The following is a 57,236-nucleotide window of genomic DNA, read 5'->3' on the forward strand; positions in this document are numbered from 1 at the left end:
AATACACATCTCACAAAGAAGCCCCCTCTACAGAATATTAATAAAATATATAAAAGATTATAGTTTGATTGCATAGTAAATTTACTATATTTTGGTAATAAAAAGAAGATTATTATGAAAAAATGTATTTTGGAGAATGTACATATGATTGCACCTTACCTTTAGAACTTCTGTAGAGTAATACCCTTATAACAAAAAGGGGACTCCACTATATAGTAGAAGTCGCCCCAATTAACCTTATTTGATTTCCTTTTGGACATAATCCTATAGTAACTCTTCTTTCAAACTATCAAATAGATCAGATTAAAATTACATAAAAAGCATCTTTAGGCAACTCTCGCTTTTTAACTTCTATTATTATTATTCCTGTTTAAATTGTGTAGCATCTACTGACCAATTGACTGTAATAGTTGTAGAGATATTTTTTTGAGGTTTTAATTTTTGATATGGATTTTTAATTAGTTCTATTTGGGGTTCTTGGTTTAGGTTAGTAATGAATACTAAAATATATTGGTCTTGCTTCTCCTTTGCCACAGCCCATTCTTTATCAGTAAACAATACGCCTCCTTTTTGTGCAGTTAACCCTTTTATTTCAAAATAAACTTCTGGTTCTCCAATTAGTTTAAAATCATATCCTGAACCATCTTGTCTAGTATCAACTAATTCTCCATTAGAAAATTCACTTAGTTTTCCTTTATAAAATTGCTCTTTAAAAAACTCCTCTGCTCTTACCCCAGTTATTCCTCTAGATGTATATTCTATCGTTCCTCTATTTTTTCTCTTTTTATTTATTTCATCTTTTTCCTCAGATAAATCTAGTACATTTACATATGACTCAATATCATCTTTGTCATTACTTTCACTTAGGATATCCTTCACTATTTCATAAAATGCTAATTCACTTAGTTCAGAGTATTTTTCTGCAACCTCTGCTCTTGAAGGTGGTAATGAAACTTGATGGTATCCAGCTCTATGTGAATATATAGTATCGAATTGATCTCTCATATGTTTTATAGTGAAATGGTTTACATCTAATTTTTTACCAACTTCACGAAATGCTTCCCTTCTTGACTTATATCCTAACCTATCCACAGCTTTCTGATCATATTTTGAAAGATAAAGGGCTATAATCATCCCTAGTTTAAATTTCTTCTCCATGAGAACACTCCCTATGATTTAAACTACTTTATAGTTTTTCTCTAGCGACACATTAGATTAAATAACGTTTAAATAGTGCCTTACCTTGCATACTATTAAAATATATCATCAAGACTGACCTCGATAAAGAAATAATTTTAAGATAGTATTACCCATAATATAGATACAAAAAAAGAGCCTAATCCCAATGGACTAGACTCTACTTAATTGCATATACTTGCTTTGGCATATAGGTGCCTCCATGGATACAATAGACAATTCCCTTTTCAATCAGTTCCAACTGTTCATACTTAGTCATGTTATACAATTCAGCTGTTCCTAGAAATCTTGTTATTGGTTGTCCACCTTCGATACAATCCAAAGCATTTAATTGATAGTTTCGACCTCCCATTGTTACTACTTGTAATCTAGTTCGTGGTGCATTAATTTCAGTGTATGCCATTATTTCTCCTCTTCCTTCTTATTATTAATCAGCTTAGATATGAACTCGCTTTTACTGACCTTGTAGCCATCAATAATTCTAAGCTCTTCGAGAGTTCTGATCGTTTCCTCATCGAAGGTAAAACATACTCGCTTTTTATTTAGCATATCGATCAATTTTCTCCCTTATTTTTGATTTTTTAAGTTCTTCATAGAGTTGTAGTTCAATAGACAGCTTCCATTAGTAAATCCAGAACCAACAAATACTTCCTCCGCCTTTGAGGTCTCCCATTTTTTTGCTGAAACTAATTTTATTCTAGGGATCTTATTTTTGATTGCTGTAAAAAATTCTGCTGCAATCATTTCGTGTTTTAATTTTAAGAAAAAATCATGTAACCTAACTTCCTTAAACATACTAAAGATATTTGTGTTAGTACTATAATAATGATAAATAATGTTGTAATAGTTGGAAGATTAACGAAAGACCCAGAACGAGACAAACTGAGTAATGGCAAGGGTTTATCGCTGCTACGAAACATCTATCATCCATTATTGAAAAGTTGAAAATAATGGAAGGTGAATAATGTAGTATGACTAGTAAAAGAAAAGGTAAATTATCACTCGATCAGATGGCTTTGATCAGTCCATCTACAAAAGATGTAACCATGGAAGAGTCACTTGAGGAGTTCTTAAGACATTGTCAAAGATTAGGACTAACCAAGAATACTGTAATCAACTATATGTTTACAGAAAGTAAAAAACATATTAGTCTAAATATTGCGAAATATTTACATAACAATAATATGTGGTTCGATTTTTCCAAAGCTAATCAATTTAGCATAACTGAAAAACAAGTTTATCCTAAAGTAGGAAGGAAAGAGAAGAATTTTAGCAAATTGATAATAGAATTAATACATTTTCATTCTTTTTAATGAACAATAATGGTAATAGAGAATTGTACGTTGGTAAGATGATGAATGTATATGATAGAGGAGAAATCCCTGTTGGTAGTCATTTAACTAATTTTATACCAAGCTACTATGCCTCTGAAGTGGGTACTCCTGTTGATATACAAATTCTATTTGTAGATGTAACTACTTTTTTTAAAGTTGATAAAAAGTATTTGGATAACATTACTTTAGAAAGTACTGGTAATAAAATACTTTTCAAGCTCTATTTTCTTAGTTAATATAGATGAAGAAATTGAAAACTTTCTTATTGAAATGCTTAACTATCCAGAAATTAACTTTCAATATCAAGTTGAATTAGAAGATGTTGATGAAGGTATTTCTATTGATGATCAGCCTAAAGAAAGACCATTCGAAACATTTGGAAGTGCATCAATAACATATAAAAGAGATACTAAACCTTCAAAGAAAGCAATTGTTTTAGCAAACTATCTTTGTGAAATTGACCATGGGCATGAGGATTTTATTTCTAAAATAACCAAAGAAAACTATGTAGAGGCACATCATTTAATTCCAATGGAATTTCAAGGTGAATTTGAACGAAGTATTGATGTAGAGGCTAATATTGTTTCACTATGTCCTAGCTACCATAAAAAACTTCATCATGGTGAATATAGTGTAATTGAGCCTTTAATTGAAAAATTATATGATGAAAGAATTGAAAGACTTAACAAGTGTGAAATTAGTTTGTCTAAGGATGATTTACTTAATTACTATAAATAGTCACAGATTGAATAGCATTAGATTTTAAAAAACAAAATTCACAATGTAAGAGCGTTTAATTTATTCGCTCTTTTTTGGGCTTTCTTTTAACTAATTAGTTGTTATAAAAATATCGCCTAACTGTTTTAAAAAAATGGCTCTTTTAAAGTAGCATGTTGATATTTGACCAAAATAAAAATAGACCACTTTGTTGGTCTATTACACTTTATATTTTTGAACTGTTCATTAAAAATCTGAAGATATTTTACTTCCACATCTGCATTTAATTGATATAATGTATTTTTCGTCAGCATTATCAATATAGTTTTCGTCAACAGTAACCTCTATATCCTCATAACTATTAAGAAATCCATCTTCTAATACTACATGACGTTCGCATTTTGGACATTTAATAGTAAACTTATCACTCTCCACCCCATAATTCAAAATGCCCAATGCGATTACTTTTAAAGTTGATTTTAAAAACTCTTTCATCACTTCACCCCTACGTCGCTCTTTCTGTCTTATATGACATAATTATAGCATTTGATGCATTTTTTTTTGGCCATATTTACTTTAGAACAAAAATTAGCTGTAGAGCATTATTTTTAAACATGGTATTACGTCTACAGTTATAATTACTGGATTTTACACAATAAATTAAATGTAATATCGTTTTAAGCTTGGAATCAAGGTCAGAAACTTATCCTTAATTACTTGTCTACACATTTGAGCAAACTGGGCATTTTTCCGTTGTTGTTGTTCGAGTGAATTTACTAATAATCTTATACTATTTATAACATTTGGATCGTCAGAACCATCAAGAAACGGGCTGCTTTTTGTACATAAAAAATTACCTCGATATTCTTATATAAAGGTGTATGAAAGTGTAAATTTATTAGTAATATTTTTTATAAGTAAGATAAGCTGTTTAGCCTCTATTTCTACATAACTTTACTAGCATTTCCTTTTCTTCTTCAGTAATTTTCGTTGGATTTAACGTCTTGTCCTTTATTGCTGCAAGCACTAATACCTGCTATTTTCTTAGTTTCGAAGTAATTACTATCAGCGTTATAAGATTTGATTTTTTCCATTAAACTTCTATCTAATACTAATGGGATAGTTAAAACTTTTGAATGTAGTCTACTTCCGATTATAATTACTTCATCTTCTTTAGCACTGCAATTTAAAGATTCAATTTCTTGGTTGTTTTCACCCTTAATTAATATTTTTTCAACGTAAAAATAGGCAGTAATGTATCTTTTATTGTCTATTCGAGCATTGAAAAAGATGAATGAGCCTTTATCTAAATTGTTCCTAATACTATTTCCATTCTTATTACTATTCCCATAAACTAATTGAGTAAAATTGGGATCTACATGCCCTTCATTTGCCTTTTCTGCACTATATGTAACAATCATATGTTTACTCATAATTTTCATTTCCCCCTTATCGTTTGGTAATGATACCCACTTATCTTACCATGAGTGGATACATTAAAATACACCAAACCTTATATCTATTTAATAGTTCGAGGGCAAATAAGTGTATAAAATGATATTTTATTATTTTTCTTTTAGGTTACTCCTTACTACTATATCTTTGGAGTTTGGAGGACCTCAAGAGGTGGAAATAAACAATTTGATCCAGAGCAAAAAAATAACTGAAAGAGTAATCCCTTCCAGTTCAATAGTAGCATATTATTTTGTAGAGTTTGAATATTTTGTAGGTTGTTAGAGTGATTGTAATACTTCCTTCAGCTTGTCCAACTCTTCTTTGCTTAAAGTAACACCCTTACCATTTTCTCATTATTTGGAGCCCAATCACGGATGTCGTACTTCGGTTCACGTCCGTTCCAACTAATTAGGTTTAGTTCTTTTGTCCAGCCTTTTGGGAAGCCAGAATTGCTGCTGAAGAAGAAGAGGAAACCTCCAATAAATTAATGTATGACCCGACTGGTGCCGATAAAGACTGTTCTGATCTCCCTAGTGAAGGTTTTGAGGCACAAGAATTTTATATAGCTGCTGGAGGGGTCCACAAAGTGACCCTCATGATTTAGATAGAGACAATGACGGTAATGCCCGTGATTGGCAATAATAAATAGTAATTCTGAGAGGAGCTTTTCTAATTAGAGAGGCTTCTTTTTCCACGTACTCTACCGAGTGCATACAATGCCTTCTCACACTCCCATTTTATAAAAGAAGTACTTCTTAAATTCTAGCATCTCCATAAATACAACTCGTGTAATTTGTTTTCTTTAAAGTTCTGTACAGATATGGGACTTAGATTTAATCGAGGTCCATCTAGATGTTCCCATGTACTTTCGCTACTGAAATTCCTTCAGCTTGTCGTTGCAAGGTGTTTTCACGTTCACACTCGCTTACATAATCAACACTTTCAATACTTTCAATACTAAATCACTTACAAACATGTCTAAATGTATCTTTGTGTTGGATAGTTTAGTAAAGGCATATCTATGACTTTAATATCCGTTTTGATATATTTTGAGAAATGTAGTTCCTACCAAATTTTATTTAGCAAATCCACTTAAGCGAAAACACTGTTTTAAGGCTTGATATTGGCTTCTATTTAAGTCTTTTCCGCTTTAAAGATACCATTATCAAATTCCCATGTAAACAGAGAAAATAAGCAAGAAAAGTTTTTATGCCTAACACTTTCCACGTAATAATCATGTCAATTGAACTGTTTTTTGCTACCTTTACACGTAATGAGATATTTAACATATTGTGGAGGTATAATACCTATTAATGCAGTATATCATTCTATTCGATAAAATCGTTATTTTACTCTTTGAAAATTCCAGTAGGCGTCCGGAGCCCACTTTAATTTCCCCCGGTAAAGTATTGCTATATTAAGCAATCCTTTAGTCAGAAAAGTTACCCCTACGATAATGCCTGAACTCAAATCCACTATTTTTCAAAAATCCTTCATAAAGTAAAGATTACCTTTATATGTCTTATTTTTGATACTGAGATTCGCTCTACAACGGAATTAACTTTTGTTTTATGGATAATGGTTCATTCGATTTAATGTAGAAGCTTTTAGAAACACACTATTTTAAGAGATATCCCATTGTATATCTCTTAAATCTTCTTCCTAGGATTAGTTTTACTTACAACATACCTAAGCTCCTATAATATATAGTTATTTGAATGAAGCCAATAACTCCTTTCTTCAATCAAAATCACTTTAGTAGTGATGATAATTTTTGCTCGACCCACTTACTCATACTGATTCCTTCTTGTTCAGCTAACTCTGTCATGCTTTCTAATAGATCAATGGGTAATTCCAAACTAGTTTTTCGATAGGAACTTCGAAAAATCAGGTGACCCTCTTCATTGTAGATGTCTCCTTTTATTAAAAATGGCAGGATATCCTCTGCAATGAAACTCTTTGTCGTTAATGGTCTTTCCCCTGCACGGATGAAGAGTAGGATCGTGTGATCCTGTTCCCTCAATCGTATGTTTTCCATTCCCCACGTTTCATATAAATAGTCCAGGAATGGATAAAAGACAACAGCATCCTTCGGAATTTCTAGCTGTACATAGCCTTTATACTCCAAAGTGGATTGATGAATGGGATAGACCGGCTTTAACTGATACTCCCTTATCCCTTCTTCAAATGGCAACCATTTTTGAATATTGGCTAAGAAAAAAAACCATTCATGGTCCTTGTTCCGTATAACACGTGCTTCAGGAACCTTTCTTGAATGAAATTTCTGAAATAAGACAATATCGTGACTAGGATAATAATACTCAAATCGTTTTGGGCGTTGAGATTCAGATGGTTTCAGTAATCCGGCGGCTTCCTCATATGCTGTTTCTGATATGACATAGATCGTCCTCTCATCACCATAAGGGACAGCCTCAGCTTTTATTGATCCATCTTGGATATACTTATAAATACTTTGAACAGATAATCCCAATTTCTTTGCAACCTCATTGGGACTCATACCAGTAGGTAAAGATTTCTTTTCAGATACTAATCGATCCACTTCCGCTTTTTCATAACGGGCCTCTTTATGTAATCGATGTGGGTCCAGAATTTTAATGATTTTCTTCTGCTTTCCATAATGGTAGACCGTTGCCTTGGATACTCCTAATAAATCAGCTACTTCTTTTTGTGTATACCATTCCACTTTATCCCCCTCCCATCCTTCTTGATTATCCGTTCCGGTTTTTGGAACATCCCGTTGTTTCCCATTCGTCAATTCCTCATGATACAAGACTGCTTCTGCCTGGCCAAATTTCACACGATATTGGAGACGTGGGTGTTCAATCACTTCCAAAATCACGCCTTCTTTTTTCTCAAATTGTTTAAAGTAGTAAAAACTCTCTGGGTCATCTTCTTCCGTACATGTTAGGAGAACAAAAACCGTTTCCCCCATTTCATAAGATGCAGTCTGCGTGTTTTTTTCATGGTTTAGTTTATTCATTATTTGTCTCTTCACCTTTTATCTTTTATTGTTATATGTCTATCTACCTCAAGATTAACTATTCATTTCCTATATCTATCATAATATATAATATTGATTTAAATAAGTATAATTACAAATTACTTTTATATAAACATTATAAAACTAATATTTGAATCAAACAATATTATTATAATTTATGAATCTAATTATATACTAATTATAGTAAACCTAAATAAATGGAGGATTTATTTAGGTCTTCCATAATTAATAAATACTTGTAGTTTGCTATAATGTAATGTATAACCACAAATAATTAAAATGATTATTATATACTTTTTCTTATTTATAGATGGATTATAAAAGTGAGGGATACAGGTATGCATGAACTGATGGGAAAAACGAAAGAGCTTCAGAGCCGTGCATGGAAAAAGAGTCTTTCAGACATTTCGATTCATACGTTACAGGAACGTTTAGATACGACAGAAAAGAATGGGCAAAAACCGTTTTCAGATTTTAGCGATCTAGACATGCTACAGTGGTTTCTTCAACGACGAGAGCATTTAAAACAGCAACATGAAAAGTCCACCCGCACCGTACAAGCCTATGAGCGAGAACTTCTTCAATTTATTGAACAATTACTCACTTATTCGGTGGAAATCAATGTAGACTTGGAAAAAGTTGTGGACGGTTCACTCTTTAAATCTCTATCTACCCGGCACATACGAAGATATCAGGAATGGTTATCAGAAAAAAGCCCCTATGTCTTAACAAAAGGAGCTTATTCCGTTGCCACATTATCCAGAAAGACAACGATCATTAAGAATTTTTTGAAATTCCTGTTCGAAGCAGGCTATATCACGGAACCCATTCATGAAGGTTTCTATAAGATAAGCATTCGTAAAGATGATCGGCCGAACCGTGATTTGGGACCAAAGGAAGTCATTCAGCTACTTGATTACTTCAGGGAAATCAACCACCCCATCGTTTTTTCGATTATTCATATCCTAACGATGACAGGCATGCGTAATGAAGAGTTTACAAGACTCCGAGTCAAGGATCTTCAATATGATTCCATTACCAGCACGTATTTTTTAGAGGTCCTAGGTAAAGGAAATAAACGAAGGCAAATACCATTGAAAGAAAAAGGAATGAATAGTATTCGAATGTTCCGTTCAGCTAGAGGAATCGAAGATATAGATGCAGCAGAAGGAGACGACCCGCTCTTTACGACCAATACCGGACGTGCATACTCTCCCTCTTATTTGTCTCAATACATAACAAAAGCCATTAAAGAGAGTGGATTGCCTTTTTTGAAGTTTCGTTCTTCTTCCATTGGTCCTCATACATTTAGGCATGCTTTTGCCATCATTTCTCACTTAAATGGAGTTGATGTCTATCAGATTATGAAGAGTCTGGGCCATGAGCAGCTCTCCACTACAGAAATTTATTTGGAGAAGGTTTTTGAAAAAGAACGCCATGCGATTCATTTGTGGAAATCAGATGTGTTTGGAGAGTATATATAATGGAAGAAAGTCGTCATTTTCAGAGAAGTTTTTGCTGGATTTTGGATTCCAATTGAATGGCACGCCCTTTAAAGATCCGTTACGAAAATGGTTGAAAGATTGAAGATATAAAAAAGTCGAGATTTAATAAAAGATCCCTTTCATACCTTGCAAGTAGTATATACAGAAGTATAATCAAAAGGGGAAAACAAGACATCTGGTGACTTGTTCTCCCCTCATTTTGAATAATCATTTTTGAACGTGAATTTGCTGCATATCTTCAACTATATTTTTAAATTGTTATAAACCGACCTTCGTAAAGACCCAATTAGCTTAAATCCTCCATGAATCCATATCGAACCCTTCTATAAGGCCTTTATGTTCTCTTTGATGATTCTTGCGATAGCTTTAAAATCATACTTATGGTTACCTACATCTACAACAAAATCCTGTTCTTCTTCTATCCCCATTAGCCATTGATAATGATTGATCTTCAAAAACATAATAAGGGAAGCGAGTGCTGTCCTCTTGTTTGCGTTGTGGAACGCATGATTTTTAGAAATGGATTCGAATAAGGCTGCAGCCTTTTCATGAATAGATGGGTAAGCATCATTCTCGAAAACAGTTTGTCTGGGTCTGTTCACTGCAGAATCAAGGAGGCCGGGATCTTTCACCCCGATTTGTTCAGTAGGAGAATAAACTTTTATTTGAATGGCATTGATAGCAATAATTTGATTAGTGGAAAGATAGATAATATCAAACGTCATATTATCTATCCACCAAACCCTTGAAAGCTTCGTCATGTTCTTTAATAACATCTGATAACATTTCCATAAATTCCGCATCTACACCTTTAGGTAATTTCACATTTTTATTTTTCCTTAAAATGATTTCTTCACCTTTGAACTCAACCTCTAATTCGTCTCCAAAAGCTAAATTTGCAGTTTTCAACATTTCAACTGGAAACGTAATACCCAAGCTATTTCCGACTTTAGTTAATTTCCTAATGGCCATTATTCATTCCTCCTTCAAAAGAAAGTTATAATTGTTATTACTATTATAACATTGGTCTTTATGGTTTATACTACTTTTAGCTTAAATCGGTTATTTTTAGCTTACAATCATTCGAACAACCGTTTCTTTACTCCTTTTTTTATTTTTTCGTCTTATTCTATAAAACCCCGTTCGTAAAAGTGTACTTTTGCGAACGATCAGAATTAAATAAAGAAAAAGCAACCTAATATGACTTTGTTTTTATAGAACTGTTCCGGAAAAGTTTGTAATGATTTAATCCCCCTCTAAAATCATTTTGGAGGAATTTTTCCCCATTTCATAAAACCGTTAACAAGCTAAATCCAGGAATGTTTCTTTTCTCCTTAATAATTCTGATTTTTTTATAATAGAACTTGAACTTCTTATGCTGTATAGGACGATAAGATACAGGGGAATAATCTGCTCGAACTTCTTTTAGTAATAAAATTAATGGTTGCCGTAAACTTAACCGATGAGTGAATCCTTGGATTTACCCAAGCAAAGCTGTCAATAAGTTTATTAAGAACAAAATAAAAGGACCCGCTGGTCCCTTAAAAAAATACTTTAGTATGAATGCTCTTGTGAAAGAGTCATCCCTTTTTAAATTGTCTCTTCTAAATTAACTTTCCCTTTGTAACAAAATGCATCTCCGTTATTTGGATAAATTCAATTTCAAAATCCCTTATTTTATAGTACGGTATGGTTGAGTTAAACAAATATAGTTTAAAGTATTAAATAACACCTACTGGTAGCTATCTTAAAAAGAAACTATTTTTAAATTATTTTAATAAAAGAGTGTTCTCTTTTTCTAATTCATGATGTACTACTTCTCCTATACGCTTCATGCCCTCAAAGATTTTATCTTTAGGCATATTAGAGTAATTTAAACGTAAAGTATTATTCTTTGTGCCATTTGGAAAGAAAGGGGCACCAGGAACAAAAGCAACATTATTTTTCAAGCATTCAGCGAATATTTCCTCGAATCAACAGGTTCAGGAAGCTCAATCCAAGTAAATTATCCACCTTCTGGCTTACTATAGGTTATATTTTTCGGGAAAAATTCTTCCATACAAGATAACATAGCTGTGCATCTTTCTTTATAAACAGTTTTGATTTCATTAATGTGCTCTTCGATATCGTAAAGTTCCATATACTTTGCTGTGATTCTTTGAGCAAAGCCGTCAGTGTGCAAGTCAGCTGTTTGCTTAAAAGATACATACTTATCAATAAAAGGCTTGTCTGCACAAATCCATCCAAGGCGAAGACCGGGAGTAAAAATCTTAGAGAAGGTACTTATATAAATTACTCTACTCTCGGTGTCAAAATGTTTCACAGGCGGGAGTGCCTCTCCAGCAAATCTTACAGCTCCATAGGGATTATCCTCTACAATCAGTACATCATATTGATTAGCAAGCTCAATCATTCTTTTTCGTCTTTCGAGTTTTAATGTGCGACCTGTAGGGTTTTGGAAATCTGGAATAGTATAGATGAATTTTGTGTCAGGATGCTCTTGCAGCTTTTTCTCTAGCTCTTCCATGACCATTCCGTCATCATCCATAGCAACTTCAACAAATTTGGCATCATATGACTTGAATGCGTTAATTGCTGCAAGATAGGTTGGGCTTTCACAAATAATCGTATCTCCCTCATTGATGAATAATCTTCCGGTAAGGTCGATTGCTTGCTGGGATCCTGATGTGATAAGAACATTTTCAATAGTAGAGTTGAATCCGGTAACTTTCATCCTTTGACAAATTGCTTCCCTTAAAGGTATATATCGGAAACAAGAGAAATACTAAAAGTAACAGAAAGACCAGAAGTCATCTCTTTTGCGGGAGGATTGCCAGCTCCAGAGTTGTTTCCTGTAGAAGCTCTTAAGGATGTATGCCATGCTGTATTGAATGAAGAAGGTTCGGCCACTCTTCAATATAGTACGACAGAAGAATCCCCCTTTTTATGTAACGTTTAGAAATTTTTTTAAACGTATTTTATTAACATATAGAATTTTCAGTTATTTATATTTTTTCGACCTTACGTTCTTTTCTAGTGGCATAAATAACAATTGGAATAAGTAGTAATGAAAGCACAGCGCCAGCAATTGAAAGGGTTGCATAACTAGAGTGGGCTACAACGATTCCTGATAAGCCTCCTCCCAATGCTCCTGACAAAGCAATCCAAACATCTACAGAACCCTGAGTTTTAGCCCTAGTAGACGGTGGAGTTGCATCCACTAGGATTGCCGTGCCGCTAATTAAACCAAAGTTCCAGCTAAGTCCAAGTAAAGCAAGTGCTGTAATGAGGACTACCATCGAGTCAGCAGGTCCCACGGCAGCTAGAATGCCTAAAGCCAGTAGCGTAACGGCAGAAGCAATGGCCATAGCAGAACGGCCAATTTTATCAACAAGATAACCAGTCACTAATGAAGGAAAAAACATTGCACCTATGTGAAATCCAATGACAAGCCCCACTTCATTCAAACCATGTCCATGGTGTCCCATATGTATGGGTGTCATCGTCATTATTGCCGTCATCACAAATTGAGTTAGAACCATTACTGATGCTCCTGCAAAAATTCCTCTCCTGTGTATCGATGACGTATTTCCCTCTAAAGGTAAATTACTGGTTTTACTTTAAGCATCCGATAATGCTTTTGCCAAAGGCTTTCGCCTGCTCGACCATAACCAAACCATTTTTCATAATCTGTCTCTTGCAGCATACTTTTCAGTTGAAGTAGTAGTGGCTCGTAAGAAGCATTATCTGGTAGTGTTGCTCCCATTTCAATTAAATGCTTCGGCTTATAACGCATCATACGATACAAATGTGCCACTTCCAACAGTTGCACTTAACAAGCCCTTTAACTCACACACTTTAAACGCTTTTGAAATGGTACTCAAATTTAAATCCAAATAATCAGCCAATTCTCGCTGTGGAGGAAGTTTTGTTCCAGGTAATAAAACTCCGTTTAAAATATCTTGTTCCAATTGCCCTGCGAGTGCTTGATAAATTGGCTTTTTAGTTTTATCAATCGATGGTTTCCAGCTCATCGGATAGTTTTCAAATGATTAATAGCATGAGAAAGAAATTCTGTTTTACCAAAGCTGCCTGATTTTAAGACAATTAACATATGGCGACCTAACGCCAATCCAGAAGGTAATCCCGTTTCAATTTCTTCTAATACATAATTCCCTTTTATACCCAATTGACGAGTAACTGTACCTGATGTATCACCGCCTGCTACTACTAATCTCTTTAAACCAGTTTCATCTACTATCCGCTCTGTAATATCAGCTAGTGCTGCTGAGACCATTTTACTTATTAATAGAGGATCAATTTTCTTTTCCTGACCTATCACCTTAGTTTGTAAAACAATTTCCGGTCTATTATCAGCCATGACCAAAACATCTTTTCCTTGTTTTAGTAGATTTTGAGCTTCGATGACCAGCCTTCTATTTTCTTCATCACATTCAACCGATGAAAAGACTTTTCTGGAGTCAAGGACCATGCATGGAACTCCGGTAGAAATAAGATGTGCAGTCTGTGCTCTTGTCTGGGGAGTTAAACTACCGGAAATCACAAGTACTCCGTGTTTGTCATTGATGTCTAAGTTCTTTACTGGACTTTCTACTGGAGTTCGATATAAAAACTTTGGTAACTCTTCTGCAATAGCAGAACTCCCGCATAAAACTTTATAATCATGAATTGCCTCAGCCACTATGGTTAAATCTGATTGTGTTTCACTATCGATAATACAATAATTGAAATTCTTCCGTACTTCTTCAATTGCTTCTCGTAAAGCTGTTGCGCCTTGTCTTACTATATTCAATTCTATATATGTTACCTTCCTGGATGTTTGTTTTTGTAAAATCGAAACAGTGTTTGATTCACGCATAGGATGTACAGGGTCATTTGCAAACTCTGATTGTTCTAGAAGGTTACCATGCACAGTATGGACTCCTCCGACTGTTTGTCTACCATTTTTCGGAAAAGCCAAACTGATAACAGCAAATTCTTCACCAAGTGCATCTAGCATAGCGTCGAATTCTTTTCCAATATTCCCACGAAAAACCGAACATGTTTTGTTAAAGAATAAAGAACATCCTATTTCTTGCAGTTTTTTAGTAGCTTTGTATACTTTTTGGTAACTTAAATCAAGTGGATCTAGTCGACTATCTGTATCAATAATAATGACATCAGAATCGACTACTACATTCATCTCTTCATCAAACGTCTGAACTTTAGCTGTAAATTCCCCCTTACTAAACATAAGTCCTATGTCATTTGCACCTGTTGTATCATCAGCTACAACTCCTATAAATTCTCTCATTTCTATTCCTCTTTTCTATCTTCCCTTGTCCTTCTGTGACAGTGTGGATATTATCAACTTACTGCTTATATCAGAACTTGTAAGATACTTTATCAACCCATCATCTAAAAATCCGTTTCAAAAGCAAACTAACGAAAGCATAATTCATTGGTTCCGTAACATTCAAGTTGCATGTATAATTCCTATTCGATATCCATATCATTATCTGCTGTTCGTATTATACACGGCTTTCAATTATTTTTTTCTTGTTTTGTAAAAAGAATCTTCTAGAAAACTTTGGACAGTTTTTTCTGGAATCATTTTAAGCTGAACTCCAGACTCTTTAGCTTTTAATATCATTCGACAAGCCATTTCTAATGTTTCTAATCTCATTTGGGCTTCTGATACCGAATCGTCGAATACAACAACTCCGTGATTTCGCATAATAATAATATTCGCATTCCGTGCTTGTTCTGTTATTGCTTCAGCTAATTCCTGTGAGCCAGGATGATAATAATCTACATAGGCGATATCTTCTAGATAGTACATTGTTTCTACAAATAACTCAGAGAGAATCGGCTCATTACTACATGAAAACAAAGTTGTGTAAAATGGAGAAGAATGCAGAATTGCTTGTGCATCATTACGCTGCCGGTAAATACCTAAATGCATCGGTGTTTCTTTAGAAGCTTCTCGTGTTCCCTCGATCTGTCCCGTATCAATCTGGCAATCGACAAAATCGTTCTGACCAAGATTAGCCATATATGTTCCGGAAGCAGTAATAATCATTCGATTAGAATTAATACGGGCACTTATATTACCCGATGTTCCCCATGCTAGATGATTTGAAATGAGATAATGCCCTGTATTAATAAGTTGCTGCTTTTCACCCACATAAGAACCCCCTATAGTTTTAATGCCATCCAAATACCCTAATTCACTTAGTTTTTAAGATTGATAATCTAATTAAATTCAATTGGTTACATTATCTTTTAAATCACTTTTACAAACACAATCTACAAGAACCTTATTAAAGCTGTTTCATAAGTTTCCTAATTTATTATGCTTACCGGCACGAATCATTCAAATGTTGTTACTATGTGGTCTGCAACAAAAATTGCCAACGAACGAACCAAATAATACACCAAGTTGGTAGTTAGTCATATTAATCCACTCTACTTCCAAATATGGAGAAACAAACTGACGCTTCCGAGACTAATTGAACCAACCTGGAAAATCTTTGATCTCTACATATAATTTATAATAATTCATGAAATTAATAAAATATTATTTTTCCATAAAACATCATCAAATTTTTCTATAGCTTAAACGAGACAGTATTTACGCCCACAAAAGATTTCCTTATTAGGAAATCAGTTCATGATGGAAAAAACACCAAATATTTAGATCGATTGTTAAAAAGAAAATAGATTCGTCTTGTTATACCTTGGAAGAAAAAATGTTGAAATTCACTTTAAATGCAGGACAAAATGCAGATTCTATTCAATCATTTTATAAATGAGATTCTTAATGAATTTGTATCTGGATAGATTGTATAGTGCAACAAGTTATAGAAATTTTTAATGGGAAGTCATTTCATTTTACTATTTTTATAATGTCTCTTATGCGTTATATACTATTGTTAGTATATTACAATTCAATCATATGAATGAAAACTAAAGGTTTAATGATTGGTGTAGAGACAATAAAAAAATTCAGAGGGTGGAGTGTGAAACATGGGACTAAACAAATCCTTAGCTAAAGTAGTGGTAGAAATTAATGAAACAGCAAACAAATTTCAAGCAAGCATTGTCATTAAAACTGACGATAAAACTATAGATGCTAAAAGTATCCTTGGTTTAACCTATACTGTAATTAGCTCTAAAACATTTCAACTTGAAATTCATGGAAAAGATGAGGAAGATGCAAAAAAAGCCATGTCTCATGTCTTTTGGAAGAACAATCTTCCTGTTGAGGTTGTATAAATTTTCTTCACCTACTAAATTTCATGAAAAAATTAATGACTATTTCTCTATTATAGTTACAATGATAAAAATTTAAATATAGGAGGAAACACTAATGGATACTATCGTTAACCAATTTAAAGATATACCAACTACTTGTATTTCTGATGCTATGGAAGGGCTTAACAATTTTCACCCTGCTATCAAACCTTTGAAAGAGAAATATAAGTTTGCAGGAAGGGCCTTACCTGTAAAAATCCCCGTAGGTGATAATCTCTCAGTTTTAAAAGCAATTAGAGCAGCAAAACCGGGAGATGTTATAGTGGTAGATTCTAAAGGAAATGAATATCGTGGAATTGCCGGAGATTTTGTTGTGGGTATGGCACAAACACTTGGCGTAGGTGCATTGGTAGTTGATGGAACTATCCGAGATTGTGTAGGTATTAAAGATTTAGATTTCCCTGTTTTTTGTATAGGAACAACCGTTGCAGCAAGTGGAAAAGCTGGTGTGGGAGAAATCAATGTACCAATTTCTTGCGGTGGTGCTGCTGTGCATCCAAGAGATATTATCGTAGGAGATGCAGATGGCGTCGTAGTTATACCACAGCAGTCAGAAAAAGAGATTTTACGTATCGCTATGGATAGATTAAAAAGGGATCAAGAACGGGAAGCAAATATTTCCGGCAACCCTGAAGCTATAAGAAAGTATTTAGATTCCTTTATATCTAATTCTTCTAACAAGTAATAAACAAGGACCAACTTCTTGTTTTTCAACATAGTTGAGACATCTAACTTACCATATATGTACATCTTCAGGTATACACTTCTATTCTTTTGACTCCTGAGTGGGTTAAAAGTTAAGTTAGATTTTTATGACATAATAGCTGGAAACATACGAAAAAGCCAAGGCTTAATTGAGCAAGCACTTGGCTTTTTGTTTATCTTATTCATCACTTAGATAAAAATTTAATTCGTTTATAATTTTTGTTAATTCCATAGCACTCTTTAAAATTATTGCCTTAATTACACAGCTATAGCAAATCATAAAATGTATTTTTTACCCTAATGCTTAAATTCCCATGAAAGACTAAATTACCAAGCGATGGAAATAGCCCCTGTAATCAAGGCAAACACTATGAGCATTAGTGACAAAATAGTAACCGGGACAAGAGCGTAACGTTGGAATTGTCCTAAATCTCTTCTTACAAGCTCTAGCAACACCCATAATGGAGCAGATGTTGGCCCCATAGAATGGAGTGGTTGCCCAATTACTCCAGCCCTCGCTATTTCCATAGAACTAATCCCATATTCGGAAGCTGAATGGGCAAGAACAGGCAAAGCACCAAAGAAGAACGCGTCATTTGACATTAGGAAACTTAATGGCAAGCTGATTAATGCAACAATAATCGTGAAGAATGGTCCTAATGAATCAGGAACAATTGTAAGAAGGTCTGAAGCCATTGAATTCACCATTTTTGTTTCAGATAAGATACCTGTAAAAACCCCTGCACCTAAAACCAACATGACTACAGGTACAGCATGACTAGCATTTTCTTTAATTACGCTTTTTTGTTCAGTAAGATTAGGATGGTTGACTGAAAGGGCTATTACAAAACCTACCATAAATAGCACAGGTAGTGGTGCTAATCCTAGTATAAGTGCCACCATAAGAGTGAGTGTTAGTAGGAAGTTAAACCAAACTAACTTAGAAGTCACAGGTTGATCTTCAGCAATACTAGCTGCCATTTCTTGTTCAGTTTTCATTTCTTCTATGGTTTTTTCTATTTTAATGATACCAATTCTTTTTCTTTCCATTCTTCCCATTACATACGCAGTCAGAATAATCCACGCTGAACCACATAGAATGGCAGGAATTATTGGTTTAAAATATTCTGTAGCATCAATTCCTAAAACACTGATTGCCCTTGTGGCAGCTCCTCCCCATGGTGTCATGCCAGAAATGGTACCTAGTGACATTACTGCTATCGTAGCTAATACTAAAGGATTGATACCTATTTTTTTATAAATCGGCAACAAGGCTGAACAAATAATCATGTAACTAGTGGTTCCATCTCCATCCAATGCCACTAATAATGCTAAAATGGCTGTCCCTATCACAATTTTTACCGGATCACCTTTAGCTATTTGTAATATTTTTCTGGAAACTGGGTCAAATAAACCTGCATTCATCATAATGCCAAAATATAAAACAGCAAACAATAGAAGTACAGCAGTAGGTGCTACAAGCTTGATCCCTTCTAACATCATAGGGCCTAACTCCATACCATATCCTCCTAATATGGCAAATATAATTGGAGATACAATTATAGCTACAAACGCAGACATACGATTGCTCATAACTAAAAACATGAAAAGTATAATAGTAGCAAATCCTAATATAGATAACATTATTTACCTCACTTTTAATGTATTTGATTTAATATCACTATTGAATTTCTAGTCTTCACAAAGAACAAAGAGCTAATATACGAAGTTATTGTTAAATTGTATGTCTATTTACATAATCGATTTTCTACTTACTTATTTGAATCATAAATTACTCAATATTATTTTTAGTATGCGCATTTATGTAAGCGTATTCATTAAGCGCTTTCTTTATTGTCCAACTATAATTTTTCTAAAACACGAGAGATAAGCTTTTATTTCATGATATTTTCTACCTTAATTAACACTTGGTGATGAGCAATTTTTGGCTTTTTACTTAGAGGTATTTTACATTGCAGGGATTCTCAAAATCAGAACATCAGCTCACATTTTTAAACCTCTATTTTTATTGGAGAACACACCTCCTTAAAAAATGCATCTAAGGAGGTGATATTGAGATACTTCAAGAAAGAACTACTCTTCACAAAGGCTTCTCTTTTTCTATATAGCTGTCCATCCACCATCTACACGGATTGTTTCCCCTGTAATAAAATTAGCCATATCAGAGGCTAAAAATAGCACAGCACCTGTTACATCTTCTGGTTTGGCCAATGTTCCCAAAGGAATACGACTTAATACATCCTGGTAAAAGCCTTGATCATTAAACATCGTTTTAGTAAATTCTGTTTCAATAAAGGTCGGCGCAACTGCATTTACCTTAATTTGGTGTTCAGCCCATTCGATCGCCAATGCCTTTGTCAACTGTACGGCCCCACCTTTACTTGAACAATAGGCTGCACGTTTGATATAGCCTACAAAAGCCATCTGTGAAACGATATTAATGATTTTACCTGCCGTACGTTGTTCAATCATATGCTTACCCGCCCGTTGAGAACAGAAAAAGGTTCCTTTTAGGTTCGTATCCAACACACGATCCCAATCCTCTTCCGTCACTTCTAATGCCGGTTTAGGAATGTTAATGCCAGCATTATTGATAATCACATCAATCCGGCCCAGACGAGATACTGCAGAGTCAATCATGTTATTTATTTCGTTAACGTATTGTATATCAGCTGTTAGATAGAAACAATTAGGATTAAGCTCTCGTAATTCTTCCGTCGTTTTACTGAGATCCACTTCGTTCCTACCTGTAATTACAACATCCGATCCCAGTCTAGCGAAAGCAAGAGAAATATCTTTGCCAATCCCTTTACTCCCACCGACTACTAGAACTTTCTTCCCTTTTAGTTCAGAAAAATAATTCATTTTTCCCCTCCCTCTTACCCACCCTAAAAAATGGATAATATGTCTAAGTTACCGTGTAAAATTAGATAGTAGTAACAAGAGTTAGTGACTCTACTGAACCGTATGCTTCTTCATAAATTTTTTGAATTTCTTTTACTGTCAACCATCTTGGATTATTATTAAGCAAACGATCTACTTTACTTGCTTCTTCTGCAAGTGCAGGAATATCAGATGGAGTTACTCCTACATCCTTTAGACTTGCAGGAATGCCTACATCCTCAGATAATTGAGCCAGTGCCTGAACAGCGCGGTCCGCAGCTTCACGAATAGATAACCCTTCTACATTTTCTCCCATCGCTACTGCCACTTCCGCAAATTTCTCCAAATCAGCGACCGCATTATATTTCATGACAAATGGCAACAAGAGAGAATTGGCCACACCATGCGGGACTTTAAATTTCCCACCAAGAGGATAAGCCAGTGCATGAACCGCTCCAACCCCTGCATTCCCGAGAGAAATACCAGCAAGTAAGCTTCCCATCGCCATGTCTTCACGCGCTTTTAAATCCTTTCCGTTATATACGGCTTTTCGCAGAGATCGGGAAATGAGCTTAATCGCTTGCAAGGCAATGCCATCTGTTAATTCGTCTGCGCGAATGGCCGTGTAGGATTCAACAGCGTGAACAAGCGCGTCCATCCCTGTCGCTGCCGTAACGGCAGGTGGTAGCGTTAAAGTTAGCTCTGCATCAACGATAGCTACCTTAGGAAGTAAATAAGGACTGACGATTCCCTTTTTCACCATGTCACGGGTATCTGTAAAAATAGCATTATAGGTAACTTCCGAACCTGTACCGGAAGTTGTCGGAACTAGAATCGTAGGCACTCCAGGGTTTTCTATTTTTTCAATCCCGACCATGTCACGAACATTTCCCTTGTTCGTTAGCATTACGGAAAGGACTTTGGTAATATCAAGGGCACTTCCGCCTCCAACTCCAACCAGCAAATCATATCCTTTTCCTTCCATTTGAGTAACCATCTGTTCTAAGTTTTCAAAAGGAGGCTCCGGAACCACATCATCAATAATATCTACTTTAAAGCCTAGGGCCGCCAATGGCTCCGTCACTTTGGACAGTAATCCCGTTTGGCGAATAATCTTATCTGTCACGATAATAACTTTAGTTGCATTCAACTTTTTGGCTTGTTCTCCAATTTGTGCAATAGATCCTGTTCCTGTAATCAACGTATCCGCTGTGCGAAAATAAGTAATACTCATGATATTTCCTCCTTATCCTAATTTAATTCCTACAAATTTAATCTCAGTCATATCTTCGATAGCATACTTGACGCCTTCTTTTCCTACACCACTTAATTTCACGCCTCCGTATGGATAGTTATCCTGGCGATATGTAGAAGTCTCATTAATCCATACTCCTCCCGTTTCTAGCCCGTCAGCAACTCTCATAGCGCGGTTAATATCTGTTGTGAATACACCTGCTTGCAATCCGAACACTGAATCATTAGCCATTGCAATAACTTCCTCTTCTGTATCAAATGGAATAACAGAAACAATCGGTGCAAACGTCTCTTCACATACCACTTTCATGTCTCGAGTAACATCGACAAGGACGGTTGGCTCAAGCAATGTCCCCTCCCGATTACCACCTGTAGCAAGCCTTGCTCCTGCTTTTACTGCTTCAGTAATCCAATCGTGAGCTCGTATCGCTTCCTTTTCACTAATCATAGGACCAATATCTGTGTTTTCTTCCATCGGATTCCCGATCACCAATTTCTCTACTAACGAAACATACTGATCTAAGAAGTCTTGATATACACCTTTTTGTACATAAATCCGTTGTGCAGAAATACAAACCTGTCCAGAAAAAGCAAATGCTCCACGCACTAATCCTGCTGCTGCCGCATTCACATCCCCATCATTGAAAATAATGTTCGGAGAATTTGATCCAAGCTCTAATGTCACTTTTTTCAATCCAGCTTTCTTGCGTAAATCAATTCCTACAGACGGACTTCCAGTAAATGTTACTTTGCTTATACGTGAGTCTGTCACTAAAATATCCCCTACTTCGGAACCGTTTCCAATTACTAAATTTAAAGCCCCTTCAGGCAGTCCTGCTTCTTCAAAAAGGTTAACGAGCATATATGCCGAAAGTGGTGTTTTACTTGCTGGTTTTAAGACGACTGTATTCCCTGCAGCAAACGCAGGAGCTAACTTATGCAAAGCAAGATTTAACGGAAAATTGAAAGGTGTGATGGCTGATATAACACCAATTGGATGACGGCGAACCATACCGATTCGATTTTCTCCACCAATCGCTGCATCCATAGGCACGAGCTCTCCTTCAATTTTTTTCGCTTCATCTGCCGCGAAACGTAGGACTTGTACTGCACGTCCTACTTCTCCTCTCCCATCACGAATTGGTTTCCCTGCTTCTAAGCCAAGAATTCTTGCAAATTCTTCGGTTCTTTCTTCTAACAAGTCAGCTGTTTTACGAAGAATGTCCGCTCGACGATAAGCCGGTATTTTCTTCATCGTCTCATGAAACACTCGATGTGCTGATTCGATTGCTCTTTCGGCATCTTCTTGCGAAGCTAAATTTACTTTTCCAACTACTTCTCCATTAAATGGACTGATCACTTCCATGGTTTTTTCTTCTGTTTGTGTAACTGCTTTACCATTCACAAGTGAAGTAACTTTCATTAATTCAACATTTATCATAAACTATCTCCCTTTTTGATATTTCTTCGATAATCGATTTTACGCTAATTTCAGGACTTGTTAATATAGGTATATCTGTTTTCGTAATATCAATTGTTTCCAATGCTCTTGCCATACTAAATTGTGCAAAAAGAATGACATCACAATCAATAGTTAGTTCTTGTACCTTCCGATGGATTAACTCATCATGTTTCGTACGATCCCCATTTTGTAATGCCTTGAATGCTTCTGGGATAATAACCGTTTTAATCGAGACATCCTTCTGTCTATTTGAAGAGATTTTTTTCAGTATTGTCGTTGTAGTTGGGCCAGCTGCTTCTACTGTAGCAATGACACCAATCCGAGTACCCATTCCCACTGCTTTTTCCAACATACTTAAATCTGCACTTAACATTGGTAAGTCAAATAAGTGGCTAATTTCTGCAACTACTGGAGTAAATGATGAACAAGTTAGTAGGATACCATCCACACCACTCATCACAGCTTTTTCTACTAAGTTCAATAAACGTCGAGCCATACCTTTTGTAACAATTCCTGTTTCATTTAATTCAAAAATAAGACTTTCATCCATAAAATTCACCAGTGTAACTTGTGGTGCATGAACTTGAAAAGCATCTAAAATTGGCTGAACTGAGTTCATCGTCGCATGGATAAGCCCAATTCTATAATCTTGACGTGACAATTTACTACCTCCTGATTTAATATTGAATTCGCTTCCAAATGTTTTTCAATTAAATAAAGACTTTGAGTTTTTTTGAAAACCATTTGAAAATAAAAGCTATCATTGGTGTAAAATAAATGTATTATAATTATAGAAATAAATAAAATATTGATTTTCTATAATTTTCAATAGATATTTTCTATTTCAAAGGAAGGGATTTCCTCATGGATAAAAAAGACTGGCTTATTTTGAAGAAAGTTTACGCTGAAAAAAATATTACAAAGGCAGCTGAGCTCCTATATATTTCTCAACCTACCTTAACGTATCGCTTACAACAAATTGAAAAGGAATTTGACATTAAACTTTTTTATAGAGGAAGAAGAGGCGTTGTTTTTACAGAACAGGGGGAATTATTAGTTACATATGCTGAAGATATGCTTAAACAGCAGCAGGACATTGTAGAATTGCTGTGGAATTCTGGAAATGAAGCACGTGGAACATTACGGTTAAGTGTTTCAAGAACATTTGCTTTTTATCGACTACCACAAATTCTAAAAGCTTTTAATGAGAAATTCCCTAAAGTTGAATTTCATGTTAATACAGGTGTAAACATAGACGTAGTTCAATCCATTTATAAACAGGATGCACATATTGGTATAGTGCGAGGTGAGCACAATTGGCCAAGTAACAATATAACTTTTTCAGAAGAAAACATTACTATACTCTCATCCCAAGAAATTGACTTAATAGACCTTCCCTCCATGCGAAGAATTAGTTATAAGACTGATCCTACCTTGGAAATGGTCATAGACAACTGGTGGAAAGATAATTTTTCTAAACCTCCAATCAGCAATATGAATGTTGATAATGTCGAAATAGCCAAAAGAATGGTTCTTAATGGATTAGGTTATTGTATAGCACCCAGTATTGTATTAGAGAAAAACGATAAGTTACACAAAATTTTCCTTAGTGATACAACTGGCTCTCCAATCGTATGGAAAACACGCATCTTATATCGAGAAGAATTACTCGAGTTAGGAATGGTAAAAGAGTTCGTCCATTTTATTCAGGAATATCATCGAAATTACTCTGAAAACTAATATCTCGAGAGACCTTTGTTGTTAAATTCATAAGAATTTCCTATCATATATTAATTTATAAATTGCATAGCTATCTACTCCTCTTCTACCTTTACTTTAATTAAAGAAACACACGTGTTACAAAAAACAATTGAACATTTTTTTCCAAGATGCTTAATATTAATGCGCATAAAGCTTTAACGACCATATTCTTGATGCCTTTCTGATCGGAAATTTTCATAATCATACTAGTCATTTTCGGTCGGTATGAATGACTAGTATGATGTTTTTTTGAGTTACGCATATTTTTTACTTAAAGGTTCATTTTTAATATAGGACTGAAAAAATGAACAAGATACTTCTTGTAAATAGAAACCTATCATCTGACTATAAAAGGATAAGATATATAATACTTCATGCCACTTAGGTAATAACTATACAACAAGGAGATATTAACACTTAAAGTGAATAAAAAGTCATTTTAATAATTAAGAAATAGAAAAATTCAATCTAAAAATATAAAAAAAAAATATTTTATTAATTCCTAAGTTTATATTACATTAATATTATAAAGTTCATACACTTCTAAGAACTCTTAGATTATTACCATACTTTATAAGAGAGAGGAATGTTAAGAAATGACTGTTTATCGTCTTGGAGTACTAGCTGGTGATGGAATTGGTCCCGAAATTGTAAGCGCTACAGTGGAAGTATTTAAAACTGCTGCATATAAGGTTGGAGTTGAAATTGAATGGATTGACTTACCTATGGGATGGGAAGGAATTAAACAACACAACGACCCTCTTCCAAAGGTAACTACAAATGAGTTGGAAAACACTCATGGATGGATACTTGGTCCACATGATTCTGCTGCCTATCCACCTGAGCATAAAGTGAAACTCAATCCAAGTGGAGCACTCCGCCATACCCTTGATTTATTTGCAAATATTCGTCCAGCTAAAACTATGCCAGGTATATCGAGCGTTGTGGGAGAAGCTGATTTGATTATTTTCCGCGAAAACACGGAAGGATTTTACGCAGACCGAAACATGTTTGCCGGTCATGGAGAGTGGCAAATTACGGAGGATGTAGTTGTCACATCGGGTGTGTTTACAAGGAAAGCCGTAGAACGAATTGCTCATTCAGCTTTTAAGATGGCCATGAAGCGTCGTAAAAAAGTAACAATTGTCCATAAAGCTAATGTTCTCCGATTAAGTACAGGCTTATTTTTAAAGGTGTGCCGTGAAGTAGCCGAACAATATCCTGATGTTACAGTAGATGACTATCATATCGACGCAATGGCTGCTCACTTAGTCCGTCGGGCTAAAGACTTCGATATAATCGTAACAGAAAATATGTTCGGAGATATCCTTTCTGATTTAGCAGGTGAACTTGTAGGAAGCCTAGGGTTAGCACCTTCTATCAACTCAAATGAAAATCTGGCTATGGCTCAGGCAGCCCATGGTTCTGCCCCAGATATTGCAGGCCTTAATATAGGAAACCCAACAGGTATTATGCTTTCAACAGTAATGTTAATGGAATGGCTTGCCGAAAGACATAATGATGGAAAAATAGAAGAAATTGGTAAATTAGTGGAACAAGGTCTTTATCAATCACTTAAAGACGGGATAAAAACAAAAGACTTAGGTGGTAATGCCTCTACTTCTGAATTTGCAGAGGCTATTTCGGAAAGAATCAATCAAACAGTTTTAAATTAATATCATGATTCACACTTCCCGGTTCTTTTCAAAGGTACAACTTTTGTAAAGTCCGGGATTTACTTATAGTAGCTTTAGGTATAGTTTGATCAAATCGATATTAACACCCTCTAAAAACGGACAAAAAAAGAGCGTGTTTTGAAAAAGATTGATTTAACCAAGCTCTTAATATATTCTAAGCATCATTCTTTTATTAAAAAGTTTGATCATTTTTTGTCCCTTCTACAACTAACTCCGTTTGACGAAGATTAACTTATTCCAAAATAATCTTTAGATAATGAATCATATATTAATATAAAAAAGTCATAATAGAAATACTATAATTAATTATTACAGATTTCTATATCAAGGGAAGGATATGACATAGATATGGATTATAGAGACTGGGAAATAATAAAAGTTCTTTATCACCAAAAGAATATTACGAAAGCAGCTCAGGTTTTGTTTATCTCTCAACCAGCTCTTACAAAAAGAATGAAACAAATAGAGGAAGAACTTGGTGTGAAATTATTCAATCGTGGTAGAAGAGGTGTTCATTTTACTCCTCAAGGTGAGTACTTAGCTGCTTGTGCTGAGGAAACTCTTAAGTATTATCTAAAAGTAAAAGATAATTTAAGCAGCATAAGTAATGACTATGCAGGTACACTAAGGCTAGGAGTTTCTAACTTTTTCACTAAATATAAACTTCCTTTTATTTTAAAATTATTCCAAGAACAGTATCCTCGTGTAGAGATCAAAGTAATGACTGGCTGGAGCAGTCAGGTTTATAAAGCTATCTATAATCAAGATGTTCATATTGGATTTGTTCGAGGAGATTATAATTGGAAAGAGCAGAAACACTTATTATTTGAAGAAACTATGTGTATAGCCTCAAAAGAAGCTATTGATGTGAACAATCTTCCTAATATGCCAAGAATTGAATATAAAACTGACTATGTATTAAAATCTCTAGTTTATAATTGGTGGACAAAGAATTATATACAAGAACCATTAATAAGTATTGCAGTCGATCAAGTGGATACTTGTAAAGAAATGGTGATAAATGGGTTAGGTTATGGTATTTTACCTAGTCTAATACTCGATGGGATAGAAGGCTTACATAAAATTGATTTAACAGATTCAAAAGGAGAGCCTATTTTACGTCGAACCTGGATGTATTATCATCAACAATCCTTAGAGTTAAATTTAGTGAGGGCATTTGTCAATCTTATAGAAGATTTAAATTTAAATGAAAATAAATAGCATTAGGGAAATTACTAACGATTTCTAGCCTGTTAATATAAACAGATTTAGTAATCGTTTTTTTATTTAGTAAAGCTAAACTGGATTTATCCCCCTAAAAGGTATGAAGTATTGTCTTCCGATTTAATTTTCTACTATCTTCTTTTAACTCACTAACTGAAAAGCCTGTAATATAAGATAAAAATGCAGGATATAAAGGCAAACAACACGGAGATATAAAAGATAATACCCCTGCACCGAAAGAAAAAAAATGTTTAAGTCTTCCAATCCAATTTCCTCCTATTTTGTTTTTTCTCACATGTATATTTTACCATATATTCCTGTGTTTTCCTGAACTATCCTACCTGCATAAAGAAAAAGCTGCCTTAAAGACAGCTCCGATCTTAAGCTAACGCACCTGATAGTTTAAGTAGAATCCTTCACAACCTCTTCTACACCTTAATATAAATTCAATTTAAATGTGTTGCTCCAGAATCTGATTGATTTAAAAACGACGCCTTCTTATTAAAGAAAAGCGCCCTTTAATTGAATAAACCACTGATTATTTTAGCTTTTTTTATAGAAAAGAAAATGTAACTAAAGCCCTCGTTTGTTTATAAGATTATACTAAGCAGAAATACTTGGGAAGAAACATTCAAGTTTGCAAATTATTCCTCAGTGATAGAAATGCATTGTATTACTTAAGTATTAATAATAAAAAGGTGCCTTTTAAATTTAGATAATAAATTTCTAAGGCACCTTTTAATCATTTCCTTTAATATGAAGTTTTCAATGATAAATCATCTACCATCAATAAAAACGACTCACTAGTTGAGAGATTTCAATCTTAATATAATATTCAGTCCATTATCATGTCCGCATAGATTTGTTTATTGAACTCCCATTTGGTTCATAAATATCAGTAAGATGAGTAACTAATAATCTAGTCGAACACCGAGATTTAAGAATAAATTTTTTTAGATTTTTGATGAATGTTATTTTTCCAAGAAAATTTCATGACTCTCTACCCAGCATTTAACCAGTATATTCCACGATTGGAATTACCCCATTTAATGAATACAAGTTTTAGCACAGTAATAAGCATTTTGGTAAGACAAAGTCATTCTATAATACTGATAGGTTTCTGGCAGATTTTTTGCTACCCCTTGTTCAACTATCCTGCCAATATAGAGACATAAGAAAAAGGCTTCCCTTTGATTTAAGGAAAGCACCCTATTGTTTAAGTACATTTCTTCACAAGCTTAGACGAAATTATATTATACTTAGTAAATAAAAAAGACATTTTAGTCGCAAGAATTAGTTATCAAATTCTCCTAAAGGAAACAAAATAGATTTGGTAAGCCATAAACTCATTTCTGTTACTGTTTCCTTCATACCATTTTCTAACCAAAAAAGAATAATTCCAACAGCCCCGTTTGCCATATAGGTTGCTTCCCAAATACTTTCCCTAAAATGAAAGATCTTGGTAATAATCTCTTTCGTAAAACGCTCACGAAATTCACTTTCAGTTAACATTTTCTTGTAAATAGAGGATTGTTTCTCTATATGTTCAAACATGGCAACATGTGAATCAATTGGTTTATTTAAGTTTTTGAAATCATTTACAGCTGCTTGGTAGGAATATTTCGGCTGTTTCAATGATTCTTTCAGTTCACTCAAAATATCATTTTGGAATTGAGTCAATATATCCTGTTTATCAAGAAAATGAAGGTAAAAGGTTGAACGATTGACCTCTGCCTTCCTTACAATTTCACGAACTGTAATAGTTTCATGCCCCTCTAAAATAATCAAATTTGCCAGTGCGTCCATAAGTAGCCTACGGGTACGAGTCACACGAGGATCAACTACACTTTTCAACTTACATACCTCCAAGAATTATAATTATTCATCGACACTATTATCATAAATGTACACTATACAACATTCCTATAAATATTGATGATTGAAGAAATCGCTTTCGAATTATAGGATAATTTATAGACAAACTGTTGTCTATATCAGTATATAAAATTTATTCCAGAGGAGGAAATAGATATGGGAAGAATGGAAGGTAAAGTGGCAATTATAACTGGTGCTGCTAGTGGGATGGGACTAGCCGGTGCTCAATTATTTGCAAAAGAAGGAGCAAAAGTAGTTGCTACTGATGTTGTTTTCGATGTTTTAGAAGAAAAAGTGAAGGAAATCGTTTCAAATGGAGGCGATGCGATTGCGCTACGCTTAGATGTTTCAAGCCCTGAATCTTGGCAAGAAGTAGTAGATAAAACTATTGAAAGTTATGGTAAAGTTGATGTATTAGTTAATAACGCTGGTATTCACATTGCAAAAGGGATATTGGAAGCTGAACTAGATGACTGGAATAAAGTTATGAATATTAATACTACTGGTGTATGGTTAGGAATGAAAGCTGTTATTCCAAATATGAAGGAAAATGGAGGAGGTTCTATTATTAACACTTCTTCAATTGCTGCTATCACTGGTGGATTTGGTGATGGTCATGGTGCTGCTTATAGTGCATCCAAAGGTGCGGTTCGTTCATTAACAAAACACGCAGCTCAATGGTTTGGAGAATACAATATTAGAGCAAATTCAGTCCATCCAGGTGCTATTTATACCGGTATGGTTGAAAAGACTGGTATTAAATCACAAGAAGAAATGGGTGCACTTTATGATGGAAGATCAGCTTTAAAACCTTATGCTGGAGAAGCAATAGATATAGCAAACGCTTATTTATATCTAGCATCGGATGAATCCAAATATGTAACTGGTCAGGAAGTAATTGTAGACGGTGGTTGGACTACTCGTTCATAATAAAATTAAGCTGAACCTTTAAATATAAGGTTTCAGCTTATTATTCTGTTATCCTCAAAAATATTGCTCATAGGAATAAAATCAATCATCTTACTATCCTTTCCAACTTCCTATAATTGCAAATTTCATAAAGTTAGAAAAAGATTAACACTAAGAGGCTTCCAACCTTACTATTGGGACGGCTTCTTTTTTATTAGTTTGTGAAGAAGTGTACTTAAACTAACCTGCCCCGATAGTTCCATAAGGGGTACCACCAGCAAAACGCGAAAAAAACACGCTAAGGATTAAGTTCATTCAGAAAAGTTATTTCAAAAAGTACTTTAAAGAAATTACATATGTCAAAATGAGATAATTCACCTTTTGACATACAGATTAGAGCTATTATTCTACGTGTCATAAAGTGTGCTTTTTGACAGTAATCACAACGTTTCATTACTGTTGTTTAAAAACCTTAGTCATGAGTATTCCATTAAAGGGCCATATTACGGAATAAAACGTTTAAAGAAAATTGGTATAATGAATAGTTTGCGAAAACCTTCACTTAAGCTAACTGGAGTTTAGTTGAAGATGAAATGACATAAATTTATTTAATAAATAGTGGGTTTTTAAATAATAAATTTCGAAAACACTCATAGTTATTTATCCGAAAGGTCATGGAGGAAAAATGAAGAAAGTAATAAACATGATTAATCCAAGTTCGAAAGTGACTGGTGTGTCGTTACTTAAATTGAAAAAAACAACGAACAAAAAAACAAAATGGGAAAGGAGTCACGGCTCCTTTCCCATTTTGTCATCAGCCCCCATAGGACTATTTTTTTATTTACCAATATTAAACCATGGCATTGTTTGAATAACATTCCATAGTTTTTCTGGAATGCTAAGCTGGTCTAGTTTCGAAACATTCAACTCAGAAGCTATCTCGGCTTCACGTCCATTTGCGACCTTTTCTACCCAATCAGGGTTCATAATTAACGTATACCCAATGGCAACTAACGGCAATCCTAATTCCATAGTTTTAAGAGCATCATCCGGTGTTATTATGGAACCAGCAGCCATCACTGGTACCTTACCGTTTGCTCTTTCAAGAATTAATTCAAGCCATGTTTTTTCATCTTGACTATCTACTGGCTTTGAAGACATATCAAATGAGGAAAGGATCGTTTTCCGAGCTCAGACCCGGTAAACAATCACTGTTGGTCTATCCACACGTCAAAAGTTACTAATTCACTGGTGGCAATTTCTTTTGCCGCCTCTATTCTTCTTTCCGAACCTGGCCCCATGTATGTGTATTTTTCCCAATATCCAAACATTTCTGCCATTTCCTTTGCTCCTTCAAAAAAAGTTGAAAACACTTCAGCCGGCACCTGTGAAAAACTGTACTCTTTGCCGTGCCTTTTATAGGCTTCGAGAATGTCGTTGAAACTATTCAGCTCTGTTGCCAATGAAAGGTAATTGCCGTTTCCAGCTTTTTCGGGCTGCGAAAATGCACCCGCGACTACTTTTCCCATATCATTGATGTCCGACCAATGGATCACTTTTTTTGTCGGATCGATCGACAGCGTCCAACCGGTTGTGCCATCTTGTTTTGCCTGTGGTGCAAGCCGTCCGACAAGATTTTGATAATAGAATGGAGCTTGAACAAATGTTGAGTATTTAAACCCTGCATTTTTCACCAATGCATCGACCTTAGATTTGTTGGTAAAATGAGGAACGTCGAATTCACCATTACTTATGGATTCAACATCAGGAAGTGTTGACCAAATAAAATGCTGCACTCCTGTTGCCTTTGCTGCTTCAACGGCATTTTTACCTTGAGCAATTTCGTCTGCACCTTCCCAAAAGTTGGTTACCACAAATACGCCATAAGCATCCTTAAAAGCATCTTCTAACGAATGTAGATCGTTTAAGTCTGCATATACCGATTCATTTGCCTTGCCAGAATATTTTTCCAGATTACGGGTTACTGCTCTTACATTAAAAGCACCTTCATTTACAAGGGCATTTACAACACCCTTACCTTGTGAGCCTGTCGCTCCAATCACTACTATTGTCTTGTTTTCCATTTTGTCTCCTTTTGCAGTTTACGTGTTACAACACGAATTTGATTAAAAAGTTTTAGTTCTGCTCGTCGTACAGGTTTTCGAAAAGGTCCGCTTCGCCACTGGTGTTCCTCCACATCTCTACGCATTTCACCGCTACACGTGGAATTCCACTTTCCTCTCCTGCACTCAAGCCATCCAGTTTCCTCTGCGTACACGGGTTGAGCCCATTTATGAACAATTTAACTTACTCTAAGCATCACCACCTTATAAAATCAAATGATCTTAAATATCTTCAACTCATTATTTTCTTTAATGGATTTCGAATAGCCGCCTTTTGCTGCTCGAAGGTCTGTGCAATGGACAACGTATGATCATAGGTTATTCGCTTATACTGCTCTTCCTTCAATCCCTAATACGAAAACTCCAAGGCAGAAGAAGCAGGAATCGAACTCTGTAACCTTATGCTGATCTGTGCGTTTTCTCCCGATCGTCAGTAATTGTTTGACTTCGTCATCCAATATATGTTTAATCGAACGTTCGTTTATTTTTAAATAAAAAAATAATCCCAATTTTTTTTATCGATTCTGTTCGATTCAGTAATAAACGATCGTTCGGTTAAAATTAAGCACTCTTTCAGAGGGATTTGTTTTTCCTTCTGGAAAGTTGCTCCCTCTGAAGTTTCAAATTAAGCTTTTAAAGCATCCCATGTCATTTGAACTAATTCGTTCAAGTTATCCTGTTTTAACTCTATCCGACCGCCAAAATAATCTTTAACATATTGCATAGCCGGGAGAAACATGAACATATGGAGCAGGTTCGTATCCACTTGTTTGAAAACATTTTGACTCTTGCCTTTTTCAAGTAAGCTAAAGATCGGCTCAAACAATTCTAGTCCTTCTTTTCGAGATAACTTATGGAGGAGAGGTGAGTTTGCAAATTGCTCAATAAACAAAAAATCATCTTTATTGGTCAAAATATAGTTTGTATACTTTTTCAACGCGTGTTCGAAAGCTGATTGTAACGGAATAGAGTCATCGTAATTATGAAGCAATTCTAGACTCATCTTCTTTTTAACATTCAAATACAATTTATTCAGCATATCCTCTTTGTTTTCAAAGTAGACGTAAATCGTTGAAGAAGATACGCCGGCCTTTTTCGCAATCTTGGACATCGAAGTTTCTGATAAACCATGTTCATTTATCAGTTGAATTGCTGCATTAAAAATGCTCTCGCTTTTATTTTCATCTTTATATCTCATACCCGTATAGTAAACGATCATTCGATTAAGGTCAAGTCGACAGTCTCACCCTGCTATAACCGAGACTGATTTGTCAGATTCAAAACTCTATGTCATCGGAAAACCTAGCGATTTTCCTAAATTAGAGAACCTTTTACGCGGTCAAATAGATATGAAGGTTATACGTGGAAATTATGATGATGTTTTACGTCTGGCACATTCTATTCGGGAGGGGAAAGCATCTGGTGCGCTCATTATGGGTAAACTTGGTTCCTATGCTCGGCAGAACAAGGTTGCTAAGGCACTTAGAGAAATGGGAAGAATTGAAAAGACGATCTTTATGCTAGATTACATCTCAAACGAATCGATGCGCCGCCGCATCCAACGTGGGTTAAACAAAGGAGAAGCAATGAATGCTCTAGCTCGAGCCATCTTCTTTGGAAAACATGGAGAACTGAGAGAACGCACTCTGCAGGATCAATTGCAACGTGCAAGTGCTTTGAACATCTTGATTAATGCAATTAGTTATGGAATACAGTTTATCTAGGCAAAGCTACCGAATTACTACAAAGTAAAGGATTGTTACGGGAGGATTTATTAAAGCATATATCCCCATTAGGATGGGAACATATTAACTTCCTTGGAGAGTATCGCTTTGATCCAAAAGGAGTTACCAACTTAGAATCATTGCGGTCTTTAAATCAAGAATAGTTCTAAAGCCGATTACATCCTTAACGTGGTGAAAATCGGCTATTTTTGTATCTAGATCCCCTTAACGTTGTAAATCCGCGTTTTGCTGACGGTACCCCCATAAGAAAAAGCTGCCTTAAAGACAGCTCAGATCTTCAGCTAACGCACCCGTTAGTTCAACAAGGATTAAAGTTTATGAAACCCCTTTCAACTTAGAGAAAATATCCATGCTGCTATTAATAATATAAAAAGAATTATAGCAACAATCATCATTTCTAAATTAGTCTCTTTATTATTTGTTTCTTTTTTCATTTTCTTTCTATACTCATGCTGAATTTTAAATGTAGGTCTTTTATTTTTTTTGCTTCTATCCATATTTGCCCCCTATTTGTTCCTTGATTATTCAGACGGTGTTAAAAATAAGTCTTAATGAACTAAGCACCTGTTAGTTCATTAAGAATATTTTTTTACATTCAAAAGGCCACCAATAGATGGCCCTTTCTGGAATTAACACAGTTATTATTAGTGTAATAAAAATGACATCTTTTCTAAGGCTTTTGTGACATTATTTCTAATGTGCTATGGAAATGAGGTTGACCGTGTGAAATGTCCAAAGAGTATGACTGAGACAAGCTTATCATTTTATAATCCGCAAAAAAGCCTTCTAATTCACTTCTTGTAAAATAATGAAGAAACATATTTAAACGTTCATTATAAAACGTGTGCTCTGCTAACTGTTCATACTTCTCTGGAGCTTTCTTTCTACCTGGTTCTTTATCATCAAAGACATTAATATATACCAGCCCATTTTTAAGTAACCCATTTTTCACCTTTTCGATAATAATTTTAATATCATCATCAGGAAAAAAATTAAGTACATTAGAAAGTATGATTAAAGAATATTTATTTGGTTCAATCTCAAAAGAAGTAATATCTTGAACTTTAGCTTTAACATTCAAATTGTGCTCTTTTGAAAGTTCCAAACATCGTTCTACTGCTGTTTCCGAAATATCAATACCCTCAACAGCAAATCCCTGTTTAGCGAAAAAAAGGGCATTTCTTCCTTCTCCAACACCTATATCTAAAACCTCTCCGTTTTCAGGAAGCATTTCAACATATTGAGATAAGATACTATTAGGTTTGAATCCCCATAAACTATCAACATTTTTATATTCTTTCTCCCATATATTTTGTTTTATTTTTGTCACCCTACCTTTAACCTCCCCCAGTAATCCCAAAATCTTTACCTACATTTTACCACTAATACCACAATACCCCTTCAACTACCATGCCTCAATGGTTCCATAAGAAAAAGGCTGCCTCAGCAACCTCCCTTATTGAAGTAAAGCACCCGTTAGTTCATTATGAAAAGGAATTTTAGTTTTTTTCATTAGTTCATTACAAAATAACTAACCATTGCGATTAATAAATTCGGTAATCCAATCAATAAAATTGTATTAGTCATTGAAAATCTTTGTTTTCTATCTTCTTTTGATTCAGATTGTAAATTTCTTCCTAACCTATCTCCATCAACAAATGCTCCAGAAAACAATGCACTTATTATTAGTGAGATTAATGCGACCACTCCAGTAATTTTATACAATAAAGTGAAATCACTCAAAAACACCGAAATGAGCAGGGCTACCACTACAAGGCCTATTCCTACCAGAATTTTTTTCATTAACAACACATCCTATATGATTTGTTTTTTAATAAAATTCCGGCTTACCCTTTCCAAATTATAACATCTCCAGATTTTTAAAAACACATTAAATCTCCTTTAACTTAAGCAACTAACCTGCCCCGTTAGTGATCAACAATTTTATTTCATAAAGAGTGTTTGATACTTTTTCTGGTGTAAAAAGCAAGCAGAAAAGGAATCAAAGGCAGGAGTGCAACCAGTCTGAACCAACTATTTCCACCGAGGAAATATAGTGATGGTGGGACAAGTGCAATTCCACTTATTAATAATGCTTTCCAAGATTTTTTCCATAAACCCCATATAAAAAAAGCAATGAAGCTCCAATCAATAGCCAAAAAACAAGACCCACCCAAAAGAAGCCCATTTATTTTCCTCCTGTATTCTTTTGTCTCAACTTCTATATAATATTCGATGTTTTTTATTGGATTCCTAATTAACTATCCTGCCCCTTTAGTTCCATAAGAAAAAGCTGCCTTAAAGACAGCTCCAATCTTCAGCTAACGCACCCGTTAGTTTAAGTGTATTAAATCACAAACTTAGCTGGTTTTGTTTAATAAGAAAGATGTGCTCAAAACTCATTTTCATTAATTACAGGAATGCTGCCCCGATAGTGCCATAAAAAAGGAGCTGTTTGAAGCACTCCCTTATTGAAGTAAGGCACCGAAGAAGAACAAGATAATTACTAATATAAGGACCATTAATGAGTTACTAAAGGCAAGAATTATTTTTTTAAAATAAATAATACGTATTTTCCTTATACTTGCGCATATTAAAAACAATAACATTTGAAAGCGAGATGGATACGTAATGTCTAAACAAGGGATAAAAAACAAGGCTCAAACGAGAGAGCAAATCGAGAAACAGGATAAAAGAAATGATGTTGAATTAGGTAATGAATTTCAAATTGGAAACACAAGTTCACAGAGCCAAAAAAAAAGTGGACGTCAAGTAAATAAAAATTAACCTCGATCTTTCGGGGTTATTTTTTCCAATACATTTTTACTAATTATTTCTTATGCACCTAATCAGCCCCAATAGTTGCATAAGAAAAGCGCCCTGTTATAGAGAAACGCCTTTTTCGATATAGAAATAAGATGTTACAGTTCACTTTCATGGTCCTTAAATGTTTTCCCATCATGGTAGTAAAGTTCAGAGCCTAAATTAACATTTCTTTCTTCTTTCAATTGACGAATAAGCTCTTCACTTTTTGTTTTATTCATTTCTTTATACCAGGTTCCTTGTGGGTATAGAACTGCAATCGGACCATGCTTGCATTGGCCATTACACAATGTTTTTGTTGTGTGAATCTCTTTTTGCAGATCTAAGTTTTTCAATTCGCCCCTAATGGTCTCTGTTATTTCTTCTGCTCCATTTTTCGTGCATGTTTTCCCATTGCAAATTAATAGATGTTTACTAACCCCATCTAAGTTCATAAAAATTCCCCTTTGTTCTTCGATTTTATTTGACCTCTATAACAAATGGATAGCTATTGACTTTACCATCAAATTTAAATTCTCCCCACACTTTGTAGATCCCAGGCTTATCAAATTTTGTTTCAAATTGTGTCTGTTCTTCTGATGTAGGGTGCACATGAACAAATTTCTCACCCTTATCATCTAAAATAACAACATGGCCCAAAGCCCCCAGATAGGGCTCTGGAGTAATCCCTTTCGTATCAAAACTTAACGTAACATCTTTGTTTATTCCTAGCTTTGTAGTGTTTAATTCAACTGTCTTTTCATTGATTGTTTTTGTTAAGTTTTTATCAACCTTAAGTGGATTTTCCTTAAGTTCACTATGACCTTTCCCTACGTGCAGCCCTATCGGACTAACCTGATAGGCAAGGTTTTTTGGTTTAATATCAACAAACGCTTTATAAGTGTTTTCAGGTAAGTCGAATTTCAGAGTATAAACGCCATTTCCTTTTTCCTCAGGATGTAAATGATAATAATCTTCTAAGTCGGCACTTACAATAATTAAATGCATAATCTTTTCATGTGAAGTTTCTAATTCAGGTGAATTTTGATCTTTATCCTTCACATCTATAAAAATTAAACCTTTTTCATAATTTACGTTTGTGACCACTTCACTTTCTAATTGATCTACATGATCTGAATGCCCGGAATCCTTACCACCACTTCTTTGGCTAATATGATTATCTTTATGTGCTTGCTCATTAATAGATTCTTTTTCCTCGTTACCATTTGTTTTTGCCTCATCATGGGTATCCGTGTGATCGTTATTACTGTCCAAGCTTGCATATACGGTATATCCGCCAATTACTAACCCGAGATAAACAATGGCTGAAATCGCCCAGGTTACAATGTTTTTTTGTTTCATAAAAACACTCCTTTCTTTTTATAGATAGATTATCCTTTTAACTTAATCCTTTGTAATCTGAGTGCATTTAAAACAACTGAAACTGAACTAAACGCCATTGCTACTCCTGCCAACCATGGTGCCAGAAAACCTAGTGCTGCAATTGGAACTCCTATAGCATTATAAGCAAAGGCCCAAAATAGATTTTGTTTGATATTTCGAATTGTCATTTTACTCATAAAGATGGCATCGGCAATACTATTTAAGTCTCCTCTGATTAAGGTGATATCAGCAGCCTCCATTGCTACATCAGTACCAGTACCGATTGCCATGCCAATATCTGCAGTAGCTAACGCTGGTGCATCGTTAATACCGTCACCGACCATCGCTACTTTCTTTCCAGCTTTTTGAAGCTTTTTAACTTCATCTGCTTTTCCTTCTGGCAGAACTTCTGCTATAACATGGTCAATTCCGACCTCATGAGCAATTGCTTGTGCTGTCTGCTTGTTGTCACCTGTAATCATGACAACTTCCAGACCCATTTCTTTTAACCTTGCAATCGCTTTTGGAGAGGTTTCTTTAATTGTATCCGCGACTGCAATTACTCCAGCAAACTGATTATCAATGGTTACTAACATTGCGGTCTTACCTTGCTTTTCTAAATTTTCCATTTGCGGTAATATATCTTGAATATCAATATTGTTCTTAGCCATTAGCCGGCGTGTTCCGATTAATAAGGATTTGCTTCCAACTGTAGATTCGATTCCAAAGCCAGGAATTGCTTCGAAATGTTCAGACCTGCCTAGTTCAATACCTTTTTCTTTAATGCCCTCAACAATTGCCTCAGCTAACGGATGTTCTGAATTTCTTTCTGCAGCACCGACTAACATTAAAAATTCCTTTTCTTCAAATCCATTTGAGAGGATAACATCTGTAAGGGTTGGTTTTCCATTTGTTACAGTTCCCGTTTTATCAAGGATCACTGTATCCAATCGATGAGTCGTCTCAAGATGTTCCCCGCCTTTAAACAAAATTCCATACTCAGCAGCTCGGCCGGAACCTGCCATAATGGACGTAGGAGTAGCTAGGCCTAGTGCACATGGACAGGCGATAACTAAAACAGCAATTAATTTTTCAAGTGCGACTGCAAACTCTCCCGGACTTACAACAAAGTACCATACAAGAAACGTAATAATCGCTATACCCACTACAATAGGGACAAATATTCCTGAGATGACATCGGCTAAGCGTTGAATAGGCGCTTTTGATCCTTGTGCTTCTTCGACTACTTTGATAATTTGAGCTAAGGCGGTATCTTTTCCTACCTTTGTTGCCTTAACCTTGAGAAATCCATTTTTGTTAATGGTTGAGCCTATTACTAAATCTCCTACTGTTTTATCAACAGGAATACTTTCACCTGTAATCATTGACTCATCTAGGGCAGATCTCCCTTCAAATATTTCTCCGTCTACAGGTACCTTTTCACCTGGTTTAACATAAACGATATCTCCAGCTATTACCTCTTCGATAGGTAAATTCAATTCTTGACCGTCTCTTAAAACAGTGGCTGTTTTGGCCTGCAAACCCATAAGCTTTTTAATGGCTTCCGATGAACGCCCCTTTGCTTTTGCTTCAAATAACTTACCTAATATTATGAGAGTAATTAATACGGCACTTGTTTCAAAATATAATTCAACCATGTGTGTATCGGACCCTATTGACAAAATGCTTAAGTAAACACTATAGAAATAAGCTGCAGAGGTTCCAAGTGCAACTAAAACATCCATGTTTGCACTTTTATTTCTTAAAGCTTTAAAGGCGCCTACATAAAATTGACCTCCAACTAAAAATTGAACAGGAGTCGCTAGTGCGAGTTGGACCCATGGATTCATGAACATCTCTGGTAGCCAAATAAAAGATGTAAATTCAAAATGACTGACCATCGCCCAAAGTAAAGGGATGGACAAAATAGAAGAGAATATGAATTTTCCTGTTTGTTTCTCAATTTCCTTCTGTCTATGATCAACCTTTTCGCCACTAGTTTCTTGCTTTTGTTCTAAACGATAACCTAATTTCTTTATGGCATCCTTCATATCTGGGACCGAAACTTCATCAGGATTATATTCTACAAGCGCTGATTCTAAAGCGAAATTTACAGTTGCATTTTGTACTCCATCTAACTTGTTTAAACGTTTTTCAATCCTGTTAGCACATGCTGCGCATGTCATACCAGATATATCAAATTCAGCTTTTTCACTAACCACTTTATACCCTAAGGATTCAACTTTATCTTTAAGTTGGTTAACACTTGATTTGGATGGATCAAACGTTACTTTTGATTTTTCTAACGCAAAATTTACACTTGCATCCTCTACTCCATCTATTTTTTGGAGACCTTTTTCTATTCTCACTGCACAGGCAGCACACGTCATGCCAGCTATTTGAAGTGTTGTTTCTTTTTTATCGCTCATAACCTTACACTCCTATCACCACATACTACAGTGGGGTTTTATTTTTGGGAAGAAAACGTGCCGGGGCAAGACAGCACGTTTTTTCAATTCCTTAGTGACAACTTTGATCTTTAGGAAATTTACTCAGCTCTACATCATAACCTTGGCCCTCAATAATGTCAGTAATTTCCTTTAAAGAAACTACTTTCGAATCAAATGATACATCTACTTTTTCTTCATTTAAGTGAACCTTAACAAAATGAACTCCATTCATTTTTCCTACATTCCCTTCAATTGAATTAATGCAATGCCCACATGACATTCCTTTCACTGCTAATATTACATTCTCCATTCTTTTGTCCTCCTTAATTTATGTTAGATGATTTATTTTAAATACATAAACCATACCCTCGTATAGTATATGAATATCGGAAAGAAATCGTGCTTTAATCAGCACGTTCTTTATTCATGTTTATTTTACGTCATAACCCTGGTCGTCAATTGTTTCCTTAATAGAATTAAGGGTTACTTCATTTGGATTAAATTCCACTTCCACAGTTCCTGAATCCAAGTTTACTTTCACAGAATTAACTCCAGATAATTTCCCTACACTACCTTCAATCGCTTTAATGCAATGTCCACAAGACATACCCTTTACATTTAAAGTGTTTTTTTCCATATTAACTCAATCTCCTTCTATTTTTTCATTAATTTTTGAAATGTAACCAGTACCTCATCTAAAACCTCTGTATCTCCCTCTTGAATTCTTTCAAGAACACAGCTTTTCAAATGACCCTCCAGTAAAATTCGGGCAACACTATTTAAAGCTGATTGAGTCGCAGCTATTTGTGTAATTACATCGTCACAGTACGTATCTTTTTCAATTAACCCTTTTATTCCTCGGATCTGTCCTTCAACTCGATTTAATCTTGTTACTAAATTATTTTTCACTTTATCTGAATGGTGACTTTTCCTTTCACTCTCTGATGAGCAACATGAATCGATTTCACCAATATTATCAAGACTATCTGAATTCATTGTCAATTTTTCTCAACTCCTTTAACGAAATAATACTATACCCCTCTATGGTATGTAAAGCCCTTTTTATTTATACTTAAAAAATAGTTATTGGACATATTCGCTCAAATCCTCGGGATATAACGAGTGTTTTTTTGTAAATAATAAGATTGTTAAACAATAAATTGAGGAGGACTGGTATGCAACAGGATCAACAAGCTAAAGAGAATTTGGGTTCTATTATGAAACTAGAATTTTCCGGAACTGATGCACAAAAAGTAAAACAAGAAATTCAAAAAGATGTAAGCGAAGGACAAGGTGCAATGACTTCCCGAGAGGCAGGAACAATGCGCGATTAAAAAACTACTCTGAGTGGTTTTTTATTTTTCTGCTTCAAAATTAAACAATTTACATCTCTCATTTCGATTTGATGGAGATGCTGCAAACTTAATGATTAAGCACAGTTGGTTTGAAAGACCACCTCAAGCCATTGACCGTGAATATCTAGCTAAAGAATAAACAAATAAATATAGCAGAAGGTAAGCTACATTAAATTGGGTAACCCTTATTTTTATTGAGCTAACCTGCCCCGTTAGTTCCCTAAGAAAAAGGCTGCCCTAGCTTCTCCCTTATCCTTGGTTATTTGTAAACATCCGCAAAAAAAGAACTGGGTTAATCTCAGTTCCATTTTAGAAAGTCTTGCACTGTATAGGTTTCCCAGCCATCTTGAGCTAAAAATTCCAATTGTCTTATTTCCTTCAGTTTAAATTCCGTCATGGATATTAACGTAGAACCTCGTGCAGCCTCTCAGCAAACTTCTTATGAAGCTCAGAATTGTAGCCCCCATGATGCCCTGGAAACTCCACAAAATTTGCTCCTAGTTGTTCCGTTAAAGCTACCGAGCATCCATAAGCAAAAAATTCTCGTGAAGCAATGCCACCGGCTGGAAGTACCTGTATCGATGAAGATTTTAATACATTCTTCAATTTATCAATATCTAGTGAATAGTTTATAATCCCCGGGATCTCATGTTCAACAAAGTACGTTGAATTATTTAAAAGACGCTCCGTTATCGCATCCTTCGATTTCTCGGAGTTAATTGTGTCCCTTTCCGAATTTGACAATAACTTTAAGACCTCACTTTGATGATTCTTCTTAAGGGATTCCAAGAATAGCTTTGCCTGTACTAGCTCATTGCCGAATAATAATTGCAATAAAACAGGTTCGTGTGGTATCAATATTCGTAGTTGCTCCGGGTGGCGTATGGATAAATCGAGTCCGATGACAGCACCAGAGCTGCTTCCAAATACGTATGCCGGTTCATCGGTCAATTTAGCTAGCAGACGGTGAGCGTCGTCGCTATGTGTCTTCACGTGGTAATTCTCAGTTTCATTGAAGAGACTACTGCGGGAATGTCCACGCCGGTCGTAGGTAACAACTGTGTACCGGTTAGCAAGATTGTCTGCGACAAATTGGAATTTATCTGCGTCTCCACCTCCACCATGAATCATCAAAAGTAGAGGACCAGAGCCACGTACTTCATAATAGAGTTTCGCCCCAGACACTGCCAAAGTTCCGTTCCTGATTCCTATCATTTATATCTCCCCTCTTCTATTTTTCTATTTTGCCCTTAGACATTACCTATATAACAATGTCGTAATTCTATATATTCTTGGGTAACTTTTATAATTCCTTCTTCAACTAAACTGCCCCGATAGTTCCATAAGTAAAAGAGCTGCTGATCAGCTCCTGGTAATGAAGTAAAGCACCCATTAATTTAATAAAATAAACTTACGAACTAATTTGTAATAAACATAAAAAATTGAATAAGCAAATAAATAACTAACACCAGTCCAAATGATATTCCATTCATTCCTGTATACTATTTTCTCTAGACACACTAGTATGTACTCTCCAAAGGTTGTAACTAAAGTAAAAACTAAAAATGCAATAAGAATAGGCATTTTTTTATAGTGAATAACGCAAATAAATAAACAACCAAGTATAGGATAAAGACCTAAATCATACGGAATTCCAGTTAAAGATGACTCTTGAAATACTATATCCATCCTCCAAAAGTAGTTAAATCCAATTTCATTTATTAAAAAGCTAGTAGCTATACCAATTGGATAAAAAATAATGAACAATTTCTTCTGATTTCTAAATAAATATACACCTACAATCCAAGGGAGGATAAATCCAATAATAATATGAAAAAGCATATTTAACCTTCCTTTTTTTAGGATCGCATATATAGCTATTCTGCCCCGATAGTTCCATAAAGAGCTGCCAAAGCAACTCCCTTATTGAAGTAAAGCACCCATTACTTGAATTAGAAATTTAATTAGCTTTTCTTGGTCCTCTTAAAAAATAAATAACCTAATACACCTAAAATTAATGCTATACCTCCGAAAACAATAACTTGATATATAATATCCCCTAACATTACCTGATCCTCCTATTCAAAAAACATTTCCCTAATCTATATACTAGATTTTTCCTAAAAAGGTTTCAACTGATAGTTTGATTCTGAAAGTCTTATTAAACTAAACTGCCCCTTTAGTTCCATAAGAAAAGAGCTGCCTAAAGACAGCTCCGATCTTCAGCTAACGCACCCGTTAGTTTAAGTACAATCATTCACAATCTCTATTAACTTCTCTAAAAATTTTAAGTTATGTACTAAAACTATACTTTGGCATCGCATAAAGTATAGAGGTTATTTCAAGTAAAATAAAACTGCCAAGTTGATTTTTAAAATAACTTATTTATTGAGTTCATTAGTTGGAAGAAGTATTCAGGTTTGTGAGTCTTATTTAGGTTATACCACGAGTGTAATGTATCTGGTGCAAATACATCTATTTTTTTCAGTACTTCCATCGCAAATTCCAAAGGAGCTACTCCTGATGCAGTAACCAAATTTTCACCCGTTACTACAGGTTCCATCTCATAAAAATTTTCTCCTTTATAATTAGGACAGACCATTTTAATATACTCTAAGCTATTGCTTGTATGCTTTCTAGAATCTAGATATCCCATATTCGCTAGTCCCTCAGTAGCACCACAAATAGCAGCAACAATAGTGCCAAGCTTTAAAGCCTCGCCAATTTTTTTCAAGATAGGTTGATGAATAGCTTCTCCCCAAGTATTCCCTCCAGGTAGAATTACAAGATCTTTACTATCAAAGTTACATTCATCAAGAGAAATATCTGGTTTTATACTCAGTCCCCCCATCGTAGTAATAATTTCTTTATTCGCTCCTACTGTAATTACTTTTAAAGGTGCTAAATCTTTTTTGAAATATCTTCCTGAATTTAGTTCAGCAATTAAATATCCATATTCCCAGTCTGACATTGTATTAAATACATATAGATAAACTTTTTTTATTTTCATCTACTAACACTCCAATCATAATTTTCATAGTTTATTTTTTCCACATCAAAAGCTACTCCACCAAAAAAGAACGTACGTTCCTTTTAATCCAATTATATTCCACAATTAACCAATAGTCAATTTCTTATGGAACTATCCTGCCCCTTTAGTTCATTAAGCAAAAAGGTCACCAAATGGCAGCCCCGGAAAACTGCAGTAATCATATACGTGCAAAATAGCACTTAAAATAAGTGCAAATTATCACCTAAAGTAACACAATTCCGTTAAGTTATGATACCAACTTAGTCAAAATAAAAACACCCCATTTCTGGGGTGGACACCTCTTGGTCATATGTTCTTTAGTTCTTTAACGAGTTTCTTCTATTTTACTCCTTCTCCTATTTTAAGGTAACTACCAGAACGGTCGTTTTACCGGCTACAGATTGTCCACTATAGTGATACTCTAAATGTGTCACAATGTCTCCATTGGTAATGATCATCGGTGTAATAGTACTTGATGCTTTTTCCTTTACCAGTTCAAGGCTGTAGGTGACCAATATGTCTCCTGCTTTAACCTGGTCACCTTCTGCCACACAAACGGAAAACCCTTCTCCTTTCATGTTAACCGTGTCCAATCCAATATGAATCAATATTTCCAGCCCTTCTGCCGTTTCCAATGCAATGGCATGCTTCGTCGGGAAGACATTGATGACTTTTGCATCAGCCGGCGCCACTACCTTCCCTTCGATAGGAAAGAAAGCAATACCATCTCCCATCATTTTCTGTGAAAAAACTGGATCCGGTACATCTTCAAGCTTTAAAATTTCTCCTTCAATTGGCGATACTAATTTTATTTCCGAATTTTTTGTTTTTTTTCCAAATAAGTTTTTTAACAAGGTAATACCTCCCATTATTTTTAATATTTTGGCTGAACAGCAAAATTCTTAAGCAATCACTTTTTTGATTTGTTCTTTTAGCTGGTCTGATTTCGGTCCAAAAATTGCCTAGATTTTATTTCCTACCTCCAAAACGCCCGCAGCTCCAAGGCCTTTTAATCGGTCCTTATCAACTTAGCAAGCCAATCGGTCGGTACTTATCCGTGTAGGGCAGGCGCCATTATTGATCGATTTGCTGCAGTTGATAAATCGCTTCTTTGGCCGGAATGGAAGAGATTGCTCCTTTTCCAGTCGTAGTAAGAGCACCACTAGCGTTTGCAAAGCTTAGGATTTCTTGGTGATGAAGTTCAAGAACTTCTTCCAGATTTCCCTGCCGAACGTCTTTTTCTAATAACTGATACAGCAAGCCTCCGATAAATGCATCCCCAGCCCCTGTTGTATCCTGTACGCCGACGCGATACCCGGTTGATTCGTATTTTTTACCTCTTACATATAATTCGGCACCTTGAGCTCCTTTTGTATAAATTACTGCTTTAACAGCACCAGTAAATAACGAAGAAACTGCTTTTCCTTTGTCAGTAATCCCGGTAATAAACTCAAGCTCTTCATCAGAAATTTTCACAATATGAACCATTGGAACAAACTCTAAAATCGTTTTCCGGCATTCTTCAGGATCAGTCCAAAGCGGAAGGCGGACATTTGGGTCAAAGCTGATGATTCCGCCTTTTGCTTTTACAGAAGTAATGGCTTTCACATGCGCATGCTTCATAGGACTTTCCACTAAATCGACTGAACAGAAGTGGAGGAGGTCGCCGTTTGCAAACCAGCTATCGTTAATTTCAGTCTCATGAAGCAGCAAATCTGCAGAAGGATTGCGGTAGAAAGAGAAATCACGTTCACCATTTTCAAGCAAAGATACAAAAGCAAGGCCTGTGTTGGCTTCATTCGTTCTCGTAATTTTATCTATTTTCACGCCGGCTTGCTGCAATTGTTCTAAAAGAAAGTCCCCAAATGAATCCATTCCGAGCTTAGTAATTATCGATGCATTGCCGCCATTTCTGGCAACTGATACAGCAACATTCGCTGGAGCGCCTCCTGGAGCACGCTCGAATTCCATTACATCTTTTAGTGCGATTCCTTTTTGAAGGGGGATAAAATCAATTAATACTTCACCGATTGCATATAAATTTCTCATACCTTACCTCTCGCTTTCATACATAACTCCATTTTTTTGCTTGAAAAGTGGTGCTTCCAGATAATGCAAAGAAACGAATTTCATTTCTGTTTTCACGAGGGAAAATCCGGCTCGTGAATACTTCTTCACCGTCATTGATGAAAATCTCAACAGAAGAGGTATCTACAAATAAATGAAACTTAATTTTTTTGGTATTCACAAAGCATTTTCGGATTGTTCCATAAGCTTCTCCAACGGTCTCACCTGAAGAAGAGCGGTCAAGAATGACTTTTTTCTCTACAGTATCATATTTAATGACCGTTTTTTCATCATCACCGGCCCTGAATTCAATACCAAATTCAACGGCATCGTTGTTTTCAAATTCACATACCATTTCATAGGATACTCCTTTGAATTCTTCATACATGTTCTTGGTGTTCTTCAAAACACCTTTTACTTCAGTTTCCTGCCTGCGTAGCGCTTGAAGTTCCTGCACTGGCCGCTGAATCAGTTTGCCGTTTCGAACAGATAATTCTCTTGGCAGTGTTAAACAATGCGCCCAGCCATTTTTGTCTGTGGGTAGGTCGATTTCAGGCAAGCCCATCCATCCGACAAGGATACGCCTTCCGTCAGGATTAACCATTGTTTGCGGCGCATAAAAATCAAAGCCTCTGTCAAGCTCCTGAAAAGAGCCATGTGATAATGAGTGGGTTATTGTATCTAGCTTGCTGCCAATAACATAACCGGATTGATAAATATTGTGGTAAAGGTCTCCCTTGGGCTCCAAACCTTGTGGAGAAAACATCAGTACACCATAGTTTTGCAGTTCAAAATAATCTGGACATTCCCACATATATCCAAAAGTTCCAAGGTCAGTTTGTAACTCTCCTTCAAATGTCCAGTTTACTAGATTGGAGGAACGATATAGGACGACACATCCTGTTTTGTCTTTCCGCTGTGCACCGATTACTGCATAAAAGGTATCATTTTCTCTCCAAACTTTCGGGTCGCGGAAATGATTAGTATATCCTTCTGGTACGTCCCGAATGAATGGATGGGTCAATTTTTCAATTTGTCCCGTTTTCTCCATGATGGCGATACATTGATAGGGATGTCTTTGCCAATTCTCATCACGGGTGTTGCCGGTATAAAATAAATATAGTTTTCCTTCATATTCAATAGCACTTCCGGAATAGGCTCCATGGCTGTCATAATAATCATCCGGTGCGATCCCGATGCCGGCATTTTCCCAAGAAACAAGATCTTTTGATTTCGTATGATACCAATACTTCAACCCATGTACAGGACCAAGTGGAAACCATTGGTAGAATAAATGGTACTCGCCCTGATAAAAAGAGAAGCCATTAGGGTCATTAAGTAGGCCGGATAAAGGCTGTATATGAAAGGTTTGTCGCCATGTGCATTCATTTACTCTTGTTTGCAAATTTTGCAGCTCTACCTGATTAACATCTTCAACGCGGCGATAACGCTGTTCTTTTGTCCATCCCATGTGATCAGACTCCTTTAAAAAATCAGAGGACTGTTCCTTGTTTCGAACAGCCCTTTTCATATTAATAAATTAGGCTGCTTCTTTTCGAGAAAGGGCAGCAACTTTTTTATCTGTCCGATTTGCTAAACTGAATGTTGCGATAAAGGCAACAGCAAAGGAAATGGCCATACCAATTATATAAAAGATAATTGTATCTGTTTTTATGGAAATAATCCCTGGTAGACCTGCAGCGCCAAGTGCAATCGCCTTTACTTTGAAGAAGGTGACGAAAGCAGAAGCCACTCCTGAACCTATAATTGCTCCAATAAATGGATACTTCAGTTTTAAGTTAACACCGAACATTGCAGGTTCTGAAATCCCTAAAAGAGCCGAAATACCCGCTGCAGATGCCGTGCCTTTTGTTTTTTTATCTTTCGTAATGAAAGTAACTGCAAGGGTTGCTGCACCTTGAGCAATATTGGACATTGCTGCAATTACGAAAATAAAAGAGCCCCCAGTTTTTGAAATATCAGAAAGTAATTGTGTTTCTACAGCAATAAAGCTATGATGCATACCTGTGATAACGATTGGTGCGTAAAGAAGTCCAAATATAGCTCCTCCGATAAAACCAGTTCCATCATATAAGAAGATGAGACCGTCTGTTAATAAGTTCCCTGTAGCACGAGTAATCGGTCCTACTACTGTGAACGTTAAGATACCAGTAATAAAAATTGTCAATAATGGTGTTAGAATATTGTCTAGTGCGGAAGGAATGACTTTTCGCAAATACGTTTCTATTTTTGCTAAAATAAAGGAAGCAACAAGTACTGGCAACACAGTGCCTTGATATCCAATTTTTTCAATTTCAAATCCGAGAATATTCCAGACCTGAATTTCACCGCTTAATAAGGCTCCTCCGTATCCCCAACCATTCAATAAGTCAGGGTGAACCATTAGCATTCCAAGTGTAGCACCCAGATAAGGATTTCCGCCAAACCGCTGTGTGGCAGAGAAACCGATTAAGATTGGAAGGAATACAAATGCTGCGTTGGCAAATGTATTAATTAGAGCTGCTAAATCTGCGAATCCCGGGTTAGCTTCGACAATGGATTGCCCTGCGATAAATAAGTCAGGTGCTGTGAGCAAGTTGTTAATCCCCATCAATAGACCGCCGGCAACAATTGCAGGAATAATAGGAACAAAAATATCAGAAAGCATTTTTACAAAGCGCTGAAGCAGATTCATTTTCTTCGAACCAGCATCTTTTACATCTTTCGTCGACATTTCAGTAAGTCCAGTTAGCTTTGAAAACTCTTTGTATACTTCATTAACAGTTCCCGCACCGATAATAATCTGGTATTGTCCTCCAGTTGAATATGTTCCCTTTACTGCATCCATCTCATCTAGTTTTGCTTGATCGACTTTATCTTCATCATGTAAAGCTAAGCGGAGCCGAGTCGCACAGTGTGCTGCAGCTGCCACATTTTCTTTCCCGCCGATTGCCTCCAATATTTCCTGGGATACTTCTTTATAATTCATAATGATCCTCCTTTTAAAAGTTTATAAACGCTGACTTGGAACCGGTTCCGTTTGAATTCAAAAAAATATATGAATATATTAAGCAACGGAACCGGTTCCAGCATAAACCAAAAAAATATAATATCAACAAGTTGATTCACAGAAACCGGTTACATTTTAGAAGAGAAATATTTGGTAACCGATTTCATTTTGATTATAATCGGTGTAGTAAACGATTGTCAACGCTTTCTCTTTCAATAATTTTATATTTTGATAGAGATAATTTTGGTAATTCTTCCCCGTTAACAAGCTTTACGATACTTTTAGCTGCCATTTGTCCTGCTTCTTTGTAGTAAAATTTCGCTGTAGTTATGCCTGGGTGTATCATCTCTGTTACTTCATAACCTCCAAATCCAGTGATCGACAAGTCTTCTGGGATTTTTAAACCTCTTAAATAAGCTGCTTTCAAAGCACCAATTGCTATATTATCAGTTGCACATACGATAATAGAGGGAGTGAATTCCTCAATAATAGAGGGGACATTGATTAATGCATCTGTTATGCTGAAGCTTGTTTCATAATACCTTACTTCACAGTCTGATTTTTCATCTATCGCCCGCTGAAATCCTTTTTTTCGCATGACTCCTACAGCAATATCTTTTCCTGTTACGCCCAAAAAAGCAATCTTACGGTGACCTTTTTCCAGCACATGTTTTCCGAGATCATATGCTGCTTCATAATCATTGTGTATGATGCTGTGAATTGTTTCATGCTGCTGACCAACCAGTAAAACGGGCAAGTGCAGCTCTTTGAAGGCCTCTAAATGGGCGTCTGTAACTTGGGATGGAAGCAAAATCATTCCCGCAACCTTTTGCTTAGCCAATGTGTAAATATTTTCAATTTCCCGATCTAAATCCTGACCGGTATTTGAGATCAGCATTTGATAATTTAGTTCTCTTAATTGTTCATCAATGCCAATTAACGTATGAGAAGAAGCATACGAATCAAGTCTCGGTACGATGGTACCGATTATATTAGTTTTCTTTGCTTTTAAACTTTGAGCGAAGGCATTAGGAGCATAGCTGGTTTCATTTATCACACGTTCGATTTTATTTTTCGTTGCCTCACTAACAGAACCATTATTTAGATAACGTGAAACTGTACTCTTAGCAACTCCGGCAAGCTTCGCGATATCAGTAATTGTAACCAAAGCATTCATCTCCGTCTTTATATGGATTTATTTATTATACACCAATATGTTTAGTAAATTACAACGTTATCATTGCAAATTCAAATGTAAACGCATTCACGTCCAAGTAGGGGGTGTGAAATATGGAAATTAGTAAAGAGGTTACATTTATACAATGATAAATAGAACTAACCATTAAGAGAGAAAAAATCCTTTCTTTTCTATTTAGCTCTCTTCCAAGAAATACACCCATAAGTTCATTATAATAGTATTCTTTATCACTAAATAACGCTTGAAACTCCTTATCATCTGCGAAATCATTAAAAAACAAGTCCATTGAACTGTCTTTTCTTACCCAAGCAATTGCTTCTATATATGGAGTGAACTCATATTTCCAATTATCTACATGAAGGTGATTACCAGTATAGTTTTCATCATTAAAATAATCTTGATTATTCATTGACTTACCCCCGAAAACTCAACTATTAGCAGAATTATACCATAGGACTTATTGTTCTAACCTGCTCCGATAGTGTAATAAAGAAAAAGCTGCCTTAAAGACAGCTCCGATCTTCAGCTAACGCACCCGTTAGTTTTAGTAGATTTCTTCACATACTTTTTAGTATTTCAGTTAATACAGGAATGCTGCCCCTTTAGTTCTGTAAGAAAAAGGTTGCCGCAGCAACCTCCGTTATCTTAATAATCGGTTTTATTTATCATTATCAAGAAAAGTTTTTATTTCCCAGTAAGGAAAGGTATTAACAGTTCAATAATGGGTCAATTTCTTGAAAAGAAGTATGGAATTAAATCCATTCTTTCATTTTTCCCTAATTCAATTTTTAGTTCTTTTATGTCTCAAACCATTATGCTACTTTATGTTCCTGAATCCCCTGCGTTTCAGGTCCAGTTTTCAGAGTAAAATATAGCGCTATAAACATTAGTACTAAACCTGCTAAACGTTTCATCTCAAAATGAATGACCGCATTTCCAAACCATCCAAAGTTATCAATCACCATGCCAGTTACTAACTGACCAATAATAACCGAAATAACGACAGCACCTACTCCAATTTTTGGAACAGTAATAATCGATAGTAATACATATGCTAACCCAAAAAAAGCACATAAAAGCTGCCAAGTGGGTGCTTCAGAAATAGCAATCATATCTACCTTTCCAAATAGAACAACTACAATCAACATTATTACAGTTCCAAAGAAGTAGTTAACCACTGTACTTTCCAACGATCCTGCCTTTGCAGCAAAAGCTGCATTAATTGGGGCCTGAGTTGCTAAAACTGCTCCGGATATCAGCGTAAGAATAATAATAAGAATACTCATAACATACCTCTCCCTTTAATATACAAGATAGAGCGATACGGCTAATAATACAATCGCAATACCTTTATTTTTATTGAATTTAATTTTAGAAGATCCAAGCCACCCATGATGTTCTATCATTGTACTCATAAAGATCTGCCCAGCAAGAGCAGCAATAACTGAAATTCCTACCCCAACGATTGGCACACTAATGACAAGCATCAGATTATAGAAACTTCCTAAACTACCACCAAGCAATTTCCACTTTGGTACTTTGAACACCTGACTTAAATCACCTTTACCAAAGAACAACGTAACTAATAATATAGTCATAAACCCTATAGTAAACATAAATAAGGTGGTTTCTATCTCACCTATATTTCGTCCTAATGTTCCCCCTATTGCCCCTTCAATACTTAATGAAGCACCTGCTACAAGGGCTAAAAAATAAAATAGTACCTTCATGAATATTCTCCTATTCTTTTTCATGCATGCGCATGCATGTAATTTCATCTAATCCTCTTTTTATACATTACTCTAGCGAGCAACTTGTTCAGGTTGCAGACATCAACGACTGTTTATCTCGGCTAGCATATCTTTATAATGTTTATATAGAACGAGTGGAACCTATAAGAATTAACCTATTATACAGGCAAAGAAAGTTTATCAATAAAAATGCTTATATTAATCATCTACCTTATATTACAAGGTAATAAAACAAAGGAGAAACATTCACATTTGTGTTTTATTTACTTTTATCCAAAACTTGTGAAGTCTACTTATTAATCTTTCTTTTCCAAATTTTCCAGAACCTTTTTCATCTCCATATACGTGCTTAAGAAAACATAGAACATATTGCCTTCTACATGCAATATCCTGAACTTTCTTATTATAAAACCACTGTTCAATGGTGTTATAGACGCCACGATTTATACCAAACCTATCTTGGCAGTGTCTAAAAAAGTGCAAATCAGTTTTATTGACCATCTTCTCTTGTACCTCGTTCATAACAATACACTCCGAATATATTTGACGTTACTCTAACTTTTAAAGTAATGTTTTCTGCTTTTGTAAGAACTTAAATAGGTCTGTAAAGTATTTGTTCCTAAATACTTTTGTCCCCGTGAATCCAACCTGGAATATAGTGAAGCCACTCGAACTTCCACACTCCCCCATCACGGCGTAGTCGACTTTCATAACGAGCACCAAAAATCGTAGCATCTAAGGTCTCCCTAGTCGGAACGAACGGTACAACTCGATAGATGTCCATCGTTGCAGTATCTCCTATAACGTTCACACGAAAATTTGTAGCTGCATGTTGCATGTAGGGATGTCCTGAACGTAAGATTTTCAACAAGCTGACAATCTCCTTACGTCCATTCATAGGACCAAATGGAGACATATCCGCTTTTGCATCCTCAGTAAATACAGTTGTCAGTAAGCTAAAGTCAGCTTGGTCCAATGCCCATGAATATCGAATGTACGTTTCAGCGACCTGCTCTTCGTCAGTTCCACGCTCGTCAGGATTTTGAAAAACCCTCCAAGGTGCATCCAACTCACTTAGTATTGTCGGTGCAACTATTTTTTGATGCCAACCGACCGTACCATCAGCCAACTTCCAATTCATTACATAGTTTTTGTTGCCGCTCTGCCAATCGAGTTCGAAACGAAGATGTGAAATTTTCCAACCCTCAGTGGTACGTACATATGTGTTAACAAAATGGCCACCGAATAAAAAGGTGTCAAGTTTTCCTTTTCCAATATCATTAGCGAGGACCCCCATAAGGTATGCACTTTGTTGAGCGCGTCCATCGGATATTGCCACGTAAGAATTAGTTATTTTATACCGCATCACATCAAGTTCAGGTCCGCGATGGTTCAAACCTGCTACAATTGCCTCCACACCTTTAAATTGACCTAAATGGCTAAAATTCACTTCTGCATCAGGTGTAAAGTAACTTTTAATCGAAGAAATATTATTTACCTCAAGCGCCTTTGAAAACGTGAAAATGATATGTTGAATCTCAGCACGGTTAGAGCCGTATTCACTGAATTCAGTGTTAAAATTATTATTTAAATTCACTTTATTTCTCACTCCTATATTCTTAAAGTGGATCATCAACCATGACGCTTTTCTTTAAAATTCATGTGTAGGAAAATAGGGTAAAATCTCTTCTCCAATTTCCTGAATCATCTCTTCCATTGGCCGTCTAGCAAAATAAGGGACGAATGCCAAATGATTCACTCCGATTTTTTGAAATTGATATAATAATTCCAATAAGTGGTTCCTCCCCAAACGATAACCCAAGGGGATTTGTGTTGGTATTTCATCGGAATTTTCCGATAAATCGATATATAAAGTTTGAGTAAACGGTTTAAATGCTCCCGGGCTTTTTATGTCTGTTAGTGCACGATAATTTCGAATTAATGAGGCTTGCTCTTCAATACTCCGTGGGTATTGAATCCAGCCGTCCCCGTTTTCAGCAATCCACTCCATGGATTGCTGGCTAAACCCTGTCACCATTGTTGGAATGGTGGAAACAGGGTTTGGCATTAGTTTCATACTCCTGCCATCTATGAAACCTAGATTAGAATCAATCGTTGGGTGTTCTTCCTTAAGTAATCGATTAAGGAAATCAAAACTCTGTTTAAATATGCGTCCTCTTTCTTCTCTTTCTATTCCTAAAGCAGTAAAATCTTTTTGTCGGTCTCCTGAAGCAACTCCCATAATAAGACGATCAGAAAACAACCGGTCGATAGACGTTGCTTCTTTTGCTACTCGAATGGGATGACGCAACGGAAGAACCACACTTGATGTTCCTATTGCAATATGATTTGTACGAGCAGCTAAGTAAGTTAAATAAATCCATAAATCATAAAGTTGCCCATGATCGTTAGAATTAAGGTCTTGCATCGTAACATCCCGCAACCAAATTGCTGAAAATCCTAAATTTTCTATTTTACGAGCGAGTTCTACTGTATTTTCCATTCTTGGGGGCTGATTTGTCATCGGTTCAAAGGGTGTTAAAAATCCAAGAGTCATTTTATCTTTTTGATACATCCGATTAAAGGCCCTATGCTGTTCGAGACTCATATAATCCCTCCTATGATAATTACAGGTTTTTACCGATAAAACCTTCTAATTGTTTAATCACTTCTTCATTTCTACGATAATAGGTCCACTGGCCAATTCGTTTCATCTCTAAAAGACCACTTTGCAGCAACAGCGATAAATATTGAGAAGTCGTTGACTGCCCCAGACCTATCTTATCTCGTATATCTCCCACACAAACCCCTCCTAAGAAATCGTCTCCCTTATGGATATGGACTTGAGAAGGAAAATTTTTTTCCGGCTCTTTTAGCATTTGTAAAATTTTCAACCTAGTTGCATTTGATAATGCTTTAAACATATCTACTAATTTTTCATCATTCATTACTTGTTGATCCTCCATCATTCACCAGTATCCTTTCTTTAGACAAGAGACGCTCCTTTTAGAAACAATTATTTATTTCAGCAAGTTAAGAAGCCAATGAGGAAGATAATTATTCACTAACAGCTTCTTTTAACAATTTAAAGGAGCGTTTTCGTTTTTCAAAATCGTAAATAGGTGTAATTGCCATTAGTTCATCAATAGAGAACTTATTCGTTAATTCCTTTATTTTTTGAGCTACAGTTTCTTTAGAACCAATAATATATGTTTCTTTGACAGTTTCTATTTCTCGTTTTTCAGACGGATTTATAACATGTGAAAGTGCTATTTCTGGATCTACTAGACGCGTGAGTCGCCCGCGGTGTAAGTAGTAATTAAACCGCAATGCACTTTCGGCAATTTTTTCCCCTTCTTCATCGGTGTCTGCAACAATAATCTTCATTGTTACCAGTACTTGTGGTTTATCTAGATATTTGGATGGTTTAAAGTTATCAACATATAACTTTAACGCCTGTTCCATTCCCCCTGGCTGATAATTAATGAATTGCGCAAACGCGTAAGGTAATCCTTTTTCTGCAGCTAAAAGGGCCGAAGAATTACTTGTACCAAGTATCCATAAATTTGGTTTTTTCTCTATTACAGGTGTTGTTTCTAAACCTCTTAAGGGATGGGTATCAGGCAACCTGTCCTGTAGATATTCTATTAGTTGATCAATTTGTTCAGGGAAAATATCAACATTTCTAGCTCTTTCACCTTGCAGAGCTATAGATGATAAATGATGACCACCAGGTGCACGTCCCACACCAATATCTACCCTACCTGGAGCGAGTGCACCCATAACCTTAAAGTTCTCTGCTACTTTGTATGCACTATAGTGTGGTAACATAACGCCACCAGTACCTACTTTAATATTATCTGTTTTAGCTAACAAATGGCTAGCAAGAATTTCAGGAGAAGATCCAGCTAACGCATCTGTACTATGATGTTCTGATAACCAGTAACGGTGGTATCCTAATTTATCAACATATTTTGCAAGTT

Annotated in this window: 63 protein-coding genes, 6 pseudogenes and 1 other annotated feature (2 of these 70 cut by a window edge); of the genes and pseudogenes, 14 read left to right on the forward strand and 55 right to left on the reverse strand. The window is 35.5% G+C overall.

Going from position 1 to position 57,236, the window contains the following annotated elements; genetic code table 11:
- The 5 genes from V3595_RS22230 to V3595_RS22250 form a co-directional block, all read right to left on the reverse strand.
- Positions 1 to 14, reverse strand: partial view of an HNH endonuclease gene (locus V3595_RS22230; RefSeq protein WP_485909637.1) — the 5' portion only. The gene continues 931 nt to the left of window position 1, outside the view; 14 of the gene's 945 nt are visible here — the first part of the coding sequence; its start codon is at positions 12 to 14; its stop codon lies beyond the left edge, outside the window.
- Positions 15 to 360: 346 nt separating this feature from the next.
- Entirely contained in the window at positions 361 to 1,158 is a 798-nt protein-coding gene (locus V3595_RS22235; protein WP_485909639.1) for a protein NO VEIN domain-containing protein, read from the reverse strand.
- Between the two features lie 199 nt (positions 1,159 to 1,357).
- Positions 1,358 to 1,600 carry a hypothetical protein gene (locus tag V3595_RS22240; protein ID WP_485909641.1) on the reverse strand — a complete coding sequence of 81 codons (243 nt, stop codon included), beginning with the start codon at positions 1,598 to 1,600 and terminating at the stop codon, positions 1,358 to 1,360.
- Positions 1,600 to 1,746 (reverse strand): hypothetical protein, encoded by a 147-nt coding sequence (locus V3595_RS22245; RefSeq protein WP_485909643.1) that lies wholly within the window; start codon positions 1,744 to 1,746, stop codon positions 1,600 to 1,602. Before V3595_RS22245 ends, V3595_RS22240 begins: the two co-directional genes overlap by 1 nt.
- 18 nt (positions 1,747 to 1,764) lie before the next feature.
- A complete protein-coding gene (locus tag V3595_RS22250) occupies positions 1,765 to 1,941 on the reverse strand; it encodes a hypothetical protein (protein ID WP_485909645.1) in 177 nt (58 codons plus the stop codon).
- Between the two features lie 227 nt (positions 1,942 to 2,168).
- Between V3595_RS22250 and V3595_RS22255 the strand changes: the two genes are divergently transcribed.
- Genes V3595_RS22255 through V3595_RS22265 form a run of 3 tightly spaced genes read left to right on the forward strand, consistent with a single transcriptional unit; the run spans position 2,169 to position 3,269 of the window.
- On the forward strand, positions 2,169 to 2,510 hold the full coding sequence (locus V3595_RS22255) for a hypothetical protein (RefSeq protein WP_485909646.1): 342 nt from the start codon (positions 2,169 to 2,171) through the stop codon (positions 2,508 to 2,510).
- Complete coding sequence (locus tag V3595_RS22260) at positions 2,510 to 2,767, forward strand: hypothetical protein (RefSeq protein WP_485909648.1); 258 nt, start codon at positions 2,510 to 2,512, stop codon at positions 2,765 to 2,767. Before V3595_RS22255 ends, V3595_RS22260 begins: the two co-directional genes overlap by 1 nt.
- Positions 2,768 to 2,801: 34 nt before the next feature.
- Complete coding sequence (locus V3595_RS22265) at positions 2,802 to 3,269, forward strand: HNH endonuclease (protein ID WP_485909650.1); 468 nt, start codon at positions 2,802 to 2,804, stop codon at positions 3,267 to 3,269.
- A 225-nt stretch (positions 3,270 to 3,494) separates the two neighbouring features.
- On the opposite strand, the gene V3595_RS22270 is transcribed toward V3595_RS22265, so the two are convergent.
- The 4 genes and pseudogenes from V3595_RS22270 to V3595_RS22285 form a co-directional block, all read right to left on the reverse strand.
- Positions 3,495 to 3,743, reverse strand: coding sequence for a hypothetical protein (locus tag V3595_RS22270; protein ID WP_485909652.1), 249 nt, complete (start codon positions 3,741 to 3,743; stop codon positions 3,495 to 3,497).
- A 482-nt stretch (positions 3,744 to 4,225) separates the two neighbouring features.
- A complete protein-coding gene (locus tag V3595_RS22275; RefSeq protein ID WP_485909654.1) occupies positions 4,226 to 4,681 on the reverse strand; it encodes a hypothetical protein in 456 nt (151 codons plus the stop codon).
- Positions 4,682 to 4,981: 300 nt separating this feature from the next.
- Positions 4,982 to 5,184: pseudogene (locus V3595_RS22280) on the reverse strand (YdbC family protein).
- 1,269 nt (positions 5,185 to 6,453) lie between these two features.
- The gene (locus V3595_RS22285) at positions 6,454 to 7,704 is read right to left on the reverse strand and encodes a helix-turn-helix domain-containing protein (protein WP_485909656.1); all 1,251 of its coding nucleotides are present in this window, start codon (positions 7,702 to 7,704) and stop codon (positions 6,454 to 6,456) included.
- A 359-nt stretch (positions 7,705 to 8,063) separates the two neighbouring features.
- On the opposite strand from V3595_RS22285, the gene V3595_RS22290 reads away from it, so the two are divergent.
- On the forward strand, positions 8,064 to 9,209 hold the full coding sequence (locus tag V3595_RS22290) for a tyrosine-type recombinase/integrase (RefSeq protein WP_485909658.1): 1,146 nt from the start codon (positions 8,064 to 8,066) through the stop codon (positions 9,207 to 9,209).
- A 344-nt stretch (positions 9,210 to 9,553) separates the two neighbouring features.
- Here V3595_RS22290 and V3595_RS22295 read toward each other — a convergent pair whose 3' ends face one another.
- The 4 genes from V3595_RS22295 to V3595_RS22310 form a co-directional block, all read right to left on the reverse strand.
- Entirely contained in the window at positions 9,554 to 9,955 is a 402-nt protein-coding gene (locus tag V3595_RS22295) for a type II toxin-antitoxin system death-on-curing family toxin (protein WP_485909660.1), read from the reverse strand.
- Position 9,956: 1 nt separating this feature from the next.
- On the reverse strand, positions 9,957 to 10,202 hold the full coding sequence (locus tag V3595_RS22300; protein WP_048689328.1) for an AbrB/MazE/SpoVT family DNA-binding domain-containing protein: 246 nt from the start codon (positions 10,200 to 10,202) through the stop codon (positions 9,957 to 9,959).
- A 797-nt stretch (positions 10,203 to 10,999) separates the two neighbouring features.
- Complete coding sequence (locus V3595_RS22305; protein WP_485909662.1) at positions 11,000 to 11,179, reverse strand: hypothetical protein; 180 nt, start codon at positions 11,177 to 11,179, stop codon at positions 11,000 to 11,002.
- Positions 11,180 to 11,235: 56 nt separating this feature from the next.
- Complete coding sequence (locus V3595_RS22310) at positions 11,236 to 11,964, reverse strand: aminotransferase-like domain-containing protein (protein WP_485909664.1); 729 nt, start codon at positions 11,962 to 11,964, stop codon at positions 11,236 to 11,238.
- Between the two features lie 30 nt (positions 11,965 to 11,994).
- Between V3595_RS22310 and V3595_RS22315 the strand changes: the two are divergent.
- Positions 11,995 to 12,162, forward strand: a pseudogene (locus V3595_RS22315) (aminotransferase); the annotation flags it as partial.
- 73 nt (positions 12,163 to 12,235) lie between these two features.
- On the opposite strand, the pseudogene V3595_RS22320 reads toward V3595_RS22315, so the two are convergent.
- The 4 genes and pseudogenes from V3595_RS22320 to V3595_RS22335 form a co-directional block, all read right to left on the reverse strand.
- A pseudogene (locus V3595_RS22320) lies at positions 12,236 to 12,802 on the reverse strand (MFS transporter); the annotation flags it as partial.
- A gap of 65 nt (positions 12,803 to 12,867) precedes the next feature.
- Positions 12,868 to 13,264, reverse strand: a pseudogene (locus tag V3595_RS22325) (GntR family transcriptional regulator); the annotation flags it as partial.
- Positions 13,261 to 14,544, reverse strand: coding sequence for a four-carbon acid sugar kinase family protein (locus V3595_RS22330; protein ID WP_485909666.1), 1,284 nt, complete (start codon positions 14,542 to 14,544; stop codon positions 13,261 to 13,263). The gene V3595_RS22330 and the pseudogene V3595_RS22325, both read right to left, overlap by 4 nt.
- Positions 14,545 to 14,778: 234 nt before the next feature.
- The gene (locus tag V3595_RS22335; RefSeq protein WP_485909668.1) at positions 14,779 to 15,417 is read right to left on the reverse strand and encodes a class II aldolase/adducin family protein; all 639 of its coding nucleotides are present in this window, start codon (positions 15,415 to 15,417) and stop codon (positions 14,779 to 14,781) included.
- An 842-nt stretch (positions 15,418 to 16,259) separates the two neighbouring features.
- On the opposite strand from V3595_RS22335, the gene V3595_RS22340 reads away from it, so the two are divergent.
- Together V3595_RS22340 and V3595_RS22345 are read left to right on the forward strand one after the other, a co-directional pair.
- Positions 16,260 to 16,508: an HPr family phosphocarrier protein gene (locus tag V3595_RS22340; RefSeq protein WP_485909670.1), complete on the forward strand. Its 249-nt coding sequence runs from the start codon at positions 16,260 to 16,262 to the stop codon at positions 16,506 to 16,508.
- A gap of 94 nt (positions 16,509 to 16,602) precedes the next feature.
- A complete protein-coding gene (locus V3595_RS22345) occupies positions 16,603 to 17,232 on the forward strand; it encodes an RraA family protein (RefSeq protein ID WP_485909671.1) in 630 nt (209 codons plus the stop codon).
- Positions 17,233 to 17,579: 347 nt separating this feature from the next.
- Here the strand turns inward: V3595_RS22345 and V3595_RS22350 are convergent, their stop codons facing one another.
- The 5 genes from V3595_RS22350 to V3595_RS22370 all read right to left on the reverse strand — a co-directional run bounded on the left by V3595_RS22350 (position 17,580) and on the right by V3595_RS22370 (position 23,533).
- The gene (locus V3595_RS22350; RefSeq protein ID WP_485909673.1) at positions 17,580 to 18,896 is read right to left on the reverse strand and encodes a CitMHS family transporter; all 1,317 of its coding nucleotides are present in this window, start codon (positions 18,894 to 18,896) and stop codon (positions 17,580 to 17,582) included.
- 477 nt (positions 18,897 to 19,373) lie between these two features.
- Positions 19,374 to 20,138 (reverse strand): SDR family NAD(P)-dependent oxidoreductase, encoded by a 765-nt coding sequence (locus V3595_RS22355; RefSeq protein ID WP_485909675.1) that lies wholly within the window; start codon positions 20,136 to 20,138, stop codon positions 19,374 to 19,376.
- 61 nt (positions 20,139 to 20,199) lie between these two features.
- Positions 20,200 to 21,390: an iron-containing alcohol dehydrogenase gene (locus tag V3595_RS22360; RefSeq protein ID WP_485909677.1), complete on the reverse strand. Its 1,191-nt coding sequence runs from the start codon at positions 21,388 to 21,390 to the stop codon at positions 20,200 to 20,202.
- A gap of 12 nt (positions 21,391 to 21,402) precedes the next feature.
- A complete protein-coding gene (locus V3595_RS22365; protein ID WP_485909679.1) occupies positions 21,403 to 22,851 on the reverse strand; it encodes an aldehyde dehydrogenase family protein in 1,449 nt (482 codons plus the stop codon).
- On the reverse strand, positions 22,838 to 23,533 hold the full coding sequence (locus V3595_RS22370) for an aspartate/glutamate racemase family protein (protein ID WP_485909681.1): 696 nt from the start codon (positions 23,531 to 23,533) through the stop codon (positions 22,838 to 22,840). The genes V3595_RS22365 and V3595_RS22370 overlap by 14 nt, the downstream gene beginning before the upstream one ends.
- A 203-nt stretch (positions 23,534 to 23,736) precedes the next feature.
- Here V3595_RS22370 and V3595_RS22375 point away from each other — a divergent pair, with 203 nt between their 5' ends.
- The 3 genes from V3595_RS22375 (at position 23,737) to V3595_RS22385 (ending at position 27,551) form a co-directional block, all read left to right on the forward strand.
- Positions 23,737 to 24,612: a LysR family transcriptional regulator gene (locus V3595_RS22375; protein WP_485909683.1), complete on the forward strand. Its 876-nt coding sequence runs from the start codon at positions 23,737 to 23,739 to the stop codon at positions 24,610 to 24,612.
- A 617-nt stretch (positions 24,613 to 25,229) separates the two neighbouring features.
- Positions 25,230 to 26,309: an isocitrate/isopropylmalate dehydrogenase family protein gene (locus V3595_RS22380; protein WP_485909685.1), complete on the forward strand. Its 1,080-nt coding sequence runs from the start codon at positions 25,230 to 25,232 to the stop codon at positions 26,307 to 26,309.
- Positions 26,310 to 26,678: 369 nt separating this feature from the next.
- Positions 26,679 to 27,551, forward strand: a complete 873-nt coding sequence (locus V3595_RS22385; protein ID WP_485909687.1) for a LysR family transcriptional regulator — start codon at positions 26,679 to 26,681, stop codon at positions 27,549 to 27,551.
- Between the two features lie 156 nt (positions 27,552 to 27,707).
- On the opposite strand, the pseudogene V3595_RS22390 reads toward V3595_RS22385, so the two are convergent.
- Together V3595_RS22390 and V3595_RS22395 are read right to left on the reverse strand one after the other, a co-directional pair.
- A pseudogene (locus V3595_RS22390) lies at positions 27,708 to 27,819 on the reverse strand (cytochrome c biogenesis protein CcdA); the annotation flags it as partial.
- A gap of 1,028 nt (positions 27,820 to 28,847) precedes the next feature.
- The gene (locus V3595_RS22395) at positions 28,848 to 29,408 is read right to left on the reverse strand and encodes a TetR/AcrR family transcriptional regulator (protein ID WP_485909689.1); all 561 of its coding nucleotides are present in this window, start codon (positions 29,406 to 29,408) and stop codon (positions 28,848 to 28,850) included.
- Between the two features lie 177 nt (positions 29,409 to 29,585).
- Between V3595_RS22395 and V3595_RS22400 the strand changes: the two genes are divergently transcribed.
- The gene (locus V3595_RS22400) at positions 29,586 to 30,359 is read left to right on the forward strand and encodes an SDR family NAD(P)-dependent oxidoreductase (RefSeq protein ID WP_485909691.1); all 774 of its coding nucleotides are present in this window, start codon (positions 29,586 to 29,588) and stop codon (positions 30,357 to 30,359) included.
- 816 nt (positions 30,360 to 31,175) lie between these two features.
- Here the strand turns inward: V3595_RS22400 and V3595_RS22405 are convergent.
- The 4 genes from V3595_RS22405 to V3595_RS22420 all read right to left on the reverse strand — a co-directional run bounded on the left by V3595_RS22405 (position 31,176) and on the right by V3595_RS22420 (position 33,680).
- A complete protein-coding gene (locus tag V3595_RS22405; protein ID WP_283932810.1) occupies positions 31,176 to 31,499 on the reverse strand; it encodes a beta/alpha barrel domain-containing protein in 324 nt (107 codons plus the stop codon).
- Positions 31,500 to 31,546: 47 nt separating this feature from the next.
- Positions 31,547 to 32,422, reverse strand: coding sequence for an NmrA/HSCARG family protein (locus tag V3595_RS22410; protein WP_485909693.1), 876 nt, complete (start codon positions 32,420 to 32,422; stop codon positions 31,547 to 31,549).
- A gap of 70 nt (positions 32,423 to 32,492) precedes the next feature.
- Positions 32,493 to 32,649: a sequence feature (16S ribosomal RNA rRNA prediction is too short), on the reverse strand.
- Positions 32,650 to 32,787: 138 nt separating this feature from the next.
- The gene (locus V3595_RS22415) at positions 32,788 to 32,970 is read right to left on the reverse strand and encodes a hypothetical protein (protein ID WP_485909695.1); all 183 of its coding nucleotides are present in this window, start codon (positions 32,968 to 32,970) and stop codon (positions 32,788 to 32,790) included.
- Positions 32,971 to 33,086: 116 nt separating this feature from the next.
- On the reverse strand, positions 33,087 to 33,680 hold the full coding sequence (locus V3595_RS22420; RefSeq protein ID WP_485909696.1) for a TetR/AcrR family transcriptional regulator: 594 nt from the start codon (positions 33,678 to 33,680) through the stop codon (positions 33,087 to 33,089).
- 46 nt (positions 33,681 to 33,726) lie between these two features.
- Between V3595_RS22420 and V3595_RS22425 the strand changes: the two are divergent.
- A pseudogene (locus tag V3595_RS22425) lies at positions 33,727 to 34,349 on the forward strand (Tn3 family transposase); the annotation flags it as partial.
- Between the two features lie 186 nt (positions 34,350 to 34,535).
- Here the strand turns inward: V3595_RS22425 and V3595_RS22430 are convergent.
- The 4 genes from V3595_RS22430 to V3595_RS22445 all read right to left on the reverse strand — a co-directional run bounded on the left by V3595_RS22430 (position 34,536) and on the right by V3595_RS22445 (position 36,365).
- Positions 34,536 to 34,703 carry a hypothetical protein gene (locus V3595_RS22430; RefSeq protein ID WP_485909698.1) on the reverse strand — a complete coding sequence of 56 codons (168 nt, stop codon included), beginning with the start codon at positions 34,701 to 34,703 and terminating at the stop codon, positions 34,536 to 34,538.
- Positions 34,704 to 34,876: 173 nt separating this feature from the next.
- Entirely contained in the window at positions 34,877 to 35,536 is a 660-nt protein-coding gene (locus V3595_RS22435; protein ID WP_485909700.1) for a class I SAM-dependent methyltransferase, read from the reverse strand.
- A gap of 182 nt (positions 35,537 to 35,718) precedes the next feature.
- On the reverse strand, positions 35,719 to 36,009 hold the full coding sequence (locus tag V3595_RS22440) for a DUF5316 domain-containing protein (RefSeq protein WP_485909702.1): 291 nt from the start codon (positions 36,007 to 36,009) through the stop codon (positions 35,719 to 35,721).
- Positions 36,010 to 36,155: 146 nt separating this feature from the next.
- Entirely contained in the window at positions 36,156 to 36,365 is a 210-nt protein-coding gene (locus tag V3595_RS22445) for a hypothetical protein (protein ID WP_485909704.1), read from the reverse strand.
- A gap of 472 nt (positions 36,366 to 36,837) precedes the next feature.
- Between V3595_RS22445 and V3595_RS22450 the strand changes: the two genes are divergently transcribed.
- Positions 36,838 to 36,993 (forward strand): hypothetical protein, encoded by a 156-nt coding sequence (locus tag V3595_RS22450; RefSeq protein ID WP_485909706.1) that lies wholly within the window; start codon positions 36,838 to 36,840, stop codon positions 36,991 to 36,993.
- 134 nt (positions 36,994 to 37,127) lie between these two features.
- On the opposite strand, the gene V3595_RS22455 is transcribed toward V3595_RS22450, so the two are convergent.
- The 6 genes from V3595_RS22455 to V3595_RS22480 all read right to left on the reverse strand — a co-directional run bounded on the left by V3595_RS22455 (position 37,128) and on the right by V3595_RS22480 (position 41,837).
- Positions 37,128 to 37,463: a (2Fe-2S) ferredoxin domain-containing protein gene (locus V3595_RS22455; RefSeq protein ID WP_485909708.1), complete on the reverse strand. Its 336-nt coding sequence runs from the start codon at positions 37,461 to 37,463 to the stop codon at positions 37,128 to 37,130.
- Positions 37,464 to 37,488: 25 nt separating this feature from the next.
- Positions 37,489 to 38,370, reverse strand: coding sequence for a hypothetical protein (locus V3595_RS22460; RefSeq protein ID WP_137019476.1), 882 nt, complete (start codon positions 38,368 to 38,370; stop codon positions 37,489 to 37,491).
- A 29-nt stretch (positions 38,371 to 38,399) separates the two neighbouring features.
- A complete protein-coding gene (locus V3595_RS22465) occupies positions 38,400 to 40,820 on the reverse strand; it encodes a heavy metal translocating P-type ATPase (RefSeq protein WP_485909710.1) in 2,421 nt (806 codons plus the stop codon).
- 91 nt (positions 40,821 to 40,911) lie between these two features.
- Entirely contained in the window at positions 40,912 to 41,151 is a 240-nt protein-coding gene (copZ, locus tag V3595_RS22470) for a copper chaperone CopZ (RefSeq protein ID WP_485909712.1), read from the reverse strand.
- 120 nt (positions 41,152 to 41,271) lie between these two features.
- Entirely contained in the window at positions 41,272 to 41,478 is a 207-nt protein-coding gene (gene copZ / locus V3595_RS22475) for a copper chaperone CopZ (protein WP_137024137.1), read from the reverse strand.
- A gap of 17 nt (positions 41,479 to 41,495) precedes the next feature.
- The gene (locus V3595_RS22480) at positions 41,496 to 41,837 is read right to left on the reverse strand and encodes a metal-sensitive transcriptional regulator (protein ID WP_137019483.1); all 342 of its coding nucleotides are present in this window, start codon (positions 41,835 to 41,837) and stop codon (positions 41,496 to 41,498) included.
- Positions 41,838 to 42,016: 179 nt separating this feature from the next.
- Between V3595_RS22480 and V3595_RS22485 the strand changes: the two genes are divergently transcribed.
- A complete protein-coding gene (locus V3595_RS22485) occupies positions 42,017 to 42,175 on the forward strand; it encodes a hypothetical protein (protein ID WP_485909715.1) in 159 nt (52 codons plus the stop codon).
- A 423-nt stretch (positions 42,176 to 42,598) separates the two neighbouring features.
- On the opposite strand, the gene V3595_RS22490 is transcribed toward V3595_RS22485, so the two are convergent.
- The 17 genes from V3595_RS22490 to V3595_RS22570 form a co-directional block, all read right to left on the reverse strand.
- Positions 42,599 to 43,411: an alpha/beta fold hydrolase gene (locus V3595_RS22490; RefSeq protein ID WP_137019481.1), complete on the reverse strand. Its 813-nt coding sequence runs from the start codon at positions 43,409 to 43,411 to the stop codon at positions 42,599 to 42,601.
- 177 nt (positions 43,412 to 43,588) lie between these two features.
- Positions 43,589 to 44,038, reverse strand: a complete 450-nt coding sequence (locus V3595_RS22495) for a CBO0543 family protein (protein WP_485909717.1) — start codon at positions 44,036 to 44,038, stop codon at positions 43,589 to 43,591.
- Between the two features lie 122 nt (positions 44,039 to 44,160).
- Positions 44,161 to 44,262: an LPXTG cell wall anchor domain-containing protein gene (locus V3595_RS22500; protein ID WP_096341107.1), complete on the reverse strand. Its 102-nt coding sequence runs from the start codon at positions 44,260 to 44,262 to the stop codon at positions 44,161 to 44,163.
- A 305-nt stretch (positions 44,263 to 44,567) separates the two neighbouring features.
- Positions 44,568 to 45,206, reverse strand: coding sequence for a type 1 glutamine amidotransferase family protein (locus V3595_RS22505; RefSeq protein ID WP_485909719.1), 639 nt, complete (start codon positions 45,204 to 45,206; stop codon positions 44,568 to 44,570).
- A 377-nt stretch (positions 45,207 to 45,583) separates the two neighbouring features.
- Complete coding sequence (locus V3595_RS22510) at positions 45,584 to 46,081, reverse strand: PTS sugar transporter subunit IIA (RefSeq protein ID WP_098186443.1); 498 nt, start codon at positions 46,079 to 46,081, stop codon at positions 45,584 to 45,586.
- A gap of 220 nt (positions 46,082 to 46,301) precedes the next feature.
- The gene (locus V3595_RS22515; RefSeq protein WP_063574988.1) at positions 46,302 to 47,276 is read right to left on the reverse strand and encodes a carbohydrate kinase family protein; all 975 of its coding nucleotides are present in this window, start codon (positions 47,274 to 47,276) and stop codon (positions 46,302 to 46,304) included.
- A 16-nt stretch (positions 47,277 to 47,292) separates the two neighbouring features.
- Positions 47,293 to 48,765: a sucrose-6-phosphate hydrolase gene (locus tag V3595_RS22520; RefSeq protein WP_063574987.1), complete on the reverse strand. Its 1,473-nt coding sequence runs from the start codon at positions 48,763 to 48,765 to the stop codon at positions 47,293 to 47,295.
- A 69-nt stretch (positions 48,766 to 48,834) separates the two neighbouring features.
- Positions 48,835 to 50,283: a sucrose-specific PTS transporter subunit IIBC gene (locus tag V3595_RS22525; RefSeq protein ID WP_485909722.1), complete on the reverse strand. Its 1,449-nt coding sequence runs from the start codon at positions 50,281 to 50,283 to the stop codon at positions 48,835 to 48,837.
- A gap of 193 nt (positions 50,284 to 50,476) precedes the next feature.
- Positions 50,477 to 51,472 carry a LacI family DNA-binding transcriptional regulator gene (locus tag V3595_RS22530; RefSeq protein ID WP_222620052.1) on the reverse strand — a complete coding sequence of 332 codons (996 nt, stop codon included), beginning with the start codon at positions 51,470 to 51,472 and terminating at the stop codon, positions 50,477 to 50,479.
- Positions 51,473 to 51,530: 58 nt separating this feature from the next.
- Complete coding sequence (locus V3595_RS22535) at positions 51,531 to 51,911, reverse strand: hypothetical protein (RefSeq protein WP_098186438.1); 381 nt, start codon at positions 51,909 to 51,911, stop codon at positions 51,531 to 51,533.
- A gap of 403 nt (positions 51,912 to 52,314) precedes the next feature.
- The gene (locus V3595_RS22540; protein ID WP_485909725.1) at positions 52,315 to 52,788 is read right to left on the reverse strand and encodes a DMT family transporter; all 474 of its coding nucleotides are present in this window, start codon (positions 52,786 to 52,788) and stop codon (positions 52,315 to 52,317) included.
- A 15-nt stretch (positions 52,789 to 52,803) separates the two neighbouring features.
- Positions 52,804 to 53,232 (reverse strand): DMT family transporter, encoded by a 429-nt coding sequence (locus V3595_RS22545; protein WP_485909727.1) that lies wholly within the window; start codon positions 53,230 to 53,232, stop codon positions 52,804 to 52,806.
- Positions 53,233 to 53,499: 267 nt separating this feature from the next.
- A complete protein-coding gene (locus V3595_RS22550; RefSeq protein ID WP_485909729.1) occupies positions 53,500 to 53,775 on the reverse strand; it encodes a hypothetical protein in 276 nt (91 codons plus the stop codon).
- A 97-nt stretch (positions 53,776 to 53,872) separates the two neighbouring features.
- Positions 53,873 to 54,850, reverse strand: coding sequence for a nuclear transport factor 2 family protein (locus V3595_RS22555; protein ID WP_485909731.1), 978 nt, complete (start codon positions 54,848 to 54,850; stop codon positions 53,873 to 53,875).
- Between the two features lie 54 nt (positions 54,851 to 54,904).
- The gene (locus V3595_RS22560; protein WP_485909733.1) at positions 54,905 to 55,861 is read right to left on the reverse strand and encodes a TIGR03571 family LLM class oxidoreductase; all 957 of its coding nucleotides are present in this window, start codon (positions 55,859 to 55,861) and stop codon (positions 54,905 to 54,907) included.
- A 19-nt stretch (positions 55,862 to 55,880) separates the two neighbouring features.
- The gene (locus V3595_RS22565) at positions 55,881 to 56,201 is read right to left on the reverse strand and encodes an ArsR/SmtB family transcription factor (RefSeq protein WP_485909735.1); all 321 of its coding nucleotides are present in this window, start codon (positions 56,199 to 56,201) and stop codon (positions 55,881 to 55,883) included.
- A gap of 109 nt (positions 56,202 to 56,310) precedes the next feature.
- Positions 56,311 to 57,236, reverse strand: partial view of an LLM class flavin-dependent oxidoreductase gene (locus V3595_RS22570; RefSeq protein WP_485909737.1) — the 3' portion only. Its footprint extends 76 nt past the window's final position; the window shows 926 of its 1,002 coding nt (coding positions 77–1,002); the start codon falls outside the window, past its right edge; the stop codon is at positions 56,311 to 56,313.

This window comes from Bacillus sp. CFBP9009 (assembly GCF_036541465.1).
GTDB lineage: Bacteria > Bacillota > Bacilli > Bacillales > DSM-1321 > Peribacillus.

Coding starts and splice junctions, on each gene's coding strand:
- V3595_RS22405 (WP_283932810.1), bottom strand. CDS start 31,499: ATGTCTTCAAAGCCAGTAGATAGTCAAGATGAAAAAACATGGCTTGAA.
- V3595_RS22250 (WP_485909645.1), bottom strand. CDS start 1,941: ATGATTGCAGCAGAATTTTTTACAGCAATCAAAAATAAGATCCCTAGA.
- V3595_RS22490 (WP_137019481.1), bottom strand. CDS start 43,411: ATGATAGGAATCAGGAACGGAACTTTGGCAGTGTCTGGGGCGAAACTC.
- V3595_RS22260 (WP_485909648.1), top strand. CDS start 2,510: ATGAACAATAATGGTAATAGAGAATTGTACGTTGGTAAGATGATGAAT.
- V3595_RS22460 (WP_137019476.1), bottom strand. CDS start 38,370: ATGAAACAAAAAAACATTGTAACCTGGGCGATTTCAGCCATTGTTTAT.
- V3595_RS22535 (WP_098186438.1), bottom strand. CDS start 51,911: ATGAATAATCAAGATTATTTTAATGATGAAAACTATACTGGTAATCAC.
- V3595_RS22295 (WP_485909660.1), bottom strand. CDS start 9,955: ATGACGTTTGATATTATCTATCTTTCCACTAATCAAATTATTGCTATC.
- V3595_RS22480 (WP_137019483.1), bottom strand. CDS start 41,837: ATGAATTCAGATAGTCTTGATAATATTGGTGAAATCGATTCATGTTGC.
- V3595_RS22385 (WP_485909687.1), top strand. CDS start 26,679: ATGGATTATAGAGACTGGGAAATAATAAAAGTTCTTTATCACCAAAAG.
- V3595_RS22410 (WP_485909693.1), bottom strand. CDS start 32,422: ATGGAAAACAAGACAATAGTAGTGATTGGAGCGACAGGCTCACAAGGT.
- V3595_RS22290 (WP_485909658.1), top strand. CDS start 8,064: ATGCATGAACTGATGGGAAAAACGAAAGAGCTTCAGAGCCGTGCATGG.
- V3595_RS22275 (WP_485909654.1), bottom strand. CDS start 4,681: ATGAGTAAACATATGATTGTTACATATAGTGCAGAAAAGGCAAATGAA.
- V3595_RS22440 (WP_485909702.1), bottom strand. CDS start 36,009: ATGAAAAAAATTCTGGTAGGAATAGGCCTTGTAGTGGTAGCCCTGCTC.
- V3595_RS22310 (WP_485909664.1), bottom strand. CDS start 11,964: ATGAAAGTTACCGGATTCAACTCTACTATTGAAAATGTTCTTATCACA.
- V3595_RS22450 (WP_485909706.1), top strand. CDS start 36,838: ATGTCTAAACAAGGGATAAAAAACAAGGCTCAAACGAGAGAGCAAATC.
- V3595_RS22380 (WP_485909685.1), top strand. CDS start 25,230: ATGACTGTTTATCGTCTTGGAGTACTAGCTGGTGATGGAATTGGTCCC.
- V3595_RS22285 (WP_485909656.1), bottom strand. CDS start 7,704: ATGAATAAACTAAACCATGAAAAAAACACGCAGACTGCATCTTATGAA.
- V3595_RS22495 (WP_485909717.1), bottom strand. CDS start 44,038: ATGCTTTTTCATATTATTATTGGATTTATCCTCCCTTGGATTGTAGGT.
- V3595_RS22485 (WP_485909715.1), top strand. CDS start 42,017: ATGCAACAGGATCAACAAGCTAAAGAGAATTTGGGTTCTATTATGAAA.
- V3595_RS22565 (WP_485909735.1), bottom strand. CDS start 56,201: ATGAATGATGAAAAATTAGTAGATATGTTTAAAGCATTATCAAATGCA.
- V3595_RS22235 (WP_485909639.1), bottom strand. CDS start 1,158: ATGGAGAAGAAATTTAAACTAGGGATGATTATAGCCCTTTATCTTTCA.
- V3595_RS22525 (WP_485909722.1), bottom strand. CDS start 50,283: ATGAATTATAAAGAAGTATCCCAGGAAATATTGGAGGCAATCGGCGGG.
- V3595_RS22350 (WP_485909673.1), bottom strand. CDS start 18,896: ATGTTATCTATATTAGGATTTGCTACTATTATACTTTTCATGTTTTTA.
- V3595_RS22430 (WP_485909698.1), bottom strand. CDS start 34,703: ATGGATAGAAGCAAAAAAAATAAAAGACCTACATTTAAAATTCAGCAT.
- V3595_RS22420 (WP_485909696.1), bottom strand. CDS start 33,680: ATGATCGTTTACTATACGGGTATGAGATATAAAGATGAAAATAAAAGC.
- V3595_RS22540 (WP_485909725.1), bottom strand. CDS start 52,788: ATGAGTATTCTTATTATTATTCTTACGCTGATATCCGGAGCAGTTTTA.
- V3595_RS22300 (WP_048689328.1), bottom strand. CDS start 10,202: ATGGCCATTAGGAAATTAACTAAAGTCGGAAATAGCTTGGGTATTACG.
- V3595_RS22505 (WP_485909719.1), bottom strand. CDS start 45,206: ATGAAAATAAAAAAAGTTTATCTATATGTATTTAATACAATGTCAGAC.
- V3595_RS22255 (WP_485909646.1), top strand. CDS start 2,169: ATGACTAGTAAAAGAAAAGGTAAATTATCACTCGATCAGATGGCTTTG.
- V3595_RS22500 (WP_096341107.1), bottom strand. CDS start 44,262: ATGTTAGGGGATATTATATATCAAGTTATTGTTTTCGGAGGTATAGCA.
- V3595_RS22340 (WP_485909670.1), top strand. CDS start 16,260: ATGGGACTAAACAAATCCTTAGCTAAAGTAGTGGTAGAAATTAATGAA.
- V3595_RS22360 (WP_485909677.1), bottom strand. CDS start 21,390: ATGAGTATTACTTATTTTCGCACAGCGGATACGTTGATTACAGGAACA.
- V3595_RS22550 (WP_485909729.1), bottom strand. CDS start 53,775: ATGAACGAGGTACAAGAGAAGATGGTCAATAAAACTGATTTGCACTTT.
- V3595_RS22400 (WP_485909691.1), top strand. CDS start 29,586: ATGGGAAGAATGGAAGGTAAAGTGGCAATTATAACTGGTGCTGCTAGT.
- V3595_RS22365 (WP_485909679.1), bottom strand. CDS start 22,851: ATGATAAATGTTGAATTAATGAAAGTTACTTCACTTGTGAATGGTAAA.
- V3595_RS22330 (WP_485909666.1), bottom strand. CDS start 14,544: ATGAGAGAATTTATAGGAGTTGTAGCTGATGATACAACAGGTGCAAAT.
- V3595_RS22455 (WP_485909708.1), bottom strand. CDS start 37,463: ATGAACTTAGATGGGGTTAGTAAACATCTATTAATTTGCAATGGGAAA.
- V3595_RS22465 (WP_485909710.1), bottom strand. CDS start 40,820: ATGAGCGATAAAAAAGAAACAACACTTCAAATAGCTGGCATGACGTGT.
- V3595_RS22345 (WP_485909671.1), top strand. CDS start 16,603: ATGGATACTATCGTTAACCAATTTAAAGATATACCAACTACTTGTATT.
- copZ (WP_137024137.1), bottom strand. CDS start 41,478: ATGGAAAAAAACACTTTAAATGTAAAGGGTATGTCTTGTGGACATTGC.
- V3595_RS22515 (WP_063574988.1), bottom strand. CDS start 47,276: ATGAGAAATTTATATGCAATCGGTGAAGTATTAATTGATTTTATCCCC.
- V3595_RS22245 (WP_485909643.1), bottom strand. CDS start 1,746: ATGCTAAATAAAAAGCGAGTATGTTTTACCTTCGATGAGGAAACGATC.
- V3595_RS22240 (WP_485909641.1), bottom strand. CDS start 1,600: ATGGCATACACTGAAATTAATGCACCACGAACTAGATTACAAGTAGTA.
- V3595_RS22545 (WP_485909727.1), bottom strand. CDS start 53,232: ATGAAGGTACTATTTTATTTTTTAGCCCTTGTAGCAGGTGCTTCATTA.
- V3595_RS22520 (WP_063574987.1), bottom strand. CDS start 48,765: ATGGGATGGACAAAAGAACAGCGTTATCGCCGCGTTGAAGATGTTAAT.
- V3595_RS22270 (WP_485909652.1), bottom strand. CDS start 3,743: ATGAAAGAGTTTTTAAAATCAACTTTAAAAGTAATCGCATTGGGCATT.
- V3595_RS22560 (WP_485909733.1), bottom strand. CDS start 55,861: ATGAGTCTCGAACAGCATAGGGCCTTTAATCGGATGTATCAAAAAGAT.
- V3595_RS22355 (WP_485909675.1), bottom strand. CDS start 20,138: ATGAATTATTTTTCTGAACTAAAAGGGAAGAAAGTTCTAGTAGTCGGT.
- V3595_RS22375 (WP_485909683.1), top strand. CDS start 23,737: ATGGATAAAAAAGACTGGCTTATTTTGAAGAAAGTTTACGCTGAAAAA.
- V3595_RS22265 (WP_485909650.1), top strand. CDS start 2,802: ATGCTTAACTATCCAGAAATTAACTTTCAATATCAAGTTGAATTAGAA.
- copZ (WP_485909712.1), bottom strand. CDS start 41,151: ATGGAGAATGTAATATTAGCAGTGAAAGGAATGTCATGTGGGCATTGC.